The following is a 56,942-nucleotide window of genomic DNA, read 5'->3' as shown; positions in this document are numbered from 1 at the left end:
TCGGCCCCAAGGGTCTGCCCACGCCGATTGTGGCGCGGCTCAATGCCGAGGTGAACCGCATCCTGCAGTCGCGCGAGGAACAGCAACGCTTTGCGTCGATGTACCTGAAACCGGGCAAGCCTTCCACACCAGACGAGTTGGGACAACTGGTGCGCGCCGATCTGGCCGCTTGGGGTGACGTGGTCAAGGTCGCCGGCGTGACGCCCCAGTAGCAACCACAAAACCAAGAACACAACACCACTAAGACAAAAGAACGGGAGACAGCAGCGTGAGTGAGCAGACAGGTAGCAGACGAATATCCGGAATCGCCCTTGGCATGGGATTGGCATTCGCATGCGGCAGTGCAACGGCAATGACGGTGCAGTTGTTTGGCGTAGCCGATGCGTCGATCGAATACGCGAAAGGCTCGCAAAGCGTGGTACGGATGCGCGAGGGCCAGCAGGCGGCATCGCGCTGGGGACTGCGTGGCATCGAGGACCTTGGCGGCGGTACCAAGGCCAATTTCCTGGTGGAGTCCGGCTTCAATGTCGATACCGGCACCGAGTTCTTCGGCAATGGCCGACTGTTCGGCAGGCAGTCGTGGTTGGGGCTTTCCAACGAATCGTGGGGCGAACTCCGGCTGGGCCGCCAATATACGCCGTCGTTCTATGCGCTGCTGCGGCTGGACCCGTTCCTGCTCAACGGCATGGTGTCGCCGTTCAACCTGTTAAGCGCGACCGCATCGCAGGGCACCGGGCAGGTCGCCTATGGCGCGCGCTTCGACAATGCCGTGCAGTACTTCTCGCCGACGTGGCGAGGCTTTGCGATTGGCGCTGCCGTGGCGCCCGGCGAGGTGCCCGGGAATCCGCGCTCGGGTACCAATTTCGGCATGAATGCGACGTATGAGTTGGGCAATGTCTACGCGTTCTATAGCTATCAGGGCATGTACACGGGTACCAACCTGCCGCAGGTGCCAACTGCGTTGACGTCGAACCATTTTCTCGGCGGCTCTTACCGTTTCAAGCCGGTGGAGATCGGGCTGCTGCTTGCCCAGGCCAGCAGCCGGCTGGCGGATACGCGTGTCGCGCGCCACTACGGTGTCACGTTCAGCTGGAACGTGACGCAGAAAGATACCTTGAAGGCCGTGGCGATCAAGCGGCAGGTGCTTGGGGGCGGTGAACGCCCATGGTCGATGACGCTTGGCTGGGACCATGATCTCAGCAAACGCACCACCGCCTATCTGCGGATGGTCTATGTCCACAACAGCCCGGGCGGCAGCGTGACCAACAACAGCATCGCCATCGATCCGGGCAGCGGCGACGATGCGCGCTCGATCAGCGTGGGCCTGCGTCATCGCTTCTGATGGTCCGGCGTTGCGGCGATGGGTTCGATGGACGCATCCATTGCCGCATTCACTGCCGCACGCATCGCGAGCAGATAGCTGTCGACGCCAAAGCCGCAGATCTGTCCTTTCACGATCTCGGCGAACACGGAATGATGGCGGAATGGCTCGCGGGCATGAATGTTCGACATATGCACCTCGACCACCGGTACGGTAAGAATGGCCAGTGCATCACGAATGCCGTAGCTGTAGTGGGTCCAGGCACCGGCATTGATCAGTACCGCATCGACACCGTCGGTAAAGGCCTGGTGAATGCGTTCACACATCTCGCCTTCATGGTTGGTCTGGAAGCTCTCCACCGATACGCCAATTTCACGTCCCAACGCTTGCAGATGGTTGTCGATCTCTGCCAGCGTGACCGTACCGTACTGCGCCGGGTCACGCTTGCCGAACATGTTGTGATTGATACCGTGCAACATCAGTATTTTCATTACGCTTCTTCCCTCGTACGTGTGTTTGCGTTCGTGTGTGCGTTCGTGTGTGTGTTTGTGTTGGTAGTGGTGCGTTCCGTGGTGACAACCGCGCCGGTGCGGACGGCCTCGACGATGGCCTCGGTGATGCGCAGGTTTCTCAGGCCGTCGTCCACCGTCACAAGCGGCTGGGCCGCGCCGCAGATCACGTCGCAGAAGTGCTCGAGTTGCCGTTGCAGCGGGTCTGCGCGAGTGACTGCTTCCACGGTGCACTCGAACGGTTTCCACCAGGACCGATCCTGCTTGCGTGCGTAGGTCTTGAGCCGCATCGTGGGCACCGACAGCGAACCCATATCGCCGGCAATTACGTAGCAGTCTTCGTCCTCGTATGAGGGGTAGCTCGTATTTTCCCGCGACGTCTGTTCCCAGCTACGCGCCGACGCGGCGGTATCGGACAGCAGGAACGTGCCGAGCGCACCGCTTTCGAAACGCAGATTGATCGCGACGGTGTCTTCCACCGGAAAGCGTCGCGTGGCATGCGACGCCAGCGCCTGTACCGCGACAATCTCGCCGCACAAGGATCGCAGGTTGCCGATCTCGTGAATCATGTTGATCAGGATCGGACCGCCGCCGGCCTGGCGGCGCCAGGGCGCGGCGTCGAAGTAGTCGTCGGGCTTGTAGAACACCGCGCTGCCCATCACGCTCACGATATTGCCGAGCCGCCCTTGTCCGATGATCTCGCGCGCCCTTGCCAGTACCGGGCTGTGCGCCCTGTGATGCCCGACGAGGATTGGCACATTGATGCGCTCCGCCACGCGACGCAATCGCTCACCGTCTTCGAGGGAGTGCGCTACCGGTTTCTCGATCAGCGCCGGTACGCCTGCGGCGATGCATGCCAGTGCCTGCTCGGCATGCAAGCGGTTGGGTGTTGCCAGGATGATGCCGTCAGGGCGGTGTTGCTCGAAAAGCTCGGCGAAGGTCTGGAACAGCCGCACCCCGGCCGCCTCGGCGATCTCTTGCGCGGCGGGGCTGAAATCGACGATTGCGGCGAGTTCGCAGCGCTGGCTGGCCTGTATCAGTTCGATATGGCGCCTGCCGATGAGTCCTGCCCCGGCTACCGCCAACTGGATTTTTCTCATGTGGTCTGGATGGGTTGCGGCCGCACATGGATTGGACGACCTCGTGATTTGAGGCTAGATTACTCGTGACAATCACGGCCATAATCAGTCCAGATGGAAAATCATCATGCGCTAATAGCCAACAATGACGGATTCCTGCGCGACCTGCAGCTCTTCTGCACGGTGGCGCGCCGCGCGAGCTTTATTACTGCCTCGACGGAGACCGGCATTTCGCCGTCGCACGTCAGCAAGCGCATCGCACTGTTGGAGAAAACACTCGGCGTCAAACTGTTCTCGCGCACCACGCGGCGCGTGTCGATCACCAGCGATGGCGAGGCGGCGTTCCAGTGGGCGCAGAAGATCCTCGACGATGTTCAGGGAATGGCCGACTCGCTGGCTGGCCTGTATCAGTTCGATATGGCGCCTGCCGATGAGTCCTGCCCCGGCTACCGCCAACTGGATTTTTCTCATGTGGTCTGGATGGGTTGCGGCCGCACATGGATTGGACGACCTCGTGATTTGAGGCTAGATTACTCGTGACAATCACGGCCATAATCAGTCCAGATGGAAAATCATCATGCGCTAATAGCCAACAATGACGGATTCCTGCGCGACCTGCAGCTCTTCTGCACGGTGGCGCGCCGCGCGAGCTTTATTACTGCCTCGACGGAGACCGGCATTTCGCCGTCGCACGTCAGCAAGCGCATCGCACTGTTGGAGAAAACACTCGGCGTCAAACTGTTCTCGCGCACCACGCGGCGCGTGTCGATCACCAGCGATGGCGAGGCGGCGTTCCAGTGGGCGCAGAAGATCCTCGACGATGTTCAGGGAATGGCCGACTCGCTGGCTGGCCCGCGCGGTGACCCGCGTGGCCTGGTCCGCATCAGCACAAGTTTGCGGCTGGGGCGCGAGCATGTGTCGCCAATCCTGTCGTTGCTCAGGCAGAAGTACGGCGCGCTCGAGATCTGGCTAGAACTGCTCGATCGGCGCGTAGACCTGCTGGGCGAGGGCTTCGATATCGACATCCGCGTCGGCGAGGTTCAGGAGCCGCATCTGATACCGCACAAGATCGCGGACAGCGCCCGCATCCTGTGCGCGGCCCCCGCTTACCTTGCCCGTGCAGGCACACCAAAGTGCCTGGCGGACCTTGCCCAGCACGATTGCCTGCCGTTTCGCGGACGCGACCAACGGTTTGGCGTATGGCGGCTGGCAGGCCCCAATGGCGAGGAGTCCGTCAAGGTGACGGGACCGGTGGCATCCAATCACAGCGATATCGTGCGGCAGTGGGCGCTCGAAGGCTATGGGGTGATCATGGCGTCGATATGGGACGTAGCCGCAAGCCTCCAGTCGGGCGAACTGGTGCGTGTGCTGCCCGACTACATGCAGCGAGCCGATGTCTGGGCCGTGACATCGGCGCGATCGTCAACGTCGACGAAAGTCAGGGTCTGCGTGGATTTTCTCAAGCAGCATCTTACGGATGGGCCTTTCGCGCTGGTGACACGGTGACACGGTGACGCGTGACCTTGAAGGGGGAGTGGAGCGGTGACTTTGTGAGATTTGACAGGGGAGCCCGCGCCGTTCGAACGAGGTGTTTCCGACGCAGGCTCCCTGTCACGCTACGGCATTACCGGTGGCACATAGGGCAGGGTCCTGGACAGCGCCCATAGCAACAGCAGCACGACCGGTGTATGGGTCAGGAACTGCGCGAACGTGAAGCCAACCAGGTCCCGCGCCTTGAGCCCGAGAATGCCAAGCAACGGCAGCATCCAGAACGGATTGATCAGGTTGGGCAACGCCTCGGCGGCGTTGTAGATCTGAACCGCCCAGCCCAGGTGCACGTGCAGGTCGTTGGCGGCCTGCATCACATAGGGGGCTTCGATGATCCATTTGCCACCGCCCGACGGTACGAAGAAGCCCAGCACCGCAGAGTAAATGCCCATCATCAATGGATAGCTTTCGCTCGTCGAAACGCCGACAAATAGCGTCGAGAGATGATGCGAGAGCGAGGCGCCGTCAGATCCGTTCGCCATAGTCAGCATGCTGGCAATGGCACCATACAGCGGAAACTGGATCAGCACGCCGGTCGTGGCAGGTACCGCACGGGCTACGGCGTCAAGGAAGCTGCGCGGACGCCAGTGCAACAGCATGCCAATCAGCAGGAAGAGCAGGTTGTAGGTGTTGAGGCCCGAAATGGCAACCAGCAACGGCTTGCTGGCCAGCTCATGCCACACCCATCCCGCCCCCAGCGCTACCAGCACTATTGTCAGCAGCGGACTGTGCTCGAGCCATTCGCCGGGCCGCCGGCAGACCGGCGCTGCATGCGCGGCGGGTTCGATGTCCACGCCAAGATCGGCGGCTGTCTTCGCGCGCTCCGGTGCCGGAGCGGTCCAGTACGCAATCAGCGTCGACAGTACCAGCAGCACGGCCGTCACCATCAGGCTCTGCCACAGGAAGATCGTCTGGCTGAACGGAATTACCCCGGTGATCTTCAGCAGACTGGCCGGAATGCTGGCCGGGTTTGCCTGAAGCTGCGCGGCGGAAGAACTGATGCCCATCGCCCATGTAGCGCCAATGCCAAGGTAGGCGGCTGCGCCGGCAGCACGGTAGTCCATCCGCAGTTCGGTGCGGCGTGCCAGTGCCCTGGCCAGCAGCCCCGCGAAGATCAGGCTGATGGCCCAGTGCAGCAGCGATGCCACCACGCTGACAAAGGCCACGTAGGCTACCGCGGAGCGCCCCGTTCGCGGCAGCCGTGCCGCCCGTTCCACCAGCCGCGCCATGGGCGGGGAACTGGCAATCACGTAGCCGGTGATGGCCACCATTGCCATCTGCATGGTGAATGGGATCAGGCTCCAGAATCCGTTGCCGAAGGCTACCGAGACCGCCGCGGGTTTCGCACCGATGGCCAAGGCCCCGATCGCTACCGCCAGCACGGTCAATGCAACGAACACATAGGCATCGGGATACCACTTCTCGCACCAGGCCGTGACCCGCAGGGCCAGGCGCTCGAAGGCCGGAGTCTCTACATGGGTCTCTATCCCCTGCGGCACGCGTGCCGCAGCGGCAATTTCCTTTTGAACTGACATGTGCATCTCCTTGCGCGCCTATGCGTGCTGGCGTTGCGCCGGGACACACGGCACGTGCGAAGCCATGCCGGTGGTCTGTTCGAGCAGATGCGCGGCGGCAAGCAGGTCGAAGTCGCCACGCGGGCGGCCTACCAGCTGCAAGCCAACCGGACGCCCGTCCGACGTCAGCCCGACCGGGACCGAGATGGTCGGGCAACCGGTCAGCGTCAGTACGAACGTCAGGTACATCCAGTCGATGTAGGAGGTGAGTGGCTGGCCATCGATCTCGGTCGGGAAGCGTTGGGCGACCGGGAACGGAGCCACCGCCACGGTGGGGCACGCCAGTACGTCATACGTTTTAAAGAAGCCCGCCACGCGCTGGAACAGTTCGCCGCGCAGGCGATCGGCGCGTGCCACGTCTGTGCCGGTCTGATTCAGGCCCTTCTCAATATTCCAGATAATCTCGTCGCAGATCTGTGGGCGATGCTCTTCGAGCAGCGGCCCACGTACGGCGGCCACCAGGTTGGCACGCAGGGTCTGGAATGCTTCGAACGCACCGGTAAAGTCTGGCTGTGCCGCATCCACGTCGGCACCGAGATCGCCGAAGCGAAGCGTGGCATTGCGGCAGATCGCGGCAACCTCGGCTTCAACCTTGCCGATGCCGAGGTTCGGGGAGAACGCCACGCGCGTGGGCACGGCCGGATTGGCGATGGCGTGGACAAATGGCTTCGATGGTGCGGGCCACGACAGCGGATCGCGCATGTCGAAATGGGCCTGGGCATCGAGCATCAGCGCCACGTCGGCCACGCTGCGTGCCATGGGACCTTCCACCCAAAGCGGATCGTATGGCATTACCGATGCGGGGCGCGGTACGCGGCCAACGCTCGGGCGCATGCCCACAATGCCGCAGAAGCTGGCCGGAATGCGCAGGCTGCCACCCAGGTCGTTGCCGGTAGCCAGCCACACCATGCCGGCCGCCAGGGCGGCCGCCGAACCGCCCGATGAACCGCCTGCGGAACATTCGGTGTTCCATGGGTTGCGGGTGGCGCCAAAGACCGTGTTGAAGGTATTCGCGCCTGCGAATTCTGGAACATTCGATTTGGCAAGCGGGATCGCGCCGCGCTGTTCGAGGCGCGCGACCGTCAGATCAGACCTTGTCGCAATATTGTTCCGGTAGATCGGAGACCCATAGGTCGTGGGCTGCCCGGCAAGGTCGTTATAGTCCTTGACCGCAATTGGCAGTCCGGCCAGCCACCCCGGCGCGATCGCGGTTTCGGCATCGGGCTGGGGGAAGCGTTTCGCCGCGGCGCGCGCTGCCTCGAAATTGCGGATCGGCAGGGCGTTGACGATCGGGTCCACGGCTTCGATGTGCGCAATGGCGGCATCGACGAGGTCAAGCGGCGCAAGCTCGCGCCGCTTGAGCAGCCGTACGGCCTCCGTAGCGCTCAGATCGCACAGCGCATTGCCGCGGCTGGCGGTCGTGTCGGGGCGCTCGACGGTGTCGATGTTCGGGGTCATGCCTGTCTCCTAAATGTTGTCGTGGTCCGTGTGGCGCGGCCGTGCAGGCTTGTGGCGCCGGGACGATTGCAGAATAATTGGCGGACATCCCGGGCGGAAATCACATCTGCTGATGACGCCCATAAGCTCCGCTTCGACCATGGACATCAGGCAGATACGCACCTTCATCACGGTTGCCCGATTCGGCAATGTCACGCGTGCGGCAGAGGCGCTTCACATCACGCAACCAGCCGTCAGCGGGCAGCTTCGGCAACTCGAGGAAGAGCTTGGCGTGCAGTTGTTCGCGCGCACGAAGTCTTCCGTGAACCTGACCCAAAGCGGTCAGGAGCTACTGTCGCGGGCGGAGAGGGCACTGGAGGCGTTCGGCGATTTCATGCATGCCGCCAAGGCGTTGCAGGGGCAGATAGAAGGGCATTTGCGCATCGGGGTGGTCATGCTCGACCCGGGCATGCTGCGTGTGGGCGAGTTGCTGGCGCTGCTGGTGCAGCAATGCCCCGCGTTGAAGATTGACCTTCAGGTAGGCCGTACGCCATGGCTACTGACGGCGTTGCAGGCATCGGAAATCGATGCAGCCATCATGGTCGCGCGTACCGCACCGCGTGGTTGCAGCATGGATGTGCTGCAACCGCTGACATTCCGGCTGGTTGCGCCAGCCGCATGGCAGCAACAGGTCGAAAGCGCTTCGCCGGCCGCGCTCGCGCAGTTACCGTGGCTGCGCATGACCCCGCACAGCGCCCATCAGGAACTGATGGCGGAAATCGTTGCGCGCGCCGGCATTCAGCCTGTGGAAACCGTGCTGGCCGATCACGAATTGCTGATTCGTGATCTGGTGGCGGCCGGTGTGGGCATCGGTCTGCTGAGGGAGGACCTGGCGCGCGAAGCACTGGCTGATGGCAAGCTGGTATTTGTCGGGGAATATGGCGCGCAGACCAGCCTGGCGCTGCTCTATCCTGACGCGCTGGAGAATGAACCGGCGATCCGTACCGTAAGGGCGGCACTGGCCAGCGTCTGGCGCGTGGCGTAACCTGTCGGCGTCCGATGGTTCAACACAATATGACAATCGCAAACACCCCACCCACCCCGTATTACGCCGTGATCTTTACTTCGATCCGCACCGAGGTCGACGATGGCTATGGCCAGACTGCCGACGAGATGGTTGCGCTTGCCGCAAGCCAGCCCGGCTTTCTCGGCGTTGAATCGGCTCGCGAAGAGATCGGCATCACCGTGTCGTATTGGGCAAGCCTTGAGGCGATTGCGGCCTGGAAACGCAACGCGGAACACATCACGGCGCAACGTACCGGGCGCGAGAAATGGTATCGCGCCTATACCACGCGCATCTGCCGGGTCGAACGCGAGTACTCGTTCTCCGATCACTGATGCGGGTGAATGAGGGCGGCTACATGCCAGCCGCCCGTCGCCCCCCGGAACTCAGAACTTCCCGATGACCTGCCTCATTGCCGTGGCCACCTTGTCCGCCAGGTACACATGGCCGGCCAGAGTCGGATGCGTGCCATCGCCAGACAGGTAGATATCGCCGTTGCCGTCACCCTTCGGGTTCGCTACGTTGCCGGTACCGGTCTGCCATTGTTCGCCGACATTGTCGATGAAATGAAAGTTGGCGCGAGTGCCAACCGCTGCCTTGATGGCCTGTTGCTGATCAACATGCCGCGAGCCCGCGGACCAGGGGCCCAGTACAAAGACGACGGTGTTCGGCAGCTTCACTGAAATTTCATCGAACAATGCTGATGCCTCGGCCTGCAATGCCTCCTTCGTGAAATCGGCGTCGTTGAGGCCGCCCGCGATCAGCAGCACGTGGGGGCTGAACGGATAGACATCGGTTGCCATGCGGTCACGGAACTTGAGCTTGGTGAATGGCGCGGCCAGGTAGCCGGTAGAGCCCACGCCAGACACGTACATGTCTTTCCAGCCCATCATGTGGCCGAGCCGCGTGGCATAGTTCTCGAAGTTGTAGCCGTATCCGGACATGCCTTCGGTGATGGAATCGCCCAAGGCAATGGCGCGCACGTTGCCTTGCTTCGGAGCGGCCGAGATCGAGTCGCCGGGGCCGATCTGCACGCCGCCGAAGCGCATGTCGATGGTCTCGATGCGGATATGCCGCGCCTTCCTGGCGCCCTGGAAGTCGACACGCGTGAGGTAGAGATTGCCATCGTCGGGGTACGCGGTCGGCGTGGTGGATGCGTACTCACCATCCACCAGGATGCGGTGGGCCGAGATCTCGACGTTGCCCTTTGACAGGATCTCGAAGACCGGGGCGTCGGTGATGAACTCGATGTAGAGCACATTCGACCCGCGACCCAGGCCGCCGTAGTTGACCGCGGCGTTGCGCACCAGCAATTGGTCGGGATGTACGGTCCCTGCCTGGACCATGGTGCCGCTGTAGCGCAACGCCGGATTGTCGGGAGAGATCAGCGTGCTGTCGGTGATCGTGGACGGCATGTTGGCGGCGCCACAGGTAATGATCGGTGGCGACGACATGGTGCCCGGCATGGCGCCGCGCGCGGCGGCGGCCTTGATCAGCGCCTGCGTGAGCTGCAACTCGGTGGCTGGGGTCTGCGGTGTCGTGACCGGTGGCGTGCCGGGCTGTGCCGGTGCATCGCCGCCGCTGACGTGCTCCTGCTGGGAGCCCCCGCTGCCGTCCCCGCCACCGCCGCAGCCGGCGGTCAACGCCACCAGCAACGCCATGGAAAATGATGCCAATTTCGCTTTCATCGCACGCCCCTCGTTTTTGAATAATGTGTTTTTATGTTTTCACGAGGGAGCTGCGGACACACTCAGCCATAGGTCTGGCATGGCATCCTGCTGGGGGATTACCGCTTTGTCGGAAAAAGTCGCAGATTATGGGGGGGGATAATCGCCGGAGCCGCACGCAGCCTCGTACTTAAGGCGGTATCGGTCGGTGATGGTTGAAATAAATACCTGAAAAGTATGTGAAAAACAGGGTGGATGGCGTTATGACATTACAGGTTTGTCATTATCTTTATAATGACAAACCTGTAATGAAAGGCGCTGAAAAGTAATGTGTTGAAAATCGTATCGAAAATACCAACCACTACGCCGCAGTTACTACACCACGCGTCTGGCTCGCAGGTCAGCAATCTGCTGAGGGTCGAGCTTCAGGAAGTCGCTCAGGACATCATCGGTGTGCTGGCCCAGCGCGGGCGGGGCATGACGCAGGATCGTGGGTGTCTCGGAGAACCGCAGCGGACTTGCGGTGCTGCATACGCGATTCACAGGATCGGCGCCACGCGGGTCATCTGCGCCGTAACGATGCTGCTCGACGCGCAAGCCACGGTGCTGAACGTGCTCGTCCGCAAACGCCTGCGCGATATTGTTGATCGGGCCGCACGGCACCGAGCCGGCTTCCAGTAGTCGTATCCACTCGCTGGTCGGCCTGGTCCGCGTGAGATCACACATCATTGGGATCAGCGTCTTGCGATGGACCACACGGCCGGTGTTGGTGGCATAGCGCTCGTCGCGCGCCCAGTCGACGCCGGCAATCTCGCAGAAGCGTGCGAACTGGCCATCATTGCCGATGGCCAGCAGCATGTCACCGTCTTCGGTCGGGAAATCCTGATACGGCACCACGCTCGGATGCAGGTTGCCCTGGCGCGTGGGCACGTTGCCGGCATTCAGGAAGCCCGCGCCCTGATTGGCCAGCACGGCCATGGCAACGTCGAGCAGGGCGATATCGATGCACTGTCCGCGCCCTGTGTGGTGGCGTGCTTCGAGCGCGCCCAGGATCGCGGTGGTGGCGTACATGCCGGTGAAGACATCGATTACGGCGACGCCAACCCGGATCGGTCCTGCGCCCGGATCGCCGTCCGCCTGGCCCGTGATGCTCATCAGGCCGCTCATGGCCTGGATCAGCAGGTCATAGCCGGGACGCGCCGCGTAGGGTCCGGTCTGGCCGAAGCCGGTGATCGAGCAGTAGATCAGACGCGGATTCAGTGCACTGAGCGTGTCGTAGTCGAGCCCATAGCGCTTGAGACCACCGGTCTTGAAGTTCTCGACGACCACGTCGCTTTGGCACGCCAGCTCGCGGATCAGCTTCTGTCCCTCCGCGGTGGCCATGTCGACAGTCACCGAGCGCTTGTTGCGATTGCACGCGGCAAAGTAGCTGGCCTGGCTCGACGGACCGTCATCGCCGGCAAGGTAGGGTGGGCCCCAGCGCCGTGTGTCGTCGCCCTCGCCGGGCTTCTCGATCTTGATCACGTCGGCGCCCATGTCGGCAAGGTTCTGGGTACACCAGGGGCCCGCCAGCACGCGCGAGAGATCGAGCACACGCAGGTGACTCAGTGCGCCGGTTTGCCGGGAAGGGCGCGGCAGGTCGTTAGCCGAATCGAACGAGGTCGTCGTCATGGGATTTCAAGCCGGTGCAAAGACCGGTACCGGCGGTCCGTTTTCGGTTTCTGCGAAGCGCACCTTGACCCGCTGGCCGATTCGCACGCTGTCCAGGTCGGTATCGACGATATGGGTCATCATCGTCACGCCCTCGTCGAGCGTGACATAGGCGATGCAAAACGGATTGGGCCCAGCGCGGCGCGTAATGCTGTACGAATAGATCTCGCCGAGTCCGCTGGCGGTCTTCCATTCGGTTTCGCCCATGCAGAACGGGCACAGCACACGCGGGTACCAATGTGGCTTGCCGCAGGACTTGCAGTGCCGCACCAGCAGTTGGCCTTCGCGGGCGGCCTGCCAGAACGCGGTGTTGTCGGGCAACTCGTCGGGTGCCTTGTACGGAGTCGGGACGTAAGGAGTCGTCATTGTTGGCAGCCCTGGTTATTCACGTTCGAGGATCAGCGTGGCGGAGCCGTGGCGCGAGCCCATATAGCCGCCGGTACCCTGGGCCAGCGCCAGGTTGCAGTCTTTGACCTGTACGGCGGGATGCGCTTCGCCACGCAACTGGCGCACCGCTTCGATCACCTTGGTGATGCCGCCGCGATTGGCCGGGTGGTTGTTGCACAGGCCACCGCCGTCGGTATTGATTGGCAGCTTGCCAACGCCGGCAATCAGGTTGCCGTCCATCACGAACTTGCCGCCCTCGCCCTTCTTGCAGAAGCCGAGGTCTTCCAGTTGCATCAACACCGTGATCGTGAAACTGTCGTAGATCGACGCGTACTTGATATCGGCAGGCGTTACGCCGGCTTCGGCGAAGGCCGCTGCGCCGGAGATTTTCGCGGCCGACCATGACAGGTCGACCTGCCCGCCCAGCAGGCCCTTCACGTGTTCGCCGGCACCGAGCACCTTGATCTTCGGGCGCTTCAGCGACGCGGCAATTTCCGGGCGGGCCACGATCAGCGCGCCGCCGCCGTCGGATACCACGCAGCAGTCGAGCCGGTGGAGCGGATCGGAGATCATCGGTGAATTCAGTACGTCTTCCACGGTGACCAGTTCGCGCAGCATCGCATGCGGGTTATGTTGCGCATGATGAGATGCGGCGACCTTGATCCACGCCAGCTGTTCGGGCGTGGTGCCGTACTCGTACATATGGCGCTGCGCCACCATCGCATACAGGTTGACCGTGACGGGGCTGTAGGGCGCCTCGAACGGCTGGTCTGGCAGGTTCGCCCCCCAGTTGCGCGCCTGCGTGCCGCTCGATCCTTCCGAGCGCGGGCGGCCCGCCAGCGTAATCAACGCGACATTGCACTTGCCGGCGGCGATGGCCTGCGCGGCGTGCGAGACGTGGGCGATATAGGACGATCCGCCCATCTCGCTGGAATCCACATGGCTTACGTTCAGGCCCAGGTAGTCGACCATGTTGACCATGCCGAGACCGGGCGCATCGCCTGCGCAGAAGTAGCCGTCGATATCGGCCAGCGTCAGTCCTGCATCCTCCAGTGCGCCCTTGGCGCTTTCGGCATGCAACTGGGCAACGGTCTTGTCCGGCGCCTTGCGGGTGGGGTGTTCATACGCCCCGACGATATATGCCTTGCTATTGATGGTCATGAATATGCATCCGTTGTCAGGTCTTGATCAGGCGGCCATGGCCGTGCCGTAGCGTTCCAGATGGAGGTCGGTGTCGCCCAGCAGTACATCGACCATGGTCAGCGCCTTGAAATAGTCGCCGACTTCCAGTTCGTCGGTCATGCCCATGCCGCCATGCAGCTGCACGGCTTGCTGGCCGACAAAGCGTCCAGCTTTGGCCGTGACAACCTTGGCGGCCGATACCTTGCGGCGGCGTTCGGCGGCATCGGTGGCATCCAGGCCTTGCGCGGCTACATAGGCCATCGACAGCGCCAGCTCCTTCTGGATGACCATGTCCGCCATACGGTGCTGCAGCGCCTGGAACGAGGCCAGCGGCTTGCCAAATTGCTTGCGGGTGGCAAGGTACTCGGCGGTGATCTCGATCAGACGCTCCATGGCGCCCGCCGCGGCGGCGCACTGCGCGGCAATACCGTGATCGATGCCGGTATCGAGTGCATCGAGACCATTGGCCGTTACCAACGTGGCAGGAACATCGGCCAATTGCAGGTCGGCGCCGGACAGCCGGTCGATGGTCGGATAGCCGGAGACGGTCAGTCCCGGTGCGTCGCGCTGCACGAGGAAAAGCGCCAATGCGCTGTCCAGTTGCGCGGAAACGAGATAGGCGTCGGCGGCATTGCCATGCCATACGACAGACTTCGTGCCGGTGAGTACATACCCTTGGTCCCGCTTGCGCGCCGTGGTGCGCGCGGTGTCGGCGCGATAGCGGGTGGTCGGTTCGAGGTAGGCCACGGCCAGCACCGTGTCGCCACGCGTCAGTGCCGGCAGCAGGGCGGCCTGCATTTGCGCCGGAGCATGATGCGTAAGAATGGCCGCCGCGATGACGGCCGGTATCACCGGCTCCTGTACCAGTGCCCGTCCCAGTTCGCGATGCACGACGAGCTGGGTTGCCGGGCCTTCGCCAAAGCCTTCATGTTCGGTCGGCACACTGATGCCCAGAATGCCCATCTCGGCCAGTGACGACCAGATCGAACGGTCGAAGCTGGCCGTCTCGCGCGCCATCGTGCGGCGTTTGTCGAAGGTGTATTCCGTGGCGACAAAGCGGCGCAGGCTGTCAGCCAGCATCTGCTGTTCTTCGCTGTAGGTGAAATCCATTGCTGTCGTCCTGTGCCGTTAGAAGCCAACGATCATCCTGGAGATGATGTTCTTCTGTACTTCGGTGGAGCCACCGTAGATGGAGGTCTTGCGCATGTCATAGTAGGTCGAGGCGGCGGGCGCTGCCCACTGTGGGCCACTGACCGGTTGCGGCACGCCCGGCTCCAGCCAGTCGGGCGAATACGGCCACCCGTTGGGCCCGGCAACCTCCATTTGCAGCATGGCGATGTCCTGCTGCAGTTCCGAGCCGCGAATCTTGACGATGGATGCCTCGGGGCCCGGCGTGCCGGCCGCCTGCGTGGCCACCCGGAGCAGCAACATTTCAAGCGCCATTAGGTCCATCTCGACCCGAGCGATCTTGTCGCGCATGCGCGGGTCTTCGAGCAGCGGGCGTCCGCGACCGTCGGTGGTGTCCGCAGCGTAGTGCTTGAGCTGGCGCAGTTCGCGATAGCAGTGGCCGATGCCGGCAATGCCGGTGCGTTCGTGGCCGAGCAGGTACTTGGCGTAGGTCCAGCCCTTGTTCTCTTCACCAAGCAGGTTGGCTACCGGAACCTCGACATCCTCGAACCAGGTTTCATTGACATCGTGCCCGCCGTCGAGGGTCTTGATCGGCCGCACCGTAACGCCCGGCGACTTCATGTCGATCAGCAGCATCGAGATGCCTTCCTGGGCCTTGGCTTCCGGGTCGGTACGCACGAGGCAGAAGATCCAGTCGGCAAAATGCGCCATGGTGGTCCAGGTCTTCTGGCCATTGACGATGTACTTGTCGCCGCGGCGCACGGCTTTGGTTTTCAGCGATGCGAGGTCGGAGCCGGAACCGGGTTCGGAATAACCCTGGCACCAGAAGTCTTCCACGGTCGGGATGCGCGGCAGGAAACGTTCCTTGTGCTCGGCGCTCGCGTATTTCATCAGCACCGGCCCGATCATGGTGAGACCGAACGGCAGCAGGCGCGGGGCCCCGGCGCGGAACGCCTCGATCTCGAAGATCAGGCGCTGCAGCGCGTTCCAGCCCGTGCCGCCCCATTCGCGTGGCCAGGTGGGCGCTCCCCATCCGTGCGCATGGAGGATCCGATGCCAGCGCACATAGTCGTCTTTCTCGACGCGCCGGTGATCCAGCACCTTGTCGCGGATATCGGACGGCAGGCTGGCCTGAACAAAGGCGCTGACTTCCTGGCGGAAGGTCTCCTCTTCCTTGGTGAAACGCAGGTCCATGTATCTGTCTCCTGTCAGTGAGATCGATTCTATGGCTGGTCGTGCCCGGCTGGTTCGAGATTGCCGAATCCGGCCTTTGACAATGCGGAATGCGCGGTGGTGGGCGGTGATGTGCGGTTTCAAGACATCCGAAGTCGCCCCTTCTGATTTACGAATGGCGCCGGGAATGCATTGCGGTCATGCTGCGCGAACCATTTTGCAGAACGCAAAGGACGGTAAGACAAGTGACTACGCGGATTCATCACCTGCTTGACCATTGGTTGGCCGAGGCGCCCGACCAGCCCTTCATTCATTTGCCGGACCGTCGCAGTCTGACTTTTGCCGAGCTTGGCAGGCTCACCGAGACCGCCGAGGCCGAGTTGCTTGAACTCGGTGTGCGTCCCGGCGACCGTGTCATGGTGGTGGCGGAGAACTGCCCCGAACATGCGGCATTGATCCTTGCATGCAGCCGCGTGGGGGCATGGTCCTGTGGTGTCAACGCACGCATGGCGCCGGGCGAGATCGATGGCTTCGCCACCCGCGCGGATGCGCGCGTGATCTACTTCACCGCCGCGGCATCGCGTGCCGCCAGCGCGCATGCGCGCCGCTTCGAGGCCGTGCCGTCCAGGCTCGATGGCATGGAGCATGGCCCGGTCCGCGCATGCGCGGTGCCGGAGGACATGCCACTGCGTGATGCGGTGGCCGCGTTGATCTTTACGTCGGGTACCACCGGGGATCCAAAGGGCGTGATGCTCACGCACGATGCACTGATCCACTTTGCTCGCGTGACGCAGGCTGCGCGCGCGCTGACGCCCGCTGACCGCAGCTATGCATTCGTGCCGATGACGCACATCTTCGGGCTTGGCACGGTCCTGCTGAGTTCGCTGCTGTCCGGAGCGCAGTTGGTGATGCGTCCGCAATTCGATCCGGCCGATCTGCTCGATGCGCTGGCCCATGATGGGGTATCGCAGGTGCAGGGGCCGCCCACGCTGTTCTCGCGGCTACTGGCGTACCTGCAGGAGCAGGGCATCGCACAACCGGTGGCGCCGGCGCTGCGCTATCTCTACACCGGTGCGGGCCCATTGGACCTGGCGCTGAAGCAACGCGTGGAAGCGACGTTCGGGCTGACTCTCCATCATGGATACGGGCTGTCCGAATACGCGGGCTCGGTGCACGTGACCCGTCTCGACGAACAACGCCCCGACACCAGTGCGGGATATGCGGTGGCCGAGGCCGAAGTCCAGGTCACCGATGCGGTGACCGGCAAGCCGCTGCCACCGGGAGAGCGCGGCGAGCTCTGGTTGCGGGGCCGGGGTTTGATGCCCGGCTACTTCCGCGATCCCGAGGCCACGGCGGCCGTGATGCGCGATGGCGGCTGGTACGCCAGCGGCGATCTTGGCGAGATGCATGCTGACGGTGCGCTCTTCGTGGTGGGTCGCCTCAAGGAAATGATCATCCGTTCGGGCTTCAACGTGTACCCGGCAGAGGTGGAAACCGCGCTCAATACCCATCCGAGCATCCAGCGGTCGGCCGTGGTCGGGCGTCCGGAAAGCGACGGCAATGAAGAAATCGTGGCCTTCGTCGAGCTGCGCCCTGGCGCGTCGCTGGAACCGGCCGCGCTGCAGGCGCACCTGCGCAGCCGCCTGGCGCCGTACAAACGCCCGGCACGCATCGTGGCGCTTGCCGAACTGCCTACCAATAACAACGGCAAGATCCTCAAGCGTGTGCTGCAGGAGCAGGCCGGTTCGATGTAGTTCCAAGGAGACTCTGCATGCATTCCACCTGTTCGTCCACCATGCGCAGGCGGCTGATGGCCGCCGGCCTGTTGACCCTCGCCACGCGCCCGCTGGCGGCGCTTGCCGCCGATGCCTGGCCCAGCAAGCCGGTACGTCTGATCGTGCCGTTTCCACCAGGCGGTCCGGTGGACAGCACGGCGCGCATCTTCAGCCAGAAGCTCGGCGAGATCTGGAAAAACCCGATTGTCATCGACAACCGCGCCGGCGCCGGTGGCGTGATCGGGGCCAGCATTGCGGCCAAGGAAGTGCCCGACGGCTATACGCTGTTTCTTGGCTCGATCCATCATGCGGTCAACCCTTCCTTGATGGGCAACCTGCCATATGACATCGAGAAAGACTTCGCGCCGGTCAGCTTCGCGGCCATGTTCCCGGTATTCGTGGTGGCCCATCCGTCGGTCCCGGCCAACAATATCAAGGAACTGATTGCGCTTGCCAAAAAGGGTGACCGGCCGCTTGCCTATGGCTCGTCGGGCAATGGTGGCGGCACCCACCTAGCGGGCGAACTGTTCAATATGGAAGCCGGCACCAAGCTGCAGCACGTGCCATACAAGGGCAGCAGTCCGGCCATGAACGACCTGCTAGGCGGGCAGGTGCAGCTGATGTTCAGCGACGCGCCCACCGCGTTGCAACATATCAAGTCCGGCCGCATCAAGGTGCTCGGCGTTGCCAGCCGCAAGCGCTCGAACCTGCTGCCCGACGTGCCCACCGTAGCGGAGTCCGGCTTGCCAGGGTACGAGGCCTATTCGTGGGCCGCGTTGTTTGCCCCCGCGCAAACGCCCAAGGATGTCCTGAACAAGATCAACGCCGACTTCAACGTTGCCATGAACGATGCCGGCGTCCGTCAACGCCTGCTGCAGGCCGGTGCCGAGGCCGACCCAGGCACGCAGGAACAGATGCGCCAGCGACTGCATGGCGAAATCGAGAAATGGAGAAAGGTAATCAAGACTGCAGGGATTACAGCGGGGTAGGATTTGCTGCTGGTTTGCTCCCCTCTCCCGCATGGCGGGAGAGGGGCGGGGGAGAGGGCCAGCGTTTCACGCTGAGACAGGTTGCAATTTGAACCTCAAGCCCTCTCCCCCAACCCCTCTCCCGCGCGCGGGAGAGGGGAGCGAAAACCGGCAGCTGAATCAAGCCGGCCACTGGAACAGCGGCGCTTCTTTCTCCTTGAAACGCCGTACCGCTTCGCGATGGTACTCGGTGGTGAACGCAATCCCCTGGCCCAGCGATTCCATCTCGAGCATTGCCCTGACATCGCTGCTCATCGACTGGTTCAGTGCACGTTTGGCAAGCCCGAACGCGACCGGCGATGCGCCGGCCAGGCTGCGGGCCAGCTGCTCGGCGCGAGTATGAAGCTTGTCCTGATCCACTACCTCGAACACCGCGCCAATCTGTCGGGCTTGCTCGGCTCCGATTTCGCGCGCGCTGAAGACGAGATCCTTGGCGCGTGCCATGCCCACCACGCGTGGCAGCGTGTAGAACGCACCGCAGTCGGGTACCAGTCCAACCTTCATGAACGGCATGCAGAACCGCGCGCGCGGTGAGGCAACGATAAAGTCTGCCAGCAGCGCCAGGCTGAAGCCCGCGCCATATGCCACACCATCGACTGCTGCAATGACCGGGCGATCCAGGTCGGCGAGCATGGCGATCCAGCCGTGGAGGTCGTCGATGCGGTTGCGTCCGGCTTCCGCATCGGCGACGTTCATCGCGCGGATATCGCCGCCGGAGCAGAAGTCGGTGCCGGCACCACGCAGCACCACCGCGCGTACCGTCCGGTCGGCGCGAATGTGCTGAATGGCGTCGCGCAACGCATCGCGCATTGGCCCGTTCAGGGCGTTCTTTTGCTGTGGACGGTTCAGTGTCAGCGTGGCCACGCCGTCGCTTGTTTCCACCAGCAGGGATTGTTCTTCCATCATCCGATGTCTCAGTTCGTGTCCGATGGAACACAGCTTGACCGATGCCCGGTCGCCCGGCTATTCGCATGTTTTGAATCCGGTGTTCGCACGCCGCGAAGCACCCCGTGATTGCCAGAATGGCTGGGACACCGTCTTTCGCGGGATAATCGCTGATTACTATGGAGACAACGTCATGCGCTTCGACCTGGTCGATCTGAACCTCTTCACGCATATTGCGGAAGCCAGCAGCCTGACCCGCGGTGCAGAACGTTGTCACCTGTCGCTGCCGGCGGCAAGCACCCGTATCAAGAACCTGGAAGAGCAGGTTGGCGTCAAGCTGTTGAGTCGCAGCAGCCAGGGGGTCAAGGTCACCCCGGCCGGCGAAACGCTGCTCGCGCATGCACGCCGCGTGCTGCGCCAGATCGAGCAGCTGAGTGGCGATCTGCAGGAGTTTGCCTCGGGGATCAAGGGTCACGTCCGTGTGTTTGCCAATACCACGGCAATGAGCGAGTTCCTACCCGGAGTGCTGCGCACGTACCTGGTCAACCATCCCGACGTGACCGTGGATATCCGCGAACGGCTGAGTCCGGATATCGTGCGGGCCGTGCAGGAAGGCATGGTCGACATTGGCATTGCGGCCAGCGGCGTAAATATGGAAGGTCTGGAGGTGATGCCTTATCGCCATGACCGGCTGGTGCTTGCCACGGCGCTGAGCCACCCGTTTGCGCAGAAGCGGCGCGTGCGCTTCCTGGATACGCTCGACTACGATTTCATTGGGCTGCCTGAAGAAAGCGCGATTCACAACTTCCTGAAGCGTGCTGCTGCGGACCACCAGCGTACGCTGCACTGGCGTATCCAGGTCAGCAACTTCGAGACCGCCGCGCGCATGATCGAGGCCAATGTCGGTATCGGCGTGCTCCCCGAAAGCACCGCGCTACGGCACGCGCAGACCATGGCGCTGAAGATCGTGCAGATCGAGGACGACTGGGCCGAACGCAAGTTGCAGATCTGCGTGGCGGACCTCGCGGCGCTGCCGGTATTCGCGCGCAAGCTCGTGGACCTGCTGGTGGAGGACGGGATCGGCAACCCCAACTGACCTATGTCAGCAGTTCCGCCAGCATGGCCCGCAGCCGGTGCTTGTGAAGCTTGCCGCTGGCAGTGGTTGGAATCGAAGGCACGCGCACGATGCGTGCTGGCCGCTTGTACGGAGACAGGCGTTCCGCCAGATAGCTGTGGAGTTCGGCGGCATCGAACGTCTCGCCTTCACGTAGTTCGACAAACGCAATCACTTCCTCGTTGCCATCCTCGGTGGAATTTCCCACGACAGCGGACAGACGCACCGATGGATGGGTGTTGATCACGGACTCCACTTCAATCGGATAGACGCTGAAGCCGGAGCGCAGGATCAGGTCGCGGGTCCGTCCCACGATGAACAGTGCGCCATCGGGCCCGATGCGGCCAATGTCACCGGTATTGAGCCAGCCGTCCGCGCCTAGCGCCTCGGCCGTCTGCGCGGGCGCGCGATAGTATCCGCGCATGACGCCGGGCCCCTTTACCCACAGTTCGCCTGGCGTGCCTGGCGGAACCGTTGCCCCGTCCGCTCCCACCACCCGCAACTCGGCGCCCTCGACGATTTCGCCGGCCGAGCAATCGTCGCGTGGCCGATCCATGCGTGTGATAAACAACGAGCCCGCATATTCGGTCATGCCATAGCCATGGTGCAGTGGCTGGCCAAACATGGCTTCGACGTTGCGCTTGAGCGTAGGCTCCAGCGGCCCGCCGCCGGTGTAGAGGTAGCGCAGGCGATGAGAATGCAGCGTGGTGATGTCCTGCTTTTGCAGATGCGTCAGGATGCGGCTGAACATCGCCGGCACGCCTTGCAGGATCGAGATCGCATCGTCTTGCAGCGCCGCGCAGGCATCCGCGACATTGAAGCGGGCTACCAGATGCAGGCTGCCGCCGGCCTGGAAGGTGCCGAGCAGCAGCGTGGCCAGGCCAAAGATATGGGAGATCGGCATGACCGCAAACGCGCAGTCGTCGGAATTCATGCGCCGGGCTTCGGCGGTGACGCGGGCATAGTGCAACAGGCCGCGATGCGTGACCATGACTCCCTTGGGCTGGCCCGTGGTCCCCGATGTATAGATCAGTGCCGCCACTTCGCGCGCCAGTTCCGCCGGTTCGCGCTCGCTGCCTGTATCCACATCGGCTGCCATCAACGGCCCAAGCCCCGCCGGCGCAATCTCACGCGCCCGGTAGCGCAGGCCATGCCGCAATGCGTCGGGGGATGCGGCATGCGTGAACAGCATCAGCCGAGGCGTGCAGTGCGCACGGATCTCCTCGATCTCGCGTGCCGTGAGCCGGGCATTGGTAACAACCGGCCATGCGCCCAGTTCCGACAATGCAAAGATCAGCGTGATCACGGGCAGGCAATTCTCCCCGGTGATCAGCACGCGATCGCCAGCGCCCACCCCCTGTTCCTGAAGATAGCGTTGTGCCAGCCCGATGTCTTCCCACAGACGCGCGAATGTGACCGTGCGTCCGTTCTCGCGCACCGCAATATTGTCTGGTGCGCGGGCCGCCCAATGGCGGGGAATATCGCTGATCCGATGCGCAATATCGCGGTCCTGCGGCATCTCGCTCAAGTCCTTGTAAAGAATGAAATTGTAATGGGGAAGGCTGCTGGCAATCACTCAACCTCGATGTTGGCGGCCTTCACCACATTGCCCCACAGCGCAAGTTCCTTCTTGATGCGATCCTGCAGTGGCGCGGGTCCCGTGACGTTGAGATCGTAGCCCCCCTCGGTCATGCGCTGCTGGAACGCGTGGTCCTGACCTACTGCCTGCTGCGCCTTGACCAGTCGATCGGTCACGTCGGCCGGCATGCCCAATGGACCGACCAGACCATACCAGCCAGTGACATCGTATTGCTTCAGGCCCGATTCCACCAGCGTCGGCACGGTGGGCAGCGCGGGATTGCGTTCCCGTGACGTCACAGCCAGCGCACGCACCTTGCCGCCACGGATATGGCCGATCGCGGTGCCCGTAATGTCAAACATGAACGTGACCTTGCCGCTGATGACATCGGCCATGGCCGGTGCATTGCCCTTGTACGGCACGTGCAGCATCTTCACGCCAGTCATCTGTGCCAGCAACTCGGCCGACAGATGGTTGGATGCGCCGATGCCAGCCGAGCCGAAGCTCACTTCGCCGGGATGCTTGCGCGCATACGTGACCAGTTCCTCGACGTTCCGGGCCGGGAAGTCCTTGTTGATCAGCAGTACGTTGGTGTAATCCGTGATCAGCCCCACATACGTGAAGTCGTGCATCGGCTTGAAGTTCACCGACTTCTGCACCAGCGGGGTCATCGTCATCGTGGGGCTGGCCACGAAGTAAAGCGTGTAGCCGTCGGGCTTGGAGTTCGCCGTCATGCCGGCCGCGATGGCGCCGCTGGCCCCGGCACGGTTGTCCACGACCACCGGTTGCTTGAGTACGCGGCCGAGGTAGTCGGCGTAGATGCGCGCGGCGGTATCCACCGGTCCGCCAGGCGCATAGCCAACCAGCAGCTTGACTGGCCGGGATGGGTAGGTATCGGCCAGCGCTGACCCCTGGGCAAGCGCCAGTAGCACACCGGCGAGCATGATTCGTAGCATTGTCTCCTCCTGGTATAGATTCTTCTGATACCCACCCGCCGCGTGTCCGGGCCGGGATGGGATGGGGGAGACTTTGCGACAGGCCTGCCGCACAGGCAATTTGCATTTGTTTAAGGTGGCCTTCGAGTCAGCGATACAGCGATGCAGCAATGCGAACGAAAGGCAGCTACGGCGCGCCGGCCATCAACTGGCGCGCGAGCAGGTCGGCAAGCGGTGTCAGGGCGGAGAAATCGCGCGCGCAAAGGTAAAGCCGTCGCGCGGCCCACGGCTCGGAAAGCGGCAGGATGGCAACGTTGCGGTGCAACGTGCCGGCCAATGCATGAGACAGGATCGACACGCCGATGCCTGCCTCGACCAGCATCGCCACATTCTCGACGCTGCGCAGCTGGATACGGTAATGGAGCTGTTGGCCCAGGCGCGAGGCGCGCTCGGCGAGATGCGTTTCAAGTGCGGTGTCGGCCATGCCGACGATGGGCTCGCCAAGAATGTCGGCGAATGCCACGGACGCTTGCGTGGCCACGCGATGCGTGCGGCTGGTAACCACCACGAGCTGGTCCTCGGCAATCAGGTGGGTTTGCAGGTGCGCCAGATCGGTAATGTCGGCCACGATGCCAAGATCAGCGCGCCGGTCCACCAGTGACTGGACGATCTCGGGACTGGGCCGTTCTTCGAGATCGACGGCAAGATCGGGATGCGCCGCCAGGAACTGGCACAGCCGGGGTGGCAGGAAGGTAGCCAGCGCGGCCGTGTTCGATAGCAGCCTGATGCGTCCTTTCAGCCCGGTGGCATAAGTACGCAGTTCGCCGCGCATCTGTTCGACCTGGCCCAGGATCGAACGCGCATGGCGGACCAGGGCTTCGCCGGCGGCCGTCGCGCGCACGCCGCGACGGTTACGCTCCAGCAACGGCGCACCCAGCGCCGACTCCATGCCTGCAATGCGCTCGCTGACCGATGCCAGCGCCAGGTGCATCTGCCGTGCCCCCTGGGTCAGGCTGCCGCATTCCACCACGGTCAGGAATAGCCGCATATCGGTCAGGTCAAAGCGCATGCAGCGGTCCCAGGTTTCGGATTTTCCGAAGTCTAGCACCGGAAATGCCAGATTGTGGAATGGTGGATCGATGACTAGCATCCCACCCATGGATTCGATTCTTATGGTTCTTTCGGCGGGATTGGTGGCTGGGGCGATGAATGCACTGGCCGGAGGCGGCTCGTTTGTCAGCCTGCCGGCGCTGATTGCCGCCGGTGTGCCACCGGTTCAGGCGAACACTTCGAGTACCGTGGCCTTGTTTCCCGGTGGCCTTGCCAGTGCATGGGCATATCGCGACGGCCTGGGCCCGGTCGGGCCGGTATCGCTGTGTGCACTGCTGGTGGTGACGCTGTGCGGCGGATTGGTGGGTGCGCTCCTGCTGCTGCGCACGTCGTCAGCGGCCTTTACGTTCGTGCTGCCATGGCTACTGCTGATCGCGTCCATTGCACTGGCGTTTGGGAGGCGAATCGGCGAAGCGTTGCGTGCACGCTGGCGCATTCGTGCGGATGCGGTGCTGCTCATCCAGTTCGCGCTGGGCGTATATGGCGGCTATTTTGGCGGGGCGGTCGGGATCATGATGATCGCCATGTGGGGCCTGCTCGACAATCGCGATATCAAGGTCCTCAACGCACCGCGCACGCTGCTGGTCAGCGCGGCCAATATGGTCGCAGTACTGGCATTTATCGGGGCCGATGCGGTGCGCTGGCCCGAGACGCTGGCCATGCTGATTGGTGCGGTCATTGGTGGCTATGGCGGCGCACGCATCGGCCGGCGCGCGCCGGCGGCGGTGATTCGTGCCGGCACGCTGCTGGCAACGTCATGCATCACGCTGGCGTTCTTCGTGAAGGCCTACGCGCCGATGCTGCTGCGTCGTTAGACACCCGGTACTTGCCGGGCATTCCCTTCCATGCGCAGCGCTCGGCGCCGCCACCGAGTTCGCAGGCCAGCGCGGAAAGCGCCATGGTGGCGAGGATCAGCAGGCGATGAATCATAAGACCCCCATGCAACGATTGATGGTGGGCATGCCTCCGATGACACGCCCACCGGGACGTCAAGCCTTGTCGATATCGAGCACTGCCTGGGCAAACGCAGTAGGCGCTTCCTGCGGCAGGTTGTGGCCGATGCCGCCGGTCAGGTCGCGGTGCTCGTACTTGCCCGTGAACTTGGCCTTGTAGGCGCTCGGCGCCGGGTGCGGCGCACCGTTGGCATCGCCTTCCATGGTGATGGTTGGCACGCTGATGGTGGGCGCGGTCGCGAGCTTCTTCTCGATGTCGTCGAACTTGGCTTCTCCTTCGACCAGCCCCTGGCGCCAGCGGTAGTTGTGGACGGTAATTTCCACGTGATCGGGATTGTCCAGCGAGACCGCGCTGCGCGCGAACAATGCGTCATCGAACTTCCACTGCGGCGAGGCCAGCTTCCAGATCAGCTTGGCGAAGTCGTGCGTGTACTTCTGATAGCCGGCACGGCCACGGTCGGTCGCAAAATAGAACTGGTACCACCATTGCAGCTCCGCTTCGGGCGGCAACGGCAGCTTGCCGGCCGCCTGGCTGCCGATCAGGTAGCCGCTGACCGAGACCAGGCCTCGGCAACGGTCGGGCCACAGTGCGGCCATGATGTCGGCGGTGCGCGCGCCCCAATCGAAGCCGGCCACCACCGCGTTGCGGATCTTGAGTGCGTCCATCAGCGCGATCATGTCGACGGCGATCGCCGACGGCTGGCCATTGCGCATGGTATCGGCCGACAGGAAGGTGGTAGTGCCGTAACCGCGCAGGTGGGGAATGATCACGCGATAGCCGCGTTGCGCGAGCAGCGGCGCCACATCGACGAAGGCATGGATGTCGTACGGCCAGCCGTGCAGCAGCAACGCGACCGGGCCGTCCGCGGGACCGACCTCGGCATAACCGACGTTGAGCACCCCGGCGTTGATCTGCTTGATGGACGCAAACGTGGTATGGCTGCCCGGCTTGACCGGTGCCAGCGGCTTGGCCTTGGATACCGCACTCTGCGCGTTTGCGTTGCCCAGCATGCCGAGCTGCGCGGCGGCCAGTGTCAGGCCCGCGGTACCCAGAAAGCTGCGTCGAGGCAGATCGATCTTTTTCGTCATTTCCCTTCTCCTGTCGCGTTCGATGAGGTGATGAGTCAGGAGTCTAGGATGGCCGGACACCGGGTATGTGTCGTTCTTCGCCGGTTTTGTATCGCAGTGTATGCGGCCGTGGCCGGCGCCATACGTGGATACAAAAATACGGCTGTTTGCATTTCTGGCAAAAGCATCGATAATTTCCCGTCGCGTTCAGGAAGTGCACCGAACGCATAGCGAGAGTTCACGATGAACAGCAGTGTCGCCATGGCGTGCGAACAGACCGAAACCGACGACGGCGTTGTACTGGTTGTCGATGACGACCGCGACGTGCGACAGGCCCTGGCGGGATTGTTTCGCTCGATTGGCCTTGCCACCGAATCGTTTGCCTCGGGGGAGGAACTGCTGGCCTATGAATTCCCCGACCGGCCGGTCTGCATCGTGCTCGATGTGCGGCTGCGTGGGGTCAGCGGGCTGGACCTGCAGATCCATCTGAACCGTACCGGCAGGAGCGCGTCGGTCGTCTTTATCTCCGGTTACGGAGATGTTCCGATGACCGTGGCCGCCATGAAGGCCGGCGCCATCAATTTCATTGCCAAGCCATTCCGCGAGCAGGATCTGCTCGACGCGGTCAACGAAGCGCTGCTACGTGATCGGGAGCGGCGGCATGGGCTGTCGCAGACGCTGCAGCTGCGGGAGCGTTTCGTGACCCTGACCGGCCGCGAACAGGAGGTCATGAAGCTGCTGGTGCATGGACTGATGAACAAGCAGGCGGCCGACGAACTTGGCATCAGCCAGGCCACGATCAAGATCCATCGCGGACAGGCCATGCGCAAGATGCGCGCGCGTACCTTCGCCGACCTGATCATCATGGCGCAGGCATTGGGGCTGGTCGAGGAAGAAGGGCGTGGTTTCTCCCCTCTCCCGCATGGCGGGAGAGGGGCGGGGGAGAGGGCCAGCGGTTCAAGCTGAGACAGGTCGCAATTTGAACCTCATGCCCTCTCCCCCAACCCCTCTCCCGCGCTGCGGGAGAGGGGAGCCGGCTATGTGGTACGTCAAACCACCGTCACCGCAGCAGGTTTGTCTTTGCCAGTTCCACCAGCTCATCGGCGCGGCCGTTCATGACGGCCTTCAGGGCCCACAGGCTGAAGCCCTTGATCTGCTCGGCCTTCAGCGCCGGCGGCATGGCCAGTTCCTGGGTGTTGGTCACCACATCGATCAACGCGGGGCCATCGTGGGCCAGCATCAATGTCACGGCCTCCGGCAGCAGCAGCGGGTCTTCCACACGTTGTGCATGCACGCCGATAGCGCGCGCCATGGCGGCGAAGTCGGGATTCTGCAGCGATGTTCCTGTCTCAAGAAAGCCTGACGCCTTCATTTCCAGCGCCACGAAGCCGAGCACGCTGTTATTGAAGATCACTACCTTGACCGGCAGTCCTTGCTGTACCAGCGTCAGGAAATCGCCCATCAGCATGGCAAAACCACCGTCGCCGGACAGACTGATCACCTGTCGACCCGGAAACGCGGACTGCGCGCCGATGGCCTGCGGCAACGCATTGGCCATCGAGCCATGTGCCAGCGAACCGATCAGCCGGCGGCGGCCGTTCATGCGCAGGTAGCGCGCGGCCCAAATCGTGGGGGTCCCGACGTCGAACGTGAAGACCGCGTCATCGGCGGCCTGCTCGCTGAGCAACCGTGCCAGATATTGCGGATGGATCGGCTTGCGGCCACTGTCGCCGCTGGCCAGGTCGTCCAGTTGCTGCCGTGCTTCATGGTAATGACGCACGCTGGCGTCAAGATGGGTGCTGTCGGTTTGTGGCGTCAGCCGTGGTTGCAGCGCATCGAGCGTAGCGGCCACGTCGCCAACCAGCCCAAGGTCCAGCCGCGTGCGGCGTCCAAGGTTTTCGGGCCGCACGTCGACTTGCGCAACGCGTGCGCCTTCCGGATAGAACTGCCGATACGGGAAGTCGGTGCCAAGCATCAGTAGCGTGTCGCAGTTCTGCATCGCGTGATAGCCGGAGCTGAAACCGATCAGGCCGGTCATGCCGACGTCGTACGGATTGTCGTACTCGATAAACTCCTTGCCGCCGAGCGCATGCACCACCGGCGCCTTCAGTGTTTCCGCCAGTCGCACCACCTGGTCGTGTGCGCCGGCGCAACCGCGTCCGCAGAGCAGCGTTGTGCGCTGGCTGCCGCGTAGCAGCTCGGCGAGCGCATCGACCGATGCGGCATCGGGTGTCACCACGGGCGCAGCCAGCGCCATCGACGCCGGCGCGGACAGCGCGGCTGAAGCGGCGCGCAATGCCACATCGCCAGGGATCACGATCACCGCCACGCCGCGTCGCCCCACGGCGGCACGGATCGCGGTCTCGAGCACGCTGGGAAGCTGCTCGACGCTGGTCACCAGTTCGCAGTAGTGGCTGCATTCGCGGAACAGCTGTTCCGGATGGGTTTCCTGGAAATAGTTACGGCCGATCTCCGCGCTTGGGATATGGGCGGCAATCGCCAGTACCGGTACACGCGAACGGTGACAGTCGAACAGGCCATTGATCAGGTGCAGGTTGCCCGGCCCGCAACTGCCGGCACAGACTGCGAGGTCGCCGGTCAGGTGCGCTTCGGCGCCCGCCGCGAACGCGGCGGTTTCCTCGTGGCGCGTATGGATCCAGTCGATGTCGCCGCGCTTGCGCAGCGATTCGGTCAGGCCGTTCAGGCTATCGCCGACGACGCCATAGATGCGGCGTACACCGACGCCGTGAAGCACACTGGTGATCAGGTCCGCTGCGATTTCCGTGGCCATGTTCTGCTCCTTGTTCGGAAGGCGTGCCTGTTTGGCTGTGACAGGCGCGATAGGTTCACGCGCAGCCTAAGTCTTCCTTGCCCACCGCCCTTGCGTGCCGGTCAATAGCGTTTCGGATTCGCCCCGTGGACGGTGGATTACTCCACGCCGCGCTGCAACGCGCTTTCGATGCAGTGCACGATTTCGGCGTCGTGGAACGGCTTGTTCAGGAAACATGCGGCCCCTACGGCCCGCGCGCGCTGTTCGTAACCTTCTTGCGCGAACGCCGTCATGATGATCACCGGCATGCGCAAGCCACGTGCACGGAGCGCTTCGCACAAGGCAAAGCCGTTCATCATGGGCATCTGGACATCGGTAATGACACAGGCGATGTCACCGAGCGTGTCGGACTGCAGCAGTTCGGCGCCTGCGCCATACAGTTGCACGGCTATGTCGAGAGAGCGCACCAGGCGTCCCATGGCATGCCTGACGGAAGCGTCGTCGTCGACAATGGCAATCACGGGGTTGGCAGTCACACGAAATCCTCGGCTAGTCTCTGTCTCTCGCGCGGTGACATGGCGCACCGCGTCGTCCCGCCACGCGGGAAATCGCACAAGGATATGCTCTTCCCGCGCCCACCGCCACGAATCACGCCAGATTCATACCATGGTATTAGTTACGCAAATGGCGTGGCACTCCCGTCAGAAGTTATGCCGCATGCCGAGCGCGAACGTTTGCGGATCGGCGCCGGCGCTGACGCCAAGCTCATTGATCGCGAAATCGTAGACGGCATTGCGCTTGTTGTTGATGCGGCTGTAGAACGCGAACAATGCGGTGCGTTTCGACAACGGGTAGTCGTAGCCCACGGTAAATTGCGTGGCACCCGTTTCCGCTCCGCTACGGAAGAACCCGATCGTATCGGTCGATGATCCGGTGCCGTTCGCGGCCAGCGCAAAGCCGATGCGCACACTGCCCGGACCCAGTTGCTGGACCAGCGACGCGTAGTAGCCATTGCGTTGCAGGTCGCCGGTATCGGTGCGGTAGTGCAGATGCTCGTAAAGCGCCGAAATGCGGGTGCCCTGGAACAGCTGGTACGCGATGCCCAGCTTCAAGGCATCGTCATTGCGGCCGGCAGCCTGGTAGTGCTGGTGGATCTCGTAGGCCACGGTCGCATTCAGCGGCCCCTTGTCGTAGACCACCGCGGCCGAATACAACGCCGGATTGCGCGGCACCGTGGTCTTTTCCTCGGGCAGCCCCCAGCCCAGCCAGACGCTGACGCCGGCCAGTTGAGGCGAGCGGTACTGGACGATGTTCTTCTGGCGCCGGTCGAACGAACTGGTGTCCTCGACATTGTTCGAACTCGACGTGGAGCCGTTGCCAATCAGCGCCATATAGCCCGCCGTGGTCGGGTAGTACGGGTCGTACGCCATGGTCGACTCGGTGTACGGCGTATGCCAGTGGCCCATGAACAGCAACCCGTAGTCGCCCTGCAGGCCGATGCGCGAATTGCGCGTGGCAATGCCGCCTTGTCCGTTGTCGATTGAAAGGTTGCTTTCGATCTGCCACAACGCCTTGAGCGAACCGCCGAGACCTTCCTCGCCACGCAGTCCCCACACCGAGCGGTAGTTGGTCTGGCGCACCACGCTACCCAGCGCCGTGCCATCGGTGGCTGTGCTGGCACGCGAATACTCGATGGCGGTATTGAGGCGGCCATAGATCGTGACGTTGCTGTCGGCGATGGCTATGGTGGGGGCCAGTGTCACGAGGAGGGCCGGTAGCAGAGTCGCGCGCTTGCCCTCTCCCCCGCCCCTCTCCCGCTTGCGGGAGAGGGGAGAAAACCTTCGCACAATGTTAGCGTGCCGCATCGTTTTCCTTCGTCTCGGCAGCCGCCAGCGTCGGTCCCGGCGTGCCGGTGATCTTGGGCACGCACTCGGAGTGAAACCAGGCGATGGTGACCGGTTCGCCGGCGATCATGCGCTTGATTGGCGGTACCACCTGTTCGCCAATCAGCATGCCCAGCAGGCCGATCAGCGCCACGGCCGGTGGCGCCGGGGAACGCACCTGCATCAGCGCGTAGATGATGCCGACCAGTACGCCGGCGCCAAGGGAAACCAGATAGATCTTCATGTCGATCTCGCAATTTCAGGATAGGAATCAGGGGGATGCGGGCGGCAGGCCGATGCCCAGCAGATGCCGTACACGCGGTGGTTCGCTGGCCACGTGGAAGCGCGCCACATCGCGCTGCAAGTCGGCGTCGGCATTGGGCACGCGCCGGTGCTGGCGCAGATGCTCGGCCCACGACTCCACCAGGAACCACTCGGTCAGCAATTCGGGATTGGACGGGTCTTCCATCACGCCCCAGTTGAACGCGCCATCGCGCAGCCGTTCTTCGGAAAGCCGATGCACGGCGTGCAGGAATGCGTCGCGATTGGCCGCCGGAATGCAGTACTCGATCAGGATCATTACCGGGCCACGGTCGTGGGCGATCTCGCCGGCCATCTCGGGCTCGGGCCAGTGGCGCGCGGGCCCCAGGTCTTCCTCGCCACGTGGCAGGCGCAGGCGGTGCAGCAGCGATCCGGCCAGTACCAGACCCGCGGCCGCGATCAGCAGTGCATGCGGGGTGCCCAGAGCCTGCGCGACAAAGCCCCAGAGCAGGCTGCCGCCGGCCAGCGCGCCGTTGAACACCATCTGATAGACGGCCAGCGCGCGTCCGCGCACCCAGTTCGGCAGGATGGCCTGTGCTGCGCCACCCAGCGTGGTCAGCGCCATGATCCATGCCGCGCCAAGCACCAGCAGCAACGGCAACGCCAGCCACACCGGCGGTGCGAACGACAACCCCGCCATCACCACTGCCGTGGCGATCGCCGATACCAGCACCACGCCATCGGCATCGAGACGCTTCTGCAGTGCCGGCATCGTCAACGCACCGGCGATTGCTCCGGCGCCAACCGCGCCGAGCAGTACACCATAGAGCCCGGCGCCGCCATGCAGCAACTGCTTGGCTACCAGCGGCAACAGGGCCCAGACGCTGCTGCCGAACGCGAAATGTACGGCCGCGCGTGCCAGCACGATGTGAAGCTTGCTATGGGCGCGTGTAAAACGCAGACCCGCACGGAACGCGCTGAAGAAATGTTCGCGCAGCGGATCGACCGGTTGTACGGGACGCTTCCACCAGATCAGTGCGCCGATGACAAACAGATAGCTGAGCAGGTCAACGCCGTAGGTCGCCGCCGCGCCGAATGCGGCCAGTAGCAGGCCACCCGTGGCGGGGCCAATTGCGCGCGCAATGTTCACGCCCAGCGCATTGAGCGCAACGGCCTGGCGCAAGGTACTGGGTGGCACCAGTTCGGGCACGATGGACTGCCATGTCGGGCCCATCATGGCCGCGCCGATCCCGCCCACAAAGGCCAGGCCGATCAGGATTTCGATGGTCAAGCCGCCGCGCCAGGCCAGCAGCGCCAGCGTGCCACTGACCATTGCCAGTCCGATCTGGATCACGATCAGGAAGCGGCGCCGGTCCAGGATATCCGAGAGCACGCCGGCCGGAATTGCCAGCAGGAACACCGGCAGCGTCGCAGCGGCCTGGATCGTCGCCACCGCGGCGGGCGAACTCGACAGGTCGGTGGCCAGCCACGCGCTGGCTACATCGCGCATGAAGCTGCCGATATTGCCAAGGATCGTGGCGACCCACAGCACGGCAAACGTGGATTGGGCCAGCGGCGCGAACGAACCGCCGGATGCCGGTTTGGATGCAGGTGCAGCCGGCGCGTTCATGCTTGCCTCCGTTGGCCCAGGTCATGCCACGCCACCAGCAGGAAGCCGCCCACCAGTCCGAGGTGCTCGAAGAACGCGTTCATCAGCATGAACTGCGCTTCCGGTGGCGCACTCCAGAAACGATTGGCCATGAAGGTCGCGGCCAGCGTGAATGCAGCCAGCGCCAGCGCACCGAGCCAACGATAGATGCCCAGCAGGATCATGGCCGGCGCAACCAGCTCCAATGCGATCGTGGCGGCGGCCATCGGCACGGCCGGTGTCAGGCCGAAGTGCTGCATCTCGGCCACCGCGCCGGAGAAGTCGAACAGCTTGACCAGTCCGCCTTGCAAATAGGCCGCGCAAAGCAGCAGCAGGGCGATCCAGTGCAACCAGCTTGGCAGCCGGTGCGTGGTTTCGCCGGCCGTGGCCAGCGGGGAAGAGAAGGGCGGCATGGCGGGTCTCCGGTTACGGTGCGATGGCGAGATGCGTCACGCGGTCAGAATGCCCAGCACGAGCAGCCGAGCGCGCCCCAGAACGAGCTTTCATCCGAGGTGGGCATATTGGAAGTCCATGCCTTGGCATGCGCATGACCATGTACGCCGCACGAACTGGCACAGCCGCAGGCAGTATTCATGGCCAGCTTGGCCTGTGCATTGGGACGCGGCTGATAGCGGCTGCCGTGACGGGCCGGAGACCAGTCCGGCATGGCGGGCGGCAGCTCGGGCGAATGCTTGTTGAACTCGTTGTCGCCATAGACCACCTTGCCACCAAGTACCGTCAGTACCGCGGTGATGTCCTGGATATCGTCGCCCGGAACGCTGAAATAGTCAGCGGAGAGCACCGCGAGGTCGGCCAGCTGGCCAGCCTTGATCTGCCCCTTCTTGCCTTCCTCGGACGAGAACCAGGTATTGGCCTCGGTCCACAGCCGCAGTGCGGTCTCGCGGTCGAGCAGGTTGGCCTGCGGGTACATTGACATGCCGCCCACGGTCTTGCCCGTGGTCAGCCAGTGCAGCGACACCCATGGGTTGTACGAGGCCACGCGTGTGGCATCGGTGCCGGCGCCGACCTTCACGCCCTTTTCAAGCATCTTCTTGATCGGCGGCGTGGCTTCGGCAGCGCGGGCGCCATAACGCTCCACGAAATATTCGCCCTGGTATGCCATGCGGTGCTGCACGGCAATACCCCCGCCAAGCGCGGCGATACGGTCGATATTGCGATCGGAGATGGTCTCGGCGTGGTCGAAGAACCAGTTCAGGCCATTGAATGGCACGTCCTTGGCCACCTTTTCATAGACGTCCAGCGCGCGCGTGATGGTTTCGTTGTAGGTCGCGTGCAGGCGCCAGGGCCAGCGCTTTTCCGCGAGCAGGCGGATGACCGGCTCCAGGTCGCCTTCCATCGACGGCGGCATGTCGGGGCGTTCGACGCGGAAGTCCTCGAAGTCCGCCGCGGTGTAGACCAGCATTTCCCCGGCACCGTTATGGCGATAGAGATCATCGCCCTGGCCCGGCTTCACGGTCGACGTCCAGGTCTTGAAGTCGCTCAGTTCTTCCTTGGGCTTCTGCGTGAACAGGTTGTAGGCCAGGCGCACCGTGAGCTGGCCTTCCTTGTGCAGCTCCTCGATGATGTTGTAGTCCTCGGGGTAGTTCTGGTACCCGCCGCCGGCATCGATCACGCCGGTCACGCCCAGCCGGTTCACTTCGCGCATGAAATGGCGCGTGGAGTTCTTCTGGTACTCGGCCGGCAGCTTCGGTCCCTTGGCCAACGTGGCATACAGGATCGTGGCATTGGGCTTGGCCAGCAGCAGGCCAGTCGGGTTGCCGCTGGCGTCGCGGATGATCTCGCCGCCCGGAGGATTCGGCGTGTCCTTGTTGTATCCCACGGCACGCAGCGCGGCGCCGTTCAGGATTGCGCGGTCATACAGGTGCAGGATGAATACCGGTGTATCGGGCGCCGCCGCGTTCAGTTCGTCGATGGTCGGCAGGCGCTTCTCGGCGAACTGGTGTTCGGTGAAGCCACCCACCACGCGTACCCATTGCGGTGCGGGCGTGCGGGCTACCTGGTCCTTGAGCATGCGCATCGCATCGGCCAGTGAACGCACGCCGTCCCAGCGCAGCTCCATGTTGTAGTTCAGGCCGCCGCGAATGATGTGCATATGGCTGTCGATCAGCCCGGGAATGGCCCGCCGACCATTCAGGTCGATTACTTTCGTCGTGGCGGCCGCAAGCTTCATGATCTCGTCGCGCGTGCCCACGCTGACAAAGCGGCCGTCCTGGATGGCTACGGCATCGGCCTGCGGGTTGGCGCGGTCCAGCGTGGTGAACTTGCCGTTGACGAGGATGAGATCGGGAGTTGGGGTCGGTGACATGGCGAATAGCTCCGAAGAGGCTGCCGCGCCGAGGGCGGCAGCCGAGGCAATGAATTGCCGGCGGGTGACAGACATGGGGCTCAGGCGTTCAGGAAGGCCAGCAGGTCGGCATTGACCTGGTCGGCGTTGATCACGCACATGCCATGCGATGCGCCCGGATAGACCTTCAGCGTGGCGTTCTTGACGATCTTCGCGGAGAGTTTGGCTGCGTTGTCGATCGGCACGATCTGGTCATCGTCACCGTGCAGGATCAGCGTGGGCACCGTGATCTTCTTGAGGTCCTCGGTGTAGTCGACTTCAGAGAACTCCTTGATGCACAGGTACTGGCCCAGGATGCCGCCGGCCATGCCCTGCGACCAGAATGCGTCGATGGTGCCTTGCGAGACCTTGGCGTTGGGACGGTTGAAACCGAAGAACGGCACGGCGAGGTCCTTGTAGAACTGCGAGCGGTTGTCGGCCACGCCCTTGCGGATGCCGTCGAACACTTCCAGCGGCAGGCCATTCGGGTACGCGGCGCTCTTGGCCATGGTCGGCGGCACGGCGCCGATCAGCATGGCCTTGGCCACGCGTTTGGTGCCATGTCGGCCGATATAGCGGGCCACTTCGCCACCGCCGGTGGAGTGGCCGACCAGTGTGGCGCCCTTGATATCGAGCGCGTCGAGCACGGCCGCGAGGTCGTCGGCGTAGGTGTCCATGTTGTTGCCCGTGCCGGGCTGGTCCGAGCGGCCATGGCCACGGCGGTCATGGGCAATCACGCGGAAGCCTTTCTGCACCAGGAACAGCATTTGCGAGTCCCATGCGTCGGCGTCGAGCGGCCAGCCGTGCGAGAACACCACCGGGCGGCCCGAGCCCCAGTCCTTGTAGAAGATGCGCGTGCCGTCCTTCGTGGTGACGTAGTGCCCCTGCTTCGTGTGGCTTCCGGCAGCCGGCGCGGCAACGGCCGCAGCTGGCGTCAGCGCTGCCATCGACGCCACCGAGGCAGCGGCTGCGCCGACCGTGCTGCCTACCAGCAGCTTGCGGCGCGATGCGTCGTGTTGATCAGCTTGTTGTTGAGGGGCGGCGTTCGACATGAGATTCTCCGGCATGAAATTGATTCAGTTTGTTTGATTTAGTGGCTCGGGCAGTGCTGACCGGCCGTAGCTTGTCGCTGAGCCTGCCGCACTGCCGATGGACTGAACTTTAATGACCAGCATGAGGTTGTTGCCGCACTCATGCTGTATATATTCATCAAAAAATTTGAATTAATGGCGACGGGCCTCCCGGACCCATCCCGAAGCCTTTAGCCCGCCGCAACCGGGGCGATGGATTCGTGCGGCGTGGTGGTGCGCTGCGCGGCCTTGTGCACCATCGTGTAGGCGTAGTCGACGCCCATGCCGTAGGCGCCGGAATGCTCCTTGACCAGCTTCATCACGGCGTCATAGGTGTCGCGGTGAGCCCAGTCGCGTTGCCATTCCAGCAGCACCTGCTGCCAGGTCACGGGCACGGCGCCGGCCTGCACCATGCGCTGCATCGCATAGTCGTGGGCTTCCTTGCTGGTGCCGCCCGAGGCGTCGGCCACCATGTAGATCTCGTAGTCGCCTTCCAGCATTGCGCACAACGCGAACGTGGTGTTGCAGACTTCGGTCCACAGGCCGGCCACTACCACCTTCTTGCGGCCATTGGCCTTCAGTGCGTCGCGCACCTTCTGGTCGTCCCACGAATTCATCGAGGTGCGTTCGAGTGTCTTGGCGTCGGGGAATACATCGAGGATTTCCGGATACGTGTAGCCCGAGAACGACTCGCTTTCCACCGTAGTGATCGTGGTCGGCACATTGAAGATCTTCGCGGCCTTGGCCAGGCCCACGACGTTGTTCTTCAACGCCTGGCGGTCCATCGACTGCACGCCGAATGCCATTTGCGGCTGGTGATCGATGATGATCAGCTGGCTGTTCAGCGGCGTCAGCACTTCGAGCTTCGGGTTGGACATGATGTTGCTCCTTGAAACGAAGGTTTGGGGGCGATGGCCCGGGCATCTGCCCGTCCATGGTGCATCGGAGAGCGAGGTCGCATTGCAGGGGGTGGGCGCGATGCGACCCGACGCAAGCCTAGACGGCGCGCACGCTTGCAACCATTGGCCGATCGTATTAGCCGATCACGTGTCGGGATTACCTGTGGCATTCGGTACACCACCATTGGCCGGCACCAGCCCATACGCACTTGGTATAGGTGGCGCCTTGGCGAGGGCTGTGCTGAAATGCGGGGCGGACGCGCGAATCCATCAGAATCAATGCCGCGCGGCTCACAATCCGCAACACCCAACCAGCAACCAGGCCCAATGGAGAATAGACCGTGATATCCCGGAACGGGGCTCCTGCCGGCACAGGTGTCGAAGACGATGCGCTGGTGCTCGTGGTTGATGACGACGCCATGCTACGTGCGGGACTGGGCAACCTGTTCCGCTCGGTCGGCATGAAAGTGGCGTTGTTCGGTTCGGCTGCGGAGTTGCTCGAATTCGAACTGCCGGATGCACCGAGTTGCCTGGTGCTGGATGTGAGGTTAAGAGGCCCGAGCGGGCTTGACCTGCAGACCCGTCTCGGACAGATGGGCGTTCATCTTCCCATCATCTTCATGACCGGCCATGGCGACATTGCGATGACCGTGACCGCCATGAAGGCAGGTGCGGAAGACTTCCTGGCCAAGCCATTCCGCGACCAGGATCTGCTCGATGCGGTGGCGGCAGCCATTGAGAAGGACCGGCTGCGGCGCCGGGGTTTGCGCAAGGTGGCGGAAATCCGCACCAATCATGCGACGCTGACACCGCGTGAAGCCGAGGTGATGGGCATGGCGGTAGCGGGCCTGCTCAACAAGCAGATTGCCGGCGAGATTGGCATTAGTGAAGTCACGGTCAAGATTCACCGCGGCCAGGCCATGCGCAAGATGAAGGCCCGCACGTTTGCCGAACTGGTATTGATGGCGCAACAGATCGGCCTGTGCAGGGCAGACCTCTAACGCGTTGCGCGTTACAGGTCTGGTGTATCAGCCGAACTTGCGCGCGGCATCGAGCGCCAGTCCCGAACCGATCCCGCCAAACAGATCACCTTCCACGCGGCGCACGCCGGGCAGCAGCCGCGCCAGTTGCTCGCGCAGCATCGGTACGCTGCTTGAACCACCGGTAAAGAGGATGGTGTCGACCGCATCGGCGGTCACGCCCGCGGTCTTCAGCATGTCCTGCACCGTCGAGGCGGTCTTGCCCACCAGCTTTTCGATCGACTGGTCGAAGTCTTCACGCGCGACTTCCAGCGTGGTGTCCGGCGCAATGCGGCCCAGATCGACCACGGTCCGGGTATCGTTCGACAGCGCGATCTTGGCCGCTTCCACCTGGATGGCCAGCCAGTGGCCCGCGCGCTCGCGGATCAGGCGAATCAGCCGGTCGAGCTTTTCGGTATCGGCCGCATCGCGATAGTTGTCCATCACGATCGACCACGCCTTGCGTGTGTAGATCAGGTTGATGGTGTGCCAGCTGGCCAGGTCGAAGTACTGGCCCGACGGCATCGCCTTGCCATTGCGTAGCTGGCTGTTCAGCCCCAGCATCGGCATCACGCTGGCCAGGCTCAGCGCGCGGTCGAAGTCGGTGCCGCCGATATGCACGCCACCGTTGGCAAGAATGTCGTCGCGCCGGTCGGTCTTGCGTGCGCGCTCGGGAGACAGGCGCACCAGCGAGAAGTCAGACGTACCGCCGCCGATATCGGCCACGAGTACCAGTTCTTCATCGGTAATGCCTGCTTCGTAGTCGAATGCCGCGGCAATCGGTTCGTACTGGAACGCGATATCGCGGAAGCCCGCGTCGCGCGCAATCTCGGCCAGCGTATCTTCGGCAAGCTGGTCGGCGGCCTTGTCCTCGTCGATGAAATGTACCGGGCGCCCCAGTATCGCCGACGTGAACTCGCGTCCGGCCGCGCGTTCGGCGCGCCCCTTGAGTTCGCCGATGAAATGCGCGAGCAGCTTGCGGAACGGCATGGCCTGGCCCATGACCTCGGTGCTGTCGTCCATCATCGAGGTGCCGAGCAGGCTCTTGAGCGAGCGCATCATGCGGCCTTCGTAGCCGGCCAGGTAGTCGGCCAATGCCGCGCGGCCATAGCTGACCAGCGGGTCTTCGGCGTGAAAGAAGATCACGGACGGCAGCGTGGCCTTGCCATCTTCCAGTGGCAACAGCGTTGGCGCGCCCGGGCGGAGCCAGCCAACGGTGGAATTGGACGTGCCGAAGTCGACGCCGCAAGCGTTTGAGATCATTGAAATTCAGGGGTTCAAGTGCAGCCAATACAGCGGTTGCCGGTGACGGCTCCCGTCGTGCGGGGCGTTATTGTAGGGGTTTTCCTGTCACAGGGCCGGAATGCCGCGCGCTGTGCGCCATCAGTAGTCGCCCGATGCGGGTTTATGCCAACTGTTCGCCACGCCGGGGTTGCAGTCTACTGAAGCCACAGGTTGCAGTGTGACCGGTCGGTACGACACCACCGACCGTAGTTTGGAAAACCAACTGGAGACAATACCATGGTGACCAAGCAGGACGATGCACTCATTTTCAGGAACCTGATCGCGTTGGCCGCGGTGGAGACGCTGGGCGGCGCCATAGCATTGGGGCTACTGTTCAATCTGCTCACATGATGCTGCAAGGGGCCGCCACCATCCCCACCGCGGCCCCTTGTCCATTCCCGACCCCCGTTTGCGCCTGACCAGGGCGCCGCCAGCAACATTGGCGGCACCCCACTACAATGGCGCATCGCCCGGCAACGTGCCGGGCCGGACTGGGAGTCGAGGATGCGTATTCTGGTAGTCGGGGTGGGCGCCACGGGGGGCTATTTCGGTGCGCGGTTGCTGCAGGCAGGGCGTGACGTGACATTTCTTGTGCGTCAGCGTCGCGCGGCACAACTGGCGGAGCATGGCCTGCGCCTGAAAAGTCCGCACGGCGATCTGCATATTCCGAATCCGCCCGTCGTACAGTCGGAGCAGATCACGCAACCATATGACGTGGTGCTGCTGAGCTGCAAGGCTTATGACCTCGACAGTGCCATGGACGGCTTTGCCCCAGCGATGGGCCCCGCTACCGTGGTGGTACCGGTACTCAACGGCATGCGCCATCTGGACCGCCTCGAGGCCCGCTTCGGCGCCGAACGCGTGATGGGTGGCCGCTGCATGATCTCCAGCACGCTCGACGACCAGGGCACGATCCTGCATCTGTCGCCATTCCATGTTCTCTCGTTTGGCGAGCGTCCATCGGGCACTAGCGATCGCGCGCAGGCACTTGCCGAAGTCTTCGGCAACGCGGGTTTCGACGTCCAGCGCAGCGACGCCATGCGCCAGGACATGTGGGAGAAATGGTTCTTCCTGGCCACGCTGGCCTCGTCCACGTGCCTGATGCGCGCAGCCATTGGCGATATCCTGGCCGCGCCGCGCGGACGCGAAACCATTGCCGCATTGCTCGACGAATGCGCCGAGATTGCCGCTGCCAACGGCTATGCAATCCGCGAGCCCGCCATGCGGCAGGCGCAAGCGACGCTATTTACCGAAGGTTCGCCGATTACCGCATCGATGCTGCGCGACCTCGAGCGCGGCGCGGCGATCGAATCGGACCAGATCGTGGGCGATCTGCTTGCGCGCCGCGGCCAGGTTGCGGCGCCTACGCTGGAACTGGCGCTGACCAACCTGAAAGCCTACGAAGCGCGTCGCGCGCGTAGCAATAGCAACCAGGGCAACTAGGCCGCAGTCAGGCGTGGCTGGCCTGCGCGTTGCGCGCATGCAGCCACGCCGGCAGGTCTGCTTCGGGCATCGGCCGGGCCAGCAGGTAACCTTGCATCGCACGGCAACCAATCTCGATCAGCGTCTGGCGATCGGCTTCGTGCTCCACGCCTTCGGCCACCACTTCGAAACCGAATGAGCGGCCCAGGCTCAGCACCGCGCGCATCAGGTCCTGGTTGCGCGTCGACCGGGCGATATCGGTGATGAAGCTGCGGTCCACCTTCACGCATGCCGCGCCAAGCTGACGCAGTGCGCCGAGTCCCGAATACCCCACGCCAAAATCGTCCAGTGCAATCGACACGCCGGCGCGGGCCATATTGGCAATCTTGCCCTGTACGGCATCCACGTCGAGTGCCACTTCCTCGGTGATCTCCACCGTCAGCATGCCGGGCTCGATCCTGCATGCTTCCAGTGTGGACAGCAGCAGCTTGTCGATTTCCACTTGCGCCATCTCGCGCGGCGAAATATTGATGGCGATCGGAATCAGTTGGCCGCCCTGGGCCTGGATGTTCTTGGAAAGCCGGCACACCTTGGCCAGCGTGGCACGCAGCAGCGTTTCCGACAACCCCGAGGCCGCCGCCACCGATACCAGTTCCGGTGGCGGAACCCAGCCATGCCGCGGGTGTTTCCAGCGAATCAGCGCTTCCAGGCTGCGCACGCTGGCGCCGCCGTTGCCGAAGATCGGCTGGAACCAGACTTCGAGCATGTCGTCGGCCAGTGCGCGCGGCAGATCGCGTTCGATATCGCGCTGCATCTGCAGGTGCCGGTGCAGATCCTCGTCGAACACATAGAAGCTGTTGCGGCCGGCGCGCTTGGCGGCATAGAGCGCGGCGTCGGCGAACAGCAGCATGTCGTCGAGGCTGATGTCGGGGCCGCGGCAGATGCCGATGCTGATGCCGACCGGGCAGTATTCGTAGCCATCCAGCGGCTGGCGCACCGCCGCGATCAGCCGGCCGGCCAGCGCCGAGGGGCAATCGTCGGCATCGAACGGGTTGTAGAACACCATGAACTCGTCGCCGCCCATGCGTCCGACCAGCATGTCGGGACCGGCCACCGCCTCGAGTCGCCTTGCAACCTCGCGCAATACGCCATCGCCGGCCTTGTGGCCGAATGCATCGTTGATGACCTTGAAGCCGTCCAGGTCCAGCATCAGCAGGCAGTGCTTGCCGCTCAGCCCATTCACAAGACGCTTGTTCACGCGATCGAAGAAGCCGCTGCGGCTCAGCAGGCGGGTCAGCGGATCCTGGCTGGCCAGCGTCCACATCTCGTCGGCGCGAATCACCGCATCGTCATGCGCAATGCGCAGCGAATCCTGTATCGCTGTGGCTTCGTTCTTGAGGCGGATCGAATGCCGGATCTGCTTTTCGCTCTCCAGCGTGCAGCGCACCAGCGCGCCGAGGTAGAGCACTGTCGTACCGGCCAGCCAGAGCTTGTCGTAGTCGCCGAACACCAGCAGGCAGCCGGCTGCCGACAGCAACGGCGGGGTGATAAAGCAAAGCGGAATGCGGGCGTAGGCAAAGCCGTGCGTGACCGCCCCAGCGGTGATGCCGCACACCACCGTGAGATAGAACAAGGTTTGCGGCGACCTGTAGCCGTCGCACAGGATCGGTATCGACGCCCAGGTCAGGCCGGACATCAGCGCGAGTATGCAGTGCGTGCGCAGATGCCGTTCCACCGTGCGCGCCAGTCGCTGATCCTCGGGGCGCGCCAACGAGGATACCTTGCCCAGCGGTATCCGGCACAGCCAGATGCGCAGGGAATTCCAGAGCAGCGAGACCAGGAACCAGGCGGTGGCAGTAGGACCGCGCCCCGCATGCCATGCCACGGCCAGCACACTGACGCCCAGCACGATGTTGATCGGAATGGAAAGGCGCACCGTGCGCCGGACGGCCAGCAACTGGTCGTGCCGTGTCAGGCGTGCCAGCGCGACATCGATCGACGTGGTGCTACCGTCTTGGCCTGGCATTGGAGTCAACGCCGCACTACGTATTGTCTTCATTGGTTCATGCCCGTCGCCATCCGTTCGCCCATGCTATCTCGAACACGCGTTGGCAAATACTGGATGGCGATTTTGCTGCGTCCTGAAAATGCCCGTTCCTGCTTTTTGCTTTTATGTTTGCCGCGCGATATTTGCCATCACTGCGACATATTCATGAACCCCGGTGCCTATATTTCGTTCACGCGGTCCGGAAGATCCTTGCCTCCGGTGTCGCGACCTCGCATGGTCTCACCAAGTGATTGATTTATCAACGCTAGTCATTTTCGTTGCGTTATTTGCACGACGCGGGCCGCCCCCTACTTTGGAAGGGCGGAAAATGTCCGATACAAATCCGTTAGAAGCTCTCAAGGAAGCCGAGTATACGGCTGAAACCGGAAATCGGACGCGGACAATACCCAATCATGACCAGCCATTCAATATCGAGACGCGAGAGGTAAAGCGAGAATGCAATATTTTCAGAGAATGACCGTATTCCAGCGCATCATGGCCGCCTTCATGGTCATTCTTGCAATGACCTGCGCCATGGGCCTGTTTGCACTGTACGAGTTGAACCGGGTAGGCGAGGCCACGCGCGACATCAAGGACAACTGGATGCCTTCGGTGCGCCATTCGCTTGAGATGAAGAGTCAGCTGAATGCATACCGGACCTCCGAGCTCCAGCACGTATTGTCGGAATCGGACGACGAGTTCCGCAAGTACGAGGACCTGATGCGGACGCAGCTCGAGGCGTTCCGCGCCGCCGAGCAGGGGTTTGCAGGCCTGCTGGCTTCGGAAGCAGAGCGGCTCGTGCACCGCGAGATCACCGCGCTGACGGCGCAATACCTGGCCGTTCACGACAAGCTGCTGGCGCTGTCGCGTGCTGGCGACCGGTCGGGCGCGGTTGCCATGCTGCGTGGCGAGTCGTTCCGTGTGCGTGGCGCGCTGGAAGCCAGTATCGACCAGGCGGTCAAGATCAATGTGGCCGGATCGGAAGACAGCGGCAAGCATGTCGACAGCGTATATGCCTCGGCGCGCAACCTGATGATCGGTGCCTTGCTGACGATGGCGGTGCTGGTGGTGGCTTTGGCTTTCGGGCTCGCACGCGGCCTGGTGCGACAGCTTGGCGGCGAGCCAGCCTATGCGGCACAGGTGGCGGGCGAGGTCGCGGCGGGCAACCTGGCGGTCAACGTGGTGCTGAAGCCCGGCGATACGTCGAGCATGCTCCATGCGATGAACCGCATGCGGCTGACCCTGGCCGATATTGTGCACCACATCAAGGCATCGAGTGAGTCGGTGGCGTCCGCTTCCGGGCAGATCGCGCAGGGCAATGCCGATCTGTCGCAACGTACCGAGGAGCAGGCCTCCGCGCTGGAGCAGACCGCGGCGAGCATCGAGGAACTGGCTGTCACGGTCAGGCAGAATGCCGACAACGCTGGACATGCCGACAACCTCGCAAAGAATGCGTCGTCACTGGCCGAGCGCGGCGGCAAGGTGGTGGGCGATGTGGTGACCACCATGAGCGATATCTCGAAGAGCTCGGATCGCATCGTCGATATCATCGCCGTGATCGAAGGCATTGCGTTCCAGACCAATATCCTCGCGCTGAACGCTGCAGTGGAAGCCGCGCGCGCGGGCGAACAGGGCCGAGGCTTCGCGGTGGTGGCCGGCGAAGTGCGTACGCTGGCCCAACGCAGTGCAGCGGCCGCGCGCGAGATCAAGGAATTGATCGAAGGCTCGGTCGGCAAGGTCGATGCGGGCTCCGTGCTCGTTGGCGAAGCCGGGCATACCATGCAGGAGATCGTCGAGGCCGTGCGTCAGGTGTCGCAACTGGTGGCCGATATTTCCGCGGCATCGACGGAACAGACCAGCGGTATCGAGCAGGTCAATGCCGCGGTGACCCAGATTGACGAAGTCACCCAGCAAAACGCCGCGTTGGTGGAAGAGGCATCGGCCGCGGCATCGGCGCTTGACGAGCAGAGTCGCAGCCTGCTGAATTCGGTAGCGGTGTTCAGGCTGTCGGCGCGTCTTGCTGCGCCGGCTGGCGTTGCCGCCGCGTAGAGGCTGCTCCGGCACGCTCGTGCCAGAACGCCACGAACTCGGCCAGTGGCATGGCGCGGCCAAACAGCCAGCCCTGGCCAAACTGCACGCCGCGCCGGCGCAGGGCCTGGCACTGCGCTTCGGTCTCGATACCTTCGGCGATCATGCGGATATCCAGTGCCTTGGCCATGTCGATGATATGCGGGCCAACCGATCTCGTCGGGGCGTCGGTAGTCATCGACTCGACAAAGGCGCGGTCGATCTTGAGCCCGTCCACATCGAGATCCTGCAGGTAGGCCAGGCTCGAATAGCCGGTGCCGAAGTCGTCGATCAGGATCGGGTGACCGGCCTTGCGAAACGCGGCAATCATCTGGCGGCACGCGGCATCGTTGGCAAAGCCGCGTTCGGTGACCTCGACCCAGATCTGATCGGCACCAATCCCGGCCTTGTCGCGTGCCAGGCTCAGGAAAGGCAAGGTATCGCGCGCACGGAAATCGTCGGGAGACAGGTTGATCGAAACGTGCATCGCCGGCTCGGCGGCGAGATGTGGCCCAAGATCGCGCAGTACGGCCTCGATCATGCAGGTGGTGATGGCGTGAATGGTGCCCGTGGCCTCCGCCATCGGAATGAAATTGTCGGGCATCGCCACCGTTCCGTCGGGCAAGCGCCAGCGCACCAGTGCCTCGGCACCCACGCAGCGGCCATTGTCCAGCGCCACCAACGGCTGGTAGACCGCGAAGAATTCCTTGCGCCGGATCGCGTCCCGCAACGCATGCTGGGGGCTGCGCAGGTGCCGCCCCCAACGCAACATCAGCCACGTGGCGATGGCGCTGACCAGCAGGCCCACCGGCAGGCCGGCGAACAGCAGTTGGCGCCAGGTGCCGGCGACTTCGGCATAAGGTTCGTAGGCCACCACGGCGAACGGCAGTAGCCGCGATGGCTTGACGTCCAGATACTGACCACGCTGCACCTGGCCATCCTGCTGCTGGGCCCACGCACGCGCCAACGTTTCAGTATCGGTATCGCCCCACGATGCCACCACCTTTCCGGTACGGGTGTCGATCATGCCCAGGCGGATCAGTCCATCGAGCGGAACAGTGTCGATGAAGAACTGTGCGTCGACCACCGCAACATGCCGTCCCACGCGAAACTGGATCGCGCTGGGCGGTCTTACCGTGGCATCGATGCGATACGCGGTCCGCAACTGCGGCACTTCGGTCCAGTCACCGGTCTGGCCCTCGACGCTGCGCAAGGCGCCAGGAAACGAGGACGATGCGCACAACAGTTGCCCGTTGTCGAGGAAGGTGATCTGGCGCGCGTAGCGGTGCTGCAGGTCGGCCTCGCGCATGGCATCGAGGTGAGCCTTGCTGCAGGGCTGGCCGCTGAAGGCGTCGGCCTGGCGCGCTGCGTCGATGGCATCGCGTGCCACTGCGTCCACGCGCAATAATGCGCGCTCGGTGAACTGGTCCACGCGCTGGCGGAACAACTGCTCGGCAAACTCGCGCGACAACCACGCGGTCAGCGCAACCGGGCCGCAGACGCCCAGCGTTATCACGCAGAACATGAACAGCCAGAGGCGCAGCCTGGTCATGGATGTCCAATGCGAATAGAGGGTGCTTGGCAGCATAGCAGCCTGGTTTGCCTGTCGAGTCCGATACTGCGCAAGCAAACTTCGATTGCAACCGGGCTACTGCGTTGGTTTCGCGGACCTGGAGCGCAGTGTCTTGCTGGCGCCGATATCGACCAGATGCTGCTTCCAGGCCGAGAAAACGGTATCGAGGCAACTTGCGGAATCGCATTGGTCGCGCTTCTTGCGGAACGCGTCGATATCGGGTTGCGAGATCACACCGGCCTGCAGCAGGCGCTGCTGGTCGGTATAGATGCGCTGGTAGCCCATCGAGAACAGTGCGTGTTCGCAGATGATCTGGCTGGCGCGCGTGGCGGGCGCCTCGCAGGCGATGTCGCTCGCCTGGGCGGCGCTGGTAAAGGCGATGGCGGCGACAGCAAGACTCGCGGCAAGCAGGTGTGTGACCCGGAACATGGTGTTTGGCGTAAAGCGGGTGGAGCATGAGGCGTGGAATCGGTTCGACCGGTATAACACACCGACATGCCGGAGAGCGTAAGACCGGCTTCATCCTTGATAAAAATTCAAAAGAATTTGGTCCGTACGCGGCTTAATCTTCAAGGATAAAGACGGCACACTGCGCTTCTTACTCCCGTTTCTCATTCACATTCCTCCAGCCATCAGGAGCAAATTCATGAGCATTCCTTCGTTCGGTGTTGGTACCTTTCGGCTGACTGGCCAGGCCGCGGTCGATTCGGTGCGCAACGCGCTGGATCTGGGCTACCGCGCCATCGACACCGCGCAGATCTACGGCAATGAGGCCGATGTCGGGCTGGCTATCGCCGACAGCGGCGTGGCGCGCGCCGACCTGTTCGTCACCACCAAGATCTGGACCGCAAACTACGCGGCGGACAAGCTGGTACCAAGCCTGCGCGAGAGCCTTGCGAAGCTGCGTACCGACCATGTCGACCTGACGCTGATGCACTGGCCGGCCCCTGGCAACGGTGTGGCATTGTCCGAGACCATGACGGCACTGGCCGAAGCCAAGGCGCTTGGCCTGACCCGCCAGATCGGCGTTTCGAACTTCAATATCGCACTGACGCAGCAGGCCATCGACATCGTTGGCAAGGGCGAACTTGTCACCAACCAGATCGAACTGAGCCCGTACCTGCAGGGCCGCAAGCTGACCGCCTTCCTCAAGGAGCAAGGCATCGCCGTGACGTCTTACATGACGTTGGCCTACGGCAAGGTGCTCAATGATCCGGTACTGGCACGGATCGCCGACAAGCACCAGGCTACCGTGGCCCAGGTGGCACTGGCATGGGCGCTGCAGTTGGGCTATGCAGTGATCCCGTCGTCGACAAAGCGCGAGAACCTGGCCAGTAACCTGCTGGCGCGCGATCTACATCTCGATGCCGACGATATGGCGAGCATCGCCGCGCTGGAGCGTAATGGCCGCGAGGTCAGCCCGGTGGGTTTGGCACCAGAGTGGGATTGACCAGGCGGGCGGGGCGGTTGCGCTGAGTAAGCGTCGCATTCGACATTTCATGAGACGGTGAATCATTCCGGTTGGCACGGTGCCAGAATGGTTGGCATCTGCACTTGCATGACACCGGACCTCCATGACTCCCGCCGACCCTATCGCCGCGGTGACGCATCGCGACCCCTATCCGTACTACCGGATGCTGGCGCAGTCGCGCCCGTTCCACTATGACCCTGCACTGAAATTGTGGGTGGCCGCTGGCGCAACAGCCGTGGCGGAAGTGCTTGAGCACCCCGCTGCGCGCGTGCGTCCAGCCGCCCAACCTGTGCCGCCCGCGTTGGACGGTTCGGCCGCCGGTAATCTGTTCGGTCGGCTGATACGCATGAACGATGGTGCGGCGCATGCCGCGTTGAAGACGATCGTATTGCGGCGTCTGGCGGCGCTGGACCTCGGCGTGGTGCGCATACGCGCGCATATGTTGGCCTCGGGCTTACCGCGCATGACTGCCGACGATGCTAACGAGACCATGCGCTGGATGTTCACATTGCCAGTGCTGACGGTGGCCGATGTCCTGGGCCTGCCGCTGGAGCGCGACGATGAAGGGCACGTCTGCACGCGCGTCGCCGGTTTCGTTGCCACCTTTGCTGCGGCCATGTCTCCGCTGGCAACACCTGCCGAGGTCGAGGCTGGCATCGCGGCCGCGCAGTGGTTGACCCGAGACGTGGAGAGCGCCGCTGCCACGGCGCCGCGCGACAGCTTGCTGCATGCACTGTCGCAAGACACCGTGTTCGGCGATATCGAACCCGCAACGCTGATTGCCAACGCAGTCGGCCTGATGATCCAGGCTTGCGAAGCCACTGCGGGCCTGATCGGCAACACCATGGTCAGTCTCGGCAGGGTATCGGCGCCCGTTAGCGAGGTTAGCGATATCGATGCACTGGTGGCCCGGGTCGCGCATCTGGACCCGCCGGTGCAGAACACACGACGCTTCATGGCGGCCGATGCCGTACTGTGTGGTCAAGCTCTGCGCGCCAACGATACCGTGCTGGTGCTGCTGGCCGCGGCGGCGCATGATCCGGGCGACAGCGCTGGCGGCGCAGGCGGTGATCGCAAGCCATGGACGTTCGGCGCGGGGCGGCATGCCTGCCCTGGCGATGCGCTGGCCCAGGTGCTGGCAGCGTGTACGGTGCAGGCACTGCTGGCGCGCGACGTCCAGCCCGGCCGGCTGCTGCACGATTTGCGTTATCGTCCGTCGGTGAATGCCCGCATTCCGCAGTTTTCCCCACAACAATGACAACGGAGCCCCCGATGATTGCCGTGATTTTTGAAGTCGAGCCCGCGCCGGGCCGGCAGGACACCTATCTCGACATTGCCGCCCACCTGAAGCCCACGTTGGAGGCCATCGACGGGTTTATCTCGGTGGAGCGGTTCCAGAGCCTGACCACGCCGGGCAAGCTGCTGTCGCTGTCGTTCTTCCGCGACGAAGCGGCCGTGCTGGCCTGGCGCAATACGCTCGATCACCGCCAGGCACAGGCGGCCGGCCGTGGCGGCGTGTTTGCCAACTACCGCTTGCGCGTGGCCCAGGTGTTGCGCGACTACGGCCTGCATGAACGCGAGGAAGCACCGGCCGACAGCCGCGCGGTGCACGACACCGACCGGCATTGACGTAAATGTATCTATCCATGGCGCGGCCGCGTGCGGCAAGTTCTGACACGCCCGGTCCGTGACAACCTGACATATTCGCCCGATAAACTGGTGCATCATTGCAGCGGAGGTCTGCAGCGGAGGCCTGGACACGCAGCACCGGAAACGAAAGGGCGATGCGGTATGAAGCGGCGCACGGGCGGCACCAAGTTGTGGGCAATGTTAAGCAAGCAGGCAACGCGGAGCGCGCGCAAGCTGCAGCGCACGGTCACGCGTACGGTGACCAAGCCGATGCTGCAAGCTGCCAAGCAGCAGGGGCAAGCCGTCAGCAAAGCCATGGGGCAGGCCGTCGGCAAGGCTGCGCGCCAGGCGCTCACGGGCGTGGTCACACCCACGCCCGCGCCGGTCAGTCGCGGCGGTGGCCTCTGGGAAGAAGGGATGTGGGGCTTCGGCCTGGGTATCGGCATCGGGTCCATGGGGCAGCGCCGCTACCGCGTGTTCGTGCCGGCCGGTGTCAGCGCGGCGCGGCCCGCACCGTTGCTGGTGCTGCTGCATGGCTGCGGGCAGGATGCGGCCAGCTTTGCCGCATGCGCGCGGGTGGCAACGGTGGCGCGCGATGCGCGCTGGGTGGTGCTGATGCCGGAGCAATCGGTGCAGGCCAATGCGCAGCGTTGCTGGAACTGGTTTCGCCCCGCAGCGCGCGGCGCATCGGAAACAGCGCTGCTGATGTCCATGATCGACCATGTGTGCCAGCGCTATGCCATCGTGGCCGACCGCGTTTGCGCGTTCGGCCTGTCAGCGGGCGGTGCAATGGCGATGATGCTGGGCCTGCACTATCCCGATCGTTTCGCAGCGGTTGGCTCCCACTCGGGCGCCGCGCCCTACAGCGCGATCAACGCCACGCAGGCGCCCAAGGCCATGCGCGGCGAACGCGCCCCTGATCCGGTTGCCGCAAAGATTGCACTGGCTGGCCGCCGGCCGCCACCGCTGTTGCTGCTGCATGGCGATCAGGACAACGTGGTGTCCTACGATAACGCCACATCCACCGGTGCGATGTGGCTGGAATTGCTACCGCCCGGGATGGCCGCGCCAAAAGAGGTACCACCCAAACGCGTGCGCCGCGGTACGCGACGTGCCGTGGAAGTCTTCGACTGGCAGGCGGGCGCACGGCCATACCTGCGGGTGGTCAAGGTGGAAGGCTTGCGCCATGCGTGGAGCGGCGGCGCGCCAGGCCAGGCATTCTCTGATCCCGTTGGCCCCGATGCGCTGAAGATTGCGCTGCGCTTTTTTTCGGTGAACGGTCGTCATCAGGACTGACCGGCTAGCGGGAAATCGGCCAGTTCTTGGCTCAGGATTCGCCTACCGGTTCGAACACGACATCGCTGGTGGGACATGCCACGCAGGGCAGGATGTATCCGTCGTCTTTCTCATCCGGACTCAAGCCGGGCCATTCGATCCGGTAGCGCACGCTGCCTGAGTGCAGCTTGCTGATGCACGCGCGGCAGGTGCCATTGCGGCATGAACTGGGCAGGCGCACATCGTCCAGCAACGCCGCTTCAAGCAGGCTCAGCGACGCTGGCGCGGCAAAGCAGATCGCGTCGGGCAGCACCTGTGCGGTGTACTCACGATCTTCCTGCGCAGCAATCTCCGGTGTATCAGCCATGGCGTCAGCTCTCGTCGTCCGGAAAACCGGCACGTCCATGGGTGGCGTCGCGCAGCGTGGCCATGGCCGTTTCTCGCAGTGAGGCTGGCAGGCGGATTACCAGTTTCGCAAGCGCCCCGTACTCGGTGTCGACCAGGGTGCAGCCATCGTCGGCCGACTGTTCGATCCAGCGGCGCACGCGCGGTTCATCGGCATAGTCGATCTGCACGCTCAACGTGGCATAGGCGATGCGCTCGATCCGGGCGGCGTCCTTGAGCGCACCGGCAATGGCATCGGTATAGGCCCGCACCAGTCCGCCCGCCCCAAGCTTGACGCCGCCGTAGTAGCGCACCACTGTGGCGAGTACGCCATCCAGATCGTGGTGGCGCAGTACCTCCAGGATCGGGCGACCGGCCGTGCCGGATGGCTCGCCATCGTCCGACATGCCCGATTGGCCGCCCGCCAGCAGGGCCCAGCAGACATGCGTGGCCGTGGGGTGCCGCGTGCGTAGATCCTGGATCACGGCCATTGCCGCATCGCGGTCGGGCACCGGTGTGGCCATCGCAATAAAGCGACTCTTGCGGATCTCGATCTCGGCGTGAACCGGGGCGGCAAGCGTGAATGTGGGCAAAACGGGGTGGCAAACGGGAATCGGAAGGCGAGTGTAGCGCAGGCGGGCAGTGCGAACAGGCGTCGGCGCTTTTATGACAACTTGCTGGAAGTCAAGTTACTGTCACAAAGTCGCTATAAGATCGCCGAGGGGCACCGTGTGTCCCAACCATCCCAGATCGCTCAATAACGCCCACATCACCATGTCCAGCCAGCCCGTAGCCTCCCGTCGCCGCGCCCTGAAAATCCTTGGTGGAGCCCCGATGCTGCCGCTAGGTACCGCCGCGGCCACGCTGGCCGGCGGCATGAGCGCGATGGAGGCGGCATTTGCTGCTGCGCCACGACGCAAGACACCGGCTGCATTCGCGTCGGCCACCTTCACGGGTATGGCTGCGCCGACGCTCGACAATGCGGCGGCCATGGCCACCACCACGGTTGGCTCGTCGCTCAAGGTGTCGTACCGCGATGGCACGGTGCAGGAATACACGCTGGCTTACCAGCCGTTCTTTGTCACTGGCGACATGGTGCCCGACGGCAAGGGCCGTCAGGTACTGGCTGGCGGCTACTACGATATTCAGAATCGTCCGATCATGGACGACTCTGTTCCGGGCAAGTCGCGCCAGTTTTTCTCCGATGGCCCAGATGGCAGTTCGCTGCTGACGTTGCCCAATGCGCGGGTACCCGGTGTCAAGGGCAATACGGTGTTTGCGGTGGTGCAGTTCGAATACACCTCGCGCAACCAGGCCAATGCTGAAATGCATGGCATGCTGCCATCGCCGATTGCGGTACTGACGCTGGATCAAGACCCGAAGACGGGCAAGCTCACGCTGGTGCGCTATCACAACGTCGACACCTCGGGCGTGAACGGTTTGTGGATTACCTGTGGTGCGAGCCTGTCGCCGTGGAACACGCACCTGTCGAGCGAGGAATACGAGCCCGACGCCGCCAAGGCCGCCACCGACAAGAAGCTGCGTGGCTTCAGCCAGCATCTGTATGGCGATGCCGGACACGCCAACCCGTACAACTACGGCCACCTGCCGGAAGTCACGGTGCATCCCGACGGCACGGGTTCGATCAAGAAACACTATTGCATGGGCCGAATCTCGCACGAACTGGTGCAGGTGATGCCCGACGAGCGCACCGTGCTGATGGGCGACGACGCCACCAATGGTGGCCTGTTCATGTTTATCGCCGACCGCGCGCGCGATCTGTCGGCAGGCAAGCTCTACGTGGCCAAATGGCACCAGACTTCGGGCGCCGGTCCGGGTGCGGCCACGCTGTCGTGGATTCCGCTCGGCAGCGCCACCAGCGCTGAAATCCGCAAGTTGGTGGACGGTGGCATCAAGCTTCCCGACATCATGGACGTCAAGACCAGCGATCCGGAAGACAAGAGCTTCACGCGCATCCTGCTCGATGGCAAGCCCAACTGGGTCAGGCTGGTGCCGGGGCAGGAGAAGGCCGCCGCGTTCCTGGAAACGCACCGCTACGCGGCGCTGGTCGGGGGCAGTCTGGGCTTTACCAAGATGGAAGGCACCACGGTCAATATTGCCGACCGGAAAGCCTATTCGGCGATCTCGCGCATCGAGACCAGCATGCTGGCCGGCCATGCCGCCAACGCGGGCGATATCCGCGTGGAAGGACCTTACTCCGGCGCGGTTTATGAACTGAACCTGCGGGGCGCTCAATCTGACCAGTCCGGTGCGGGCATCGGCAGTGAGTGGGTGCCCGTCGACATGGCGCCGGTGCCGGCGCTGATTTCCGAGGATCTCGGTGGCGGCCATAAGAAAGCGCAGGACGCGCTCGGCAACTACGCCAACCCCGACAAGGTGGCCACGCCGGACAACCTCAAGTTCTCGGAAACACTGCGCACGCTGTTTATCGGCGAAGACAGCAACACCCACGTCAACAACTTCCTGTGGGCCTACAACGTTGATACAAAGCAACTGTCGCGCGTGCTGTCATGCCCGGCTGGCGCCGAATCGACTGGCCTGCATGCCGTCGACGAGATTCACGGCTGGACCTATATCATGAGCAACTTCCAGCATCCCGGTGACTGGGAAGCAGGCTTGCATGACAAGGTAAAAGGCACGCTCGATCCGCTGGTGCGCGCCAACTACAAGGACCGCTTCGGTGCGGCAGTCGGATACCTGACCGCCACCCCGTCCGCATTGCGATTGAACCGACGCGGCTGATCATCGTCAGCGCTGTCTGACTCCGCAAATGCGGCGGGCCTGCTAACCTGTGGCCTGCGCACCGGCAATTGCTGGTGCGCCATGCCACAGGAGACCCCATGACCGAGCCTGCCGCCGACCCCATCGCGCGCCGCATGGCGCCCGCCACGGAGCGCAACCGCGAACCCATCCTGGCAGTCTTGCGCGAGGCCTTGCCGAAGTCAGGCACGGTACTTGAGATTGCCAGCGGCACGGGCCAGCATGCGGTGCATTTCGCCGCGGCGCTGCCCAATATCACATGGCAGCCCAGCGACCCCGATGCCACGCACCGCGAATCCATCGCGGCATGGACCGCCCATGCGGGCACCGCAAACGTGCTGGCACCACTGGCCATCGATGTCCGCCAGGAACCATGGGGCATCGACAACGTCGACGCCATCGTCTGCATCAACATGATCCACATTTCCCCGTGGGCCGCCGCCGAGGCGCTGTTTGCCGGTGCCGGCAAGCGGCTTGGCGCAGGCGGGGTGCTGTATCTCTACGGCCCCTATCGCCGCAACGGGGCACACACCGCCCCAAGCAACGAAGCGTTCGACCGGCAACTGAAAGTGGCCGATGCCGAATGGGGCGTGCGCGACATGGAAGCCGTCATCGCGCTTGGTGCCGCGCAGGGTTTGACTTGCGCCGAGCCAGTGCCAATGCCGGCCAACAACTTCAGCCTGGTGTTTCGGAAGGAGTAGGAGAGGGGGGCGGCACTTGCTGCCCTTTCTTTCCTCAAGGGGGCACGCTTGTCATAGGCAGTCCTCGCGAAGTCGAGAAATGGTTTGAAGTGACACGCCAAACCACTCATGGAACGAGGCCTCGAGGTCGTGATTCTCCGACCATCCAACTCTTGCCTTAAGGTCGGAAACCGATAGATCAAAGCGAAAGGATTCGAAGAGCGCGCGCATGAGCCTCTGCGTCCTGCAAAGTTGTGTGAATGCCACGCCTTGCATGAATAGCCTTGAGCGAATGCGACTGGGTGAGGTTTGTAGTGCACCAGCCATCTTCGCAGCATTCCAATCCTCCTGTGGTTGCTGAAACACGCTGCCCGAGATCAGTTCGCGCAGGTACAGGATCTTGCCGTCAACGTCTTCATTGCGGACATCCGAAAACGGGCCGTACCCAAGCGCTGGAGCCTGACTGAGTTCCAGCGTGCATCTTGACGGGGAAAACAGGCTGCCCGTCAATTGCAGGTCGACTGACTCGAACGCCGGAATCCGAACCGGTTGCCCATCGCGCAGCGGGCGTTCGTATCCTCGTCGACTCAGGCGTTGATCGCCGCCGCTTGCGGTGATGGACATCGGGAACGCTGGTACGAGTCGATGAAGTGTCACTCGTGAGCGGCAGCGGATATGGACCTGCATACGTCATCGTTCGATAGATTGGTTCGGCTAATGCTGGCTGTTCCGGCCCGCCGAGTAAATCCATTTCTTCCGAAGGCTGCGTTCGGATATGCCGCAAGCGTCTGCATTCCGGTGACAAGCCTCACCTTCGACCGGCTCCCGGGGAATACGTCATCACCTCGAACTCGGTGACCTGACGTGCGCCGAGATCTATCGCAATTCGGTATCGCTCGATGATATGGAAATCCTGTGCGCTGCGAACCACGAGCGGCAGAGTATCGTCATGCGGCAACTGGCATTCTTGCCGTCTCGGCTATCGCGTGCCGGCGAGTGAAGGAGATGCTACCCCCGCACCAGCATCACCGCAGCTGTAGCAATCAGGCACAGCGCAAATGCGGCGCGCAGACGCCGTTCGGGCATGCGGTGGGCCAGTGCCACCCCCCATGAGATCGTCAGCATGCCGCCCAGCGAAAGTGGGATGCCGCTGTACCAGTCCACATGTCCGGCTTGGGCGTATGTGAATAGCGCGACCACGGCGCCGGGTGTGACCAGCGCCAAGGCCAGGCCTTGTGCTACGGCCTGGCGCATGCCGAAAAGCCCGACCAGGGCCGGTGCGGCGACCACGCCGCCACCCACGCTGAAGAAACCGGAGAACGCACCGCCTACCACGCCGACGGCGGGAATCCATGCGGTGGAGACGCGCGCCTGTTGTTGCGTGGTGGCGCGACCGGGGAGCAGCCGCCAGAGAAAGTACAGCGCCAGTCCAATCATGAAGACGGCGAAGATGCGGCGCAGCAGCCCGGCATCGATCGAGGTGGCCAGCCTGGCCGAAAGGTAGGTGGCCAGCACCGCGGAGAGGCCCAACACCACGGCCGTCTTCAGCTCGATCCTGGCGCGCTTGCGGTATTGCCAGAAGCCAATCACCACATTGGGCGCGATCATGACCAGCGAGGTCCCCTGGGCCAGCTGTTGGTCCATGCCATATAGCAGGCCAAGCGCGGGGATGGCGATCAGGCCCCCGCCGATGCCGAACAGGCCTCCCACGCCGCCGAGCAGCCCCCCAAGTCCGAAGATGAGCAGGGCGGACAGCAACGTATGGTCAGGCATGGCGAATCAGGGGGCGGTGTTCAAAGGCAAGCCCCAGATCATACGCGGACATGGGCCAGACATTAGGGAAATCACCAGCAGGATTTCAGATGCCTGATTTTGCTCCCCTCTCCCGCGACGCGGGAGAGGGGCTGGGGGTGAGGGCATGAGGTTCAAATTGCGACTTGTCTCGGCTTGAACCGCCGGCCCTCTCCCCCGCCCCTCTCCCGCAAAGCGGGCGAGGGGAGACCACCACGGGCATATCAAAAGCTGCTGGTTTGCTCCCCTCTCCCGAGACGCGGGAGAGGGGCTGGGGGAGAGGGCATGAGGTTCAAATTGCGACTTGTCTTAGCTTGAGTCGCCGGCCCTCTCCCCCGCCCCTCTCCCGCAAAGCGGGCGAGGGGTGTGGTGGTCAAGTTTTTTCAGACAGGTACTAAGGTTGTCTGGTGCTTTAACTT

The 56,942-nt window shown here is 63.4% G+C and carries 51 protein-coding genes and 1 pseudogene (1 of these 52 running past the window's edge); 20 read left to right on the top strand and 32 right to left on the bottom strand.

Annotation, left to right across the window (positions count from 1 at the left end; all coding sequences use genetic code 11):
* Positions 1–212, top strand: the 3' portion of a protein-coding gene (locus tag ACO550_RS31905) for a tripartite tricarboxylate transporter substrate-binding protein (RefSeq protein ID WP_315596202.1). The gene continues 790 nt to the left of window position 1, outside the view; the window shows 212 of its 1,002 coding nt (coding positions 791–1,002); its start codon lies off the left edge, out of view; its stop codon occupies positions 210–212.
* A gap of 104 nt (positions 213–316) precedes the next feature.
* Entirely contained in the window at positions 317–1,342 is a 1,026-nt protein-coding gene (locus ACO550_RS31900) for a porin (RefSeq protein WP_315596201.1), read from the top strand.
* Here the strand turns inward: ACO550_RS31900 and aroQ are convergent.
* Together aroQ and ACO550_RS31890 are read right to left on the bottom strand one after the other, a co-directional pair.
* Positions 1,330–1,812: a type II 3-dehydroquinate dehydratase gene (aroQ, locus tag ACO550_RS31895; protein WP_315596200.1), complete on the bottom strand. Its 483-nt coding sequence runs from the start codon at positions 1,810–1,812 to the stop codon at positions 1,330–1,332. The genes ACO550_RS31900 and aroQ overlap by 13 nt on opposite strands.
* Positions 1,812–2,930, bottom strand: a complete 1,119-nt coding sequence (locus tag ACO550_RS31890) for a Gfo/Idh/MocA family oxidoreductase (RefSeq protein ID WP_315596199.1) — start codon at positions 2,928–2,930, stop codon at positions 1,812–1,814. Before ACO550_RS31890 ends, aroQ begins: the two co-directional genes overlap by 1 nt.
* A gap of 93 nt (positions 2,931–3,023) precedes the next feature.
* Between ACO550_RS31890 and ACO550_RS31885 the strand changes: the two are divergent.
* Together ACO550_RS31885 and ACO550_RS31880 are read left to right on the top strand one after the other, a co-directional pair.
* Positions 3,024–3,311: pseudogene (locus ACO550_RS31885) on the top strand (LysR family transcriptional regulator); the annotation flags it as partial.
* 162 nt (positions 3,312–3,473) lie between these two features.
* Positions 3,474–4,415: a LysR substrate-binding domain-containing protein gene (locus ACO550_RS31880; protein WP_315596198.1), complete on the top strand. Its 942-nt coding sequence runs from the start codon at positions 3,474–3,476 to the stop codon at positions 4,413–4,415.
* Positions 4,416–4,525: 110 nt separating this feature from the next.
* Here ACO550_RS31880 and ACO550_RS31875 read toward each other — a convergent pair whose 3' ends face one another.
* Both ACO550_RS31875 and ACO550_RS31870 read right to left on the bottom strand, forming a co-directional pair.
* Entirely contained in the window at positions 4,526–5,992 is a 1,467-nt protein-coding gene (locus ACO550_RS31875; RefSeq protein ID WP_315596197.1) for a short-chain fatty acid transporter, read from the bottom strand.
* Positions 5,993–6,010: 18 nt separating this feature from the next.
* The gene (locus ACO550_RS31870) at positions 6,011–7,489 is read right to left on the bottom strand and encodes an amidase (protein ID WP_315596196.1); all 1,479 of its coding nucleotides are present in this window, start codon (positions 7,487–7,489) and stop codon (positions 6,011–6,013) included.
* Between the two features lie 112 nt (positions 7,490–7,601).
* On the opposite strand from ACO550_RS31870, the gene ACO550_RS31865 reads away from it, so the two are divergent.
* Together ACO550_RS31865 and ACO550_RS31860 are read left to right on the top strand one after the other, a co-directional pair.
* The gene (locus ACO550_RS31865; protein ID WP_315596195.1) at positions 7,602–8,513 is read left to right on the top strand and encodes a LysR substrate-binding domain-containing protein; all 912 of its coding nucleotides are present in this window, start codon (positions 7,602–7,604) and stop codon (positions 8,511–8,513) included.
* Between the two features lie 29 nt (positions 8,514–8,542).
* Entirely contained in the window at positions 8,543–8,866 is a 324-nt protein-coding gene (locus ACO550_RS31860) for an antibiotic biosynthesis monooxygenase (protein ID WP_315596194.1), read from the top strand.
* A gap of 51 nt (positions 8,867–8,917) precedes the next feature.
* Here ACO550_RS31860 and ACO550_RS31855 read toward each other — a convergent pair whose 3' ends face one another.
* The 6 genes from ACO550_RS31855 to ACO550_RS31830 all read right to left on the bottom strand — a co-directional run bounded on the left by ACO550_RS31855 (position 8,918) and on the right by ACO550_RS31830 (position 15,799).
* Positions 8,918–10,207: an SGNH/GDSL hydrolase family protein gene (locus ACO550_RS31855; protein ID WP_485995074.1), complete on the bottom strand. Its 1,290-nt coding sequence runs from the start codon at positions 10,205–10,207 to the stop codon at positions 8,918–8,920.
* Positions 10,208–10,573: 366 nt separating this feature from the next.
* The gene (locus ACO550_RS31850) at positions 10,574–11,869 is read right to left on the bottom strand and encodes a CoA transferase (protein ID WP_315596192.1); all 1,296 of its coding nucleotides are present in this window, start codon (positions 11,867–11,869) and stop codon (positions 10,574–10,576) included.
* A 6-nt stretch (positions 11,870–11,875) separates the two neighbouring features.
* Positions 11,876–12,274 carry a Zn-ribbon domain-containing OB-fold protein gene (locus ACO550_RS31845; protein ID WP_315596191.1) on the bottom strand — a complete coding sequence of 133 codons (399 nt, stop codon included), beginning with the start codon at positions 12,272–12,274 and terminating at the stop codon, positions 11,876–11,878.
* Between the two features lie 15 nt (positions 12,275–12,289).
* Positions 12,290–13,456: a thiolase domain-containing protein gene (locus ACO550_RS31840; RefSeq protein WP_315596190.1), complete on the bottom strand. Its 1,167-nt coding sequence runs from the start codon at positions 13,454–13,456 to the stop codon at positions 12,290–12,292.
* A gap of 27 nt (positions 13,457–13,483) precedes the next feature.
* Complete coding sequence (locus ACO550_RS31835; protein ID WP_315596189.1) at positions 13,484–14,587, bottom strand: acyl-CoA dehydrogenase family protein; 1,104 nt, start codon at positions 14,585–14,587, stop codon at positions 13,484–13,486.
* Positions 14,588–14,605: 18 nt separating this feature from the next.
* A complete protein-coding gene (locus ACO550_RS31830) occupies positions 14,606–15,799 on the bottom strand; it encodes an acyl-CoA dehydrogenase family protein (RefSeq protein ID WP_315596188.1) in 1,194 nt (397 codons plus the stop codon).
* Between the two features lie 224 nt (positions 15,800–16,023).
* Here ACO550_RS31830 and ACO550_RS31825 point away from each other — a divergent pair, with 224 nt between their 5' ends.
* Together ACO550_RS31825 and ACO550_RS31820 are read left to right on the top strand one after the other, a co-directional pair.
* Entirely contained in the window at positions 16,024–17,532 is a 1,509-nt protein-coding gene (locus tag ACO550_RS31825) for an AMP-binding protein (protein WP_315596187.1), read from the top strand.
* A 17-nt stretch (positions 17,533–17,549) separates the two neighbouring features.
* The gene (locus tag ACO550_RS31820; protein ID WP_315596186.1) at positions 17,550–18,542 is read left to right on the top strand and encodes a tripartite tricarboxylate transporter substrate binding protein; all 993 of its coding nucleotides are present in this window, start codon (positions 17,550–17,552) and stop codon (positions 18,540–18,542) included.
* A 159-nt stretch (positions 18,543–18,701) separates the two neighbouring features.
* Here the strand turns inward: ACO550_RS31820 and ACO550_RS31815 are convergent, their stop codons facing one another.
* Positions 18,702–19,487, bottom strand: a complete 786-nt coding sequence (locus ACO550_RS31815) for an enoyl-CoA hydratase-related protein (protein ID WP_315596185.1) — start codon at positions 19,485–19,487, stop codon at positions 18,702–18,704.
* Positions 19,488–19,659: 172 nt separating this feature from the next.
* On the opposite strand from ACO550_RS31815, the gene ACO550_RS31810 reads away from it, so the two are divergent.
* On the top strand, positions 19,660–20,562 hold the full coding sequence (locus ACO550_RS31810; RefSeq protein WP_315596184.1) for a LysR family transcriptional regulator: 903 nt from the start codon (positions 19,660–19,662) through the stop codon (positions 20,560–20,562).
* A 1-nt stretch (position 20,563) separates the two neighbouring features.
* On the opposite strand, the gene ACO550_RS31805 is transcribed toward ACO550_RS31810, so the two are convergent.
* From ACO550_RS31805 to ACO550_RS31795, 3 genes are all read right to left on the bottom strand, one after another.
* Positions 20,564–22,099 (bottom strand): class I adenylate-forming enzyme family protein, encoded by a 1,536-nt coding sequence (locus ACO550_RS31805; protein WP_315596183.1) that lies wholly within the window; start codon positions 22,097–22,099, stop codon positions 20,564–20,566.
* Between the two features lie 53 nt (positions 22,100–22,152).
* Positions 22,153–23,115, bottom strand: coding sequence for a tripartite tricarboxylate transporter substrate binding protein (locus ACO550_RS31800; RefSeq protein ID WP_315596182.1), 963 nt, complete (start codon positions 23,113–23,115; stop codon positions 22,153–22,155).
* 166 nt (positions 23,116–23,281) lie between these two features.
* On the bottom strand, positions 23,282–24,163 hold the full coding sequence (locus ACO550_RS31795) for a LysR substrate-binding domain-containing protein (protein WP_315596223.1): 882 nt from the start codon (positions 24,161–24,163) through the stop codon (positions 23,282–23,284).
* An 88-nt stretch (positions 24,164–24,251) separates the two neighbouring features.
* Here ACO550_RS31795 and ACO550_RS31790 point away from each other — a divergent pair, with 88 nt between their 5' ends.
* Entirely contained in the window at positions 24,252–25,019 is a 768-nt protein-coding gene (locus tag ACO550_RS31790; RefSeq protein WP_315596181.1) for a sulfite exporter TauE/SafE family protein, read from the top strand.
* A gap of 174 nt (positions 25,020–25,193) precedes the next feature.
* Here ACO550_RS31790 and ACO550_RS31785 read toward each other — a convergent pair whose 3' ends face one another.
* On the bottom strand, positions 25,194–26,246 hold the full coding sequence (locus ACO550_RS31785) for an alpha/beta fold hydrolase (protein ID WP_315596180.1): 1,053 nt from the start codon (positions 26,244–26,246) through the stop codon (positions 25,194–25,196).
* 222 nt (positions 26,247–26,468) lie between these two features.
* Between ACO550_RS31785 and ACO550_RS31780 the strand changes: the two genes are divergently transcribed.
* Positions 26,469–27,191, top strand: a complete 723-nt coding sequence (locus ACO550_RS31780; RefSeq protein WP_315596179.1) for a response regulator transcription factor — start codon at positions 26,469–26,471, stop codon at positions 27,189–27,191.
* Positions 27,192–27,285: 94 nt separating this feature from the next.
* On the opposite strand, the gene poxB is transcribed toward ACO550_RS31780, so the two are convergent.
* The 9 genes from poxB to ACO550_RS31735 form a co-directional block, all read right to left on the bottom strand.
* Positions 27,286–29,016, bottom strand: a complete 1,731-nt coding sequence (poxB, locus tag ACO550_RS31775) for a ubiquinone-dependent pyruvate dehydrogenase (protein WP_315596178.1) — start codon at positions 29,014–29,016, stop codon at positions 27,286–27,288.
* A 137-nt stretch (positions 29,017–29,153) separates the two neighbouring features.
* Complete coding sequence (locus tag ACO550_RS31770) at positions 29,154–29,531, bottom strand: response regulator transcription factor (RefSeq protein WP_315596177.1); 378 nt, start codon at positions 29,529–29,531, stop codon at positions 29,154–29,156.
* A 165-nt stretch (positions 29,532–29,696) separates the two neighbouring features.
* On the bottom strand, positions 29,697–30,758 hold the full coding sequence (locus ACO550_RS31765; RefSeq protein ID WP_315596176.1) for a porin: 1,062 nt from the start codon (positions 30,756–30,758) through the stop codon (positions 29,697–29,699).
* A gap of 88 nt (positions 30,759–30,846) precedes the next feature.
* Positions 30,847–31,122: a DUF1427 family protein gene (locus ACO550_RS31760; RefSeq protein WP_315596175.1), complete on the bottom strand. Its 276-nt coding sequence runs from the start codon at positions 31,120–31,122 to the stop codon at positions 30,847–30,849.
* A gap of 27 nt (positions 31,123–31,149) precedes the next feature.
* Positions 31,150–32,769 carry an MFS transporter gene (locus ACO550_RS31755; RefSeq protein WP_315596174.1) on the bottom strand — a complete coding sequence of 540 codons (1,620 nt, stop codon included), beginning with the start codon at positions 32,767–32,769 and terminating at the stop codon, positions 31,150–31,152.
* Positions 32,766–33,200 carry a DoxX family membrane protein gene (locus ACO550_RS31750; RefSeq protein ID WP_315596173.1) on the bottom strand — a complete coding sequence of 145 codons (435 nt, stop codon included), beginning with the start codon at positions 33,198–33,200 and terminating at the stop codon, positions 32,766–32,768. The genes ACO550_RS31755 and ACO550_RS31750 overlap by 4 nt, the downstream gene beginning before the upstream one ends.
* A 44-nt stretch (positions 33,201–33,244) precedes the next feature.
* Positions 33,245–35,113 carry an amidohydrolase family protein gene (locus ACO550_RS31745; RefSeq protein ID WP_315596172.1) on the bottom strand — a complete coding sequence of 623 codons (1,869 nt, stop codon included), beginning with the start codon at positions 35,111–35,113 and terminating at the stop codon, positions 33,245–33,247.
* 80 nt (positions 35,114–35,193) lie between these two features.
* Complete coding sequence (locus ACO550_RS31740; RefSeq protein WP_315596171.1) at positions 35,194–36,183, bottom strand: alpha/beta hydrolase; 990 nt, start codon at positions 36,181–36,183, stop codon at positions 35,194–35,196.
* A 209-nt stretch (positions 36,184–36,392) separates the two neighbouring features.
* Positions 36,393–37,079, bottom strand: coding sequence for an isochorismatase family protein (locus tag ACO550_RS31735; protein WP_315596170.1), 687 nt, complete (start codon positions 37,077–37,079; stop codon positions 36,393–36,395).
* Between the two features lie 362 nt (positions 37,080–37,441).
* Here ACO550_RS31735 and ACO550_RS31730 point away from each other — a divergent pair, with 362 nt between their 5' ends.
* Positions 37,442–38,101: a response regulator transcription factor gene (locus ACO550_RS31730; protein WP_315596169.1), complete on the top strand. Its 660-nt coding sequence runs from the start codon at positions 37,442–37,444 to the stop codon at positions 38,099–38,101.
* Positions 38,102–38,128: 27 nt separating this feature from the next.
* Here the strand turns inward: ACO550_RS31730 and ACO550_RS31725 are convergent, their stop codons facing one another.
* A complete protein-coding gene (locus tag ACO550_RS31725; RefSeq protein WP_315596168.1) occupies positions 38,129–39,382 on the bottom strand; it encodes an Hsp70 family protein in 1,254 nt (417 codons plus the stop codon).
* Positions 39,383–39,907: 525 nt separating this feature from the next.
* Between ACO550_RS31725 and panE the strand changes: the two genes are divergently transcribed.
* Positions 39,908–40,846 carry a 2-dehydropantoate 2-reductase gene (panE, locus tag ACO550_RS31720; protein WP_315596167.1) on the top strand — a complete coding sequence of 313 codons (939 nt, stop codon included), beginning with the start codon at positions 39,908–39,910 and terminating at the stop codon, positions 40,844–40,846.
* A gap of 7 nt (positions 40,847–40,853) precedes the next feature.
* Here panE and ACO550_RS31715 read toward each other — a convergent pair whose 3' ends face one another.
* Positions 40,854–42,851, bottom strand: coding sequence for a putative bifunctional diguanylate cyclase/phosphodiesterase (locus tag ACO550_RS31715; protein WP_315596166.1), 1,998 nt, complete (start codon positions 42,849–42,851; stop codon positions 40,854–40,856).
* A 477-nt stretch (positions 42,852–43,328) separates the two neighbouring features.
* Here ACO550_RS31715 and ACO550_RS31710 point away from each other — a divergent pair, with 477 nt between their 5' ends.
* The gene (locus ACO550_RS31710; RefSeq protein ID WP_315596165.1) at positions 43,329–44,921 is read left to right on the top strand and encodes a methyl-accepting chemotaxis protein; all 1,593 of its coding nucleotides are present in this window, start codon (positions 43,329–43,331) and stop codon (positions 44,919–44,921) included.
* Here the strand turns inward: ACO550_RS31710 and ACO550_RS31705 are convergent.
* On the bottom strand, positions 44,872–46,491 hold the full coding sequence (locus ACO550_RS31705) for an EAL domain-containing protein (RefSeq protein ID WP_315596164.1): 1,620 nt from the start codon (positions 46,489–46,491) through the stop codon (positions 44,872–44,874). The two genes, ACO550_RS31710 and ACO550_RS31705, sit on opposite strands and share 50 nt — an antisense overlap.
* Before the next feature lie 96 nt (positions 46,492–46,587).
* Positions 46,588–46,941 (bottom strand): hypothetical protein, encoded by a 354-nt coding sequence (locus tag ACO550_RS31700; protein ID WP_315596163.1) that lies wholly within the window; start codon positions 46,939–46,941, stop codon positions 46,588–46,590.
* 217 nt (positions 46,942–47,158) lie between these two features.
* Here ACO550_RS31700 and dkgB point away from each other — a divergent pair, with 217 nt between their 5' ends.
* The 4 genes from dkgB (at position 47,159) to ACO550_RS31680 (ending at position 50,908) form a co-directional block, all read left to right on the top strand.
* Positions 47,159–47,962, top strand: coding sequence for a 2,5-didehydrogluconate reductase DkgB (gene dkgB / locus ACO550_RS31695; RefSeq protein ID WP_315596162.1), 804 nt, complete (start codon positions 47,159–47,161; stop codon positions 47,960–47,962).
* 124 nt (positions 47,963–48,086) lie between these two features.
* Positions 48,087–49,241, top strand: a complete 1,155-nt coding sequence (locus ACO550_RS31690; protein WP_315596161.1) for a cytochrome P450 — start codon at positions 48,087–48,089, stop codon at positions 49,239–49,241.
* A gap of 14 nt (positions 49,242–49,255) precedes the next feature.
* Positions 49,256–49,612, top strand: a complete 357-nt coding sequence (locus ACO550_RS31685; RefSeq protein WP_315596160.1) for an antibiotic biosynthesis monooxygenase — start codon at positions 49,256–49,258, stop codon at positions 49,610–49,612.
* Between the two features lie 162 nt (positions 49,613–49,774).
* Entirely contained in the window at positions 49,775–50,908 is a 1,134-nt protein-coding gene (locus ACO550_RS31680) for an extracellular catalytic domain type 1 short-chain-length polyhydroxyalkanoate depolymerase (protein ID WP_315596159.1), read from the top strand.
* Between the two features lie 31 nt (positions 50,909–50,939).
* Here the strand turns inward: ACO550_RS31680 and ACO550_RS31675 are convergent, their stop codons facing one another.
* Entirely contained in the window at positions 50,940–51,254 is a 315-nt protein-coding gene (locus tag ACO550_RS31675) for a 2Fe-2S iron-sulfur cluster-binding protein (RefSeq protein ID WP_315596158.1), read from the bottom strand.
* A 4-nt stretch (positions 51,255–51,258) separates the two neighbouring features.
* The gene (locus ACO550_RS31670) at positions 51,259–51,864 is read right to left on the bottom strand and encodes a YigZ family protein (protein ID WP_315596157.1); all 606 of its coding nucleotides are present in this window, start codon (positions 51,862–51,864) and stop codon (positions 51,259–51,261) included.
* Between the two features lie 181 nt (positions 51,865–52,045).
* Here ACO550_RS31670 and ACO550_RS31665 point away from each other — a divergent pair, with 181 nt between their 5' ends.
* Both ACO550_RS31665 and ACO550_RS31660 read left to right on the top strand, forming a co-directional pair.
* Positions 52,046–54,034, top strand: coding sequence for a PhoX family protein (locus ACO550_RS31665; RefSeq protein ID WP_315596156.1), 1,989 nt, complete (start codon positions 52,046–52,048; stop codon positions 54,032–54,034).
* A 98-nt stretch (positions 54,035–54,132) separates the two neighbouring features.
* Positions 54,133–54,753, top strand: coding sequence for a DUF938 domain-containing protein (locus ACO550_RS31660; protein ID WP_315596155.1), 621 nt, complete (start codon positions 54,133–54,135; stop codon positions 54,751–54,753).
* A gap of 51 nt (positions 54,754–54,804) precedes the next feature.
* Here ACO550_RS31660 and ACO550_RS31655 read toward each other — a convergent pair whose 3' ends face one another.
* Together ACO550_RS31655 and ACO550_RS31650 are read right to left on the bottom strand one after the other, a co-directional pair.
* Positions 54,805–55,356, bottom strand: coding sequence for a hypothetical protein (locus ACO550_RS31655; RefSeq protein WP_315596154.1), 552 nt, complete (start codon positions 55,354–55,356; stop codon positions 54,805–54,807).
* A gap of 384 nt (positions 55,357–55,740) precedes the next feature.
* Positions 55,741–56,505 (bottom strand): TSUP family transporter, encoded by a 765-nt coding sequence (locus ACO550_RS31650; protein WP_315596153.1) that lies wholly within the window; start codon positions 56,503–56,505, stop codon positions 55,741–55,743.
* Between the last annotated feature and the right edge of the window lie 437 nt (positions 56,506–56,942).

The organism is Cupriavidus sp. (genome assembly GCF_057315035.1).
This window is presented reverse-complemented; position numbering and strand designations above follow the sequence as displayed.

What these genes read in the sequence shown, in the direction of transcription:
- ACO550_RS31900 (WP_315596201.1), top strand. Translation starts at nt 317, where the DNA reads ATGGGATTGGCATTCGCATGCGGCAGTGCAACGGCAATGACGGTGCAG.
- aroQ (WP_315596200.1), bottom strand. Translation starts at nt 1,812, where the DNA reads ATGAAAATACTGATGTTGCACGGTATCAATCACAACATGTTCGGCAAG.
- ACO550_RS31890 (WP_315596199.1), bottom strand. Translation starts at nt 2,930, where the DNA reads ATGAGAAAAATCCAGTTGGCGGTAGCCGGGGCAGGACTCATCGGCAGG.
- ACO550_RS31880 (WP_315596198.1), top strand. Translation starts at nt 3,474, where the DNA reads ATGGAAAATCATCATGCGCTAATAGCCAACAATGACGGATTCCTGCGC.
- ACO550_RS31875 (WP_315596197.1), bottom strand. Translation starts at nt 5,992, where the DNA reads ATGTCAGTTCAAAAGGAAATTGCCGCTGCGGCACGCGTGCCGCAGGGG.
- ACO550_RS31870 (WP_315596196.1), bottom strand. Translation starts at nt 7,489, where the DNA reads ATGACCCCGAACATCGACACCGTCGAGCGCCCCGACACGACCGCCAGC.
- ACO550_RS31865 (WP_315596195.1), top strand. Translation starts at nt 7,602, where the DNA reads ATGACGCCCATAAGCTCCGCTTCGACCATGGACATCAGGCAGATACGC.
- ACO550_RS31860 (WP_315596194.1), top strand. Translation starts at nt 8,543, where the DNA reads ATGACAATCGCAAACACCCCACCCACCCCGTATTACGCCGTGATCTTT.
- ACO550_RS31850 (WP_315596192.1), bottom strand. Translation starts at nt 11,869, where the DNA reads ATGACGACGACCTCGTTCGATTCGGCTAACGACCTGCCGCGCCCTTCC.
- ACO550_RS31845 (WP_315596191.1), bottom strand. Translation starts at nt 12,274, where the DNA reads ATGACGACTCCTTACGTCCCGACTCCGTACAAGGCACCCGACGAGTTG.
- ACO550_RS31840 (WP_315596190.1), bottom strand. Translation starts at nt 13,456, where the DNA reads ATGACCATCAATAGCAAGGCATATATCGTCGGGGCGTATGAACACCCC.
- ACO550_RS31835 (WP_315596189.1), bottom strand. Translation starts at nt 14,587, where the DNA reads ATGGATTTCACCTACAGCGAAGAACAGCAGATGCTGGCTGACAGCCTG.
- ACO550_RS31830 (WP_315596188.1), bottom strand. Translation starts at nt 15,799, where the DNA reads ATGGACCTGCGTTTCACCAAGGAAGAGGAGACCTTCCGCCAGGAAGTC.
- ACO550_RS31820 (WP_315596186.1), top strand. Translation starts at nt 17,550, where the DNA reads ATGCATTCCACCTGTTCGTCCACCATGCGCAGGCGGCTGATGGCCGCC.
- ACO550_RS31815 (WP_315596185.1), bottom strand. Translation starts at nt 19,487, where the DNA reads ATGATGGAAGAACAATCCCTGCTGGTGGAAACAAGCGACGGCGTGGCC.
- ACO550_RS31810 (WP_315596184.1), top strand. Translation starts at nt 19,660, where the DNA reads ATGCGCTTCGACCTGGTCGATCTGAACCTCTTCACGCATATTGCGGAA.
- ACO550_RS31805 (WP_315596183.1), bottom strand. Translation starts at nt 22,099, where the DNA reads ATGCCGCAGGACCGCGATATTGCGCATCGGATCAGCGATATTCCCCGC.
- ACO550_RS31800 (WP_315596182.1), bottom strand. Translation starts at nt 23,115, where the DNA reads ATGCTACGAATCATGCTCGCCGGTGTGCTACTGGCGCTTGCCCAGGGG.
- ACO550_RS31795 (WP_315596223.1), bottom strand. Translation starts at nt 24,163, where the DNA reads ATGCGCTTTGACCTGACCGATATGCGGCTATTCCTGACCGTGGTGGAA.
- ACO550_RS31790 (WP_315596181.1), top strand. Translation starts at nt 24,252, where the DNA reads ATGGATTCGATTCTTATGGTTCTTTCGGCGGGATTGGTGGCTGGGGCG.
- ACO550_RS31785 (WP_315596180.1), bottom strand. Translation starts at nt 26,246, where the DNA reads ATGACGAAAAAGATCGATCTGCCTCGACGCAGCTTTCTGGGTACCGCG.
- ACO550_RS31780 (WP_315596179.1), top strand. Translation starts at nt 26,469, where the DNA reads ATGAACAGCAGTGTCGCCATGGCGTGCGAACAGACCGAAACCGACGAC.
- poxB (WP_315596178.1), bottom strand. Translation starts at nt 29,016, where the DNA reads ATGGCCACGGAAATCGCAGCGGACCTGATCACCAGTGTGCTTCACGGC.
- ACO550_RS31760 (WP_315596175.1), bottom strand. Translation starts at nt 31,122, where the DNA reads ATGAAGATCTATCTGGTTTCCCTTGGCGCCGGCGTACTGGTCGGCATC.
- ACO550_RS31755 (WP_315596174.1), bottom strand. Translation starts at nt 32,769, where the DNA reads ATGAACGCGCCGGCTGCACCTGCATCCAAACCGGCATCCGGCGGTTCG.
- ACO550_RS31750 (WP_315596173.1), bottom strand. Translation starts at nt 33,200, where the DNA reads ATGCCGCCCTTCTCTTCCCCGCTGGCCACGGCCGGCGAAACCACGCAC.
- ACO550_RS31745 (WP_315596172.1), bottom strand. Translation starts at nt 35,113, where the DNA reads ATGTCACCGACCCCAACTCCCGATCTCATCCTCGTCAACGGCAAGTTC.
- ACO550_RS31740 (WP_315596171.1), bottom strand. Translation starts at nt 36,183, where the DNA reads ATGTCGAACGCCGCCCCTCAACAACAAGCTGATCAACACGACGCATCG.
- ACO550_RS31735 (WP_315596170.1), bottom strand. Translation starts at nt 37,079, where the DNA reads ATGTCCAACCCGAAGCTCGAAGTGCTGACGCCGCTGAACAGCCAGCTG.
- ACO550_RS31725 (WP_315596168.1), bottom strand. Translation starts at nt 39,382, where the DNA reads ATGATCTCAAACGCTTGCGGCGTCGACTTCGGCACGTCCAATTCCACC.
- panE (WP_315596167.1), top strand. Translation starts at nt 39,908, where the DNA reads ATGCGTATTCTGGTAGTCGGGGTGGGCGCCACGGGGGGCTATTTCGGT.
- ACO550_RS31715 (WP_315596166.1), bottom strand. Translation starts at nt 42,851, where the DNA reads ATGCCAGGCCAAGACGGTAGCACCACGTCGATCGATGTCGCGCTGGCA.
- ACO550_RS31710 (WP_315596165.1), top strand. Translation starts at nt 43,329, where the DNA reads ATGCAATATTTTCAGAGAATGACCGTATTCCAGCGCATCATGGCCGCC.
- ACO550_RS31705 (WP_315596164.1), bottom strand. Translation starts at nt 46,491, where the DNA reads ATGACCAGGCTGCGCCTCTGGCTGTTCATGTTCTGCGTGATAACGCTG.
- ACO550_RS31700 (WP_315596163.1), bottom strand. Translation starts at nt 46,941, where the DNA reads ATGTTCCGGGTCACACACCTGCTTGCCGCGAGTCTTGCTGTCGCCGCC.
- dkgB (WP_315596162.1), top strand. Translation starts at nt 47,159, where the DNA reads ATGAGCATTCCTTCGTTCGGTGTTGGTACCTTTCGGCTGACTGGCCAG.
- ACO550_RS31690 (WP_315596161.1), top strand. Translation starts at nt 48,087, where the DNA reads ATGACTCCCGCCGACCCTATCGCCGCGGTGACGCATCGCGACCCCTAT.
- ACO550_RS31685 (WP_315596160.1), top strand. Translation starts at nt 49,256, where the DNA reads ATGATTGCCGTGATTTTTGAAGTCGAGCCCGCGCCGGGCCGGCAGGAC.
- ACO550_RS31680 (WP_315596159.1), top strand. Translation starts at nt 49,775, where the DNA reads ATGAAGCGGCGCACGGGCGGCACCAAGTTGTGGGCAATGTTAAGCAAG.
- ACO550_RS31675 (WP_315596158.1), bottom strand. Translation starts at nt 51,254, where the DNA reads ATGGCTGATACACCGGAGATTGCTGCGCAGGAAGATCGTGAGTACACC.
- ACO550_RS31665 (WP_315596156.1), top strand. Translation starts at nt 52,046, where the DNA reads ATGTCCAGCCAGCCCGTAGCCTCCCGTCGCCGCGCCCTGAAAATCCTT.
- ACO550_RS31660 (WP_315596155.1), top strand. Translation starts at nt 54,133, where the DNA reads ATGACCGAGCCTGCCGCCGACCCCATCGCGCGCCGCATGGCGCCCGCC.
- ACO550_RS31655 (WP_315596154.1), bottom strand. Translation starts at nt 55,356, where the DNA reads ATGTCCATCACCGCAAGCGGCGGCGATCAACGCCTGAGTCGACGAGGA.
- ACO550_RS31650 (WP_315596153.1), bottom strand. Translation starts at nt 56,505, where the DNA reads ATGCCTGACCATACGTTGCTGTCCGCCCTGCTCATCTTCGGACTTGGG.